56 protein-coding genes (2 of these 56 only partly in view) are annotated in these 57,143 nt (G+C 56.9%); 35 read left to right on the top strand and 21 right to left on the bottom strand.

What is annotated here, in order from left to right:
* From AC27VJ_RS08215 to AC27VJ_RS08230, 4 genes are all read right to left on the bottom strand, one after another.
* A protein-coding gene (locus AC27VJ_RS08215; protein WP_488683593.1) for a xanthine dehydrogenase family protein molybdopterin-binding subunit crosses the window boundary here: on the bottom strand, positions 1-1,182 show its 5' portion. It extends 1,119 nt beyond the left edge of the window; 1,182 of the gene's 2,301 nt are visible here — the first part of the coding sequence; its start codon is at positions 1,180-1,182; its stop codon lies beyond the left edge, outside the window.
* Complete coding sequence (locus AC27VJ_RS08220; protein WP_488683594.1) at positions 1,179-2,168, bottom strand: FAD binding domain-containing protein; 990 nt, start codon at positions 2,166-2,168, stop codon at positions 1,179-1,181. Before AC27VJ_RS08220 ends, AC27VJ_RS08215 begins: the two co-directional genes overlap by 4 nt.
* The gene (locus AC27VJ_RS08225) at positions 2,165-2,698 is read right to left on the bottom strand and encodes a 2Fe-2S iron-sulfur cluster-binding protein (RefSeq protein WP_488683595.1); all 534 of its coding nucleotides are present in this window, start codon (positions 2,696-2,698) and stop codon (positions 2,165-2,167) included. The genes AC27VJ_RS08220 and AC27VJ_RS08225 overlap by 4 nt, the downstream gene beginning before the upstream one ends.
* 143 nt (positions 2,699-2,841) lie before the next feature.
* Positions 2,842-3,849, bottom strand: a complete 1,008-nt coding sequence (locus AC27VJ_RS08230) for an XdhC family protein (protein WP_488683596.1) — start codon at positions 3,847-3,849, stop codon at positions 2,842-2,844.
* A 225-nt stretch (positions 3,850-4,074) separates the two neighbouring features.
* Between AC27VJ_RS08230 and AC27VJ_RS08235 the strand changes: the two genes are divergently transcribed.
* On the top strand, positions 4,075-4,665 hold the full coding sequence (locus AC27VJ_RS08235; protein WP_488683597.1) for a TetR/AcrR family transcriptional regulator: 591 nt from the start codon (positions 4,075-4,077) through the stop codon (positions 4,663-4,665).
* Positions 4,666-4,756: 91 nt separating this feature from the next.
* On the top strand, positions 4,757-5,845 hold the full coding sequence (gene dinB, locus AC27VJ_RS08240; RefSeq protein WP_488683598.1) for a DNA polymerase IV: 1,089 nt from the start codon (positions 4,757-4,759) through the stop codon (positions 5,843-5,845).
* 341 nt (positions 5,846-6,186) lie between these two features.
* Here the strand turns inward: dinB and AC27VJ_RS08245 are convergent, their stop codons facing one another.
* Together AC27VJ_RS08245 and AC27VJ_RS08250 are read right to left on the bottom strand one after the other, a co-directional pair.
* Positions 6,187-6,333 (bottom strand): DUF1127 domain-containing protein, encoded by a 147-nt coding sequence (locus AC27VJ_RS08245; protein WP_113086612.1) that lies wholly within the window; start codon positions 6,331-6,333, stop codon positions 6,187-6,189.
* Between the two features lie 201 nt (positions 6,334-6,534).
* Entirely contained in the window at positions 6,535-7,344 is an 810-nt protein-coding gene (locus AC27VJ_RS08250) for an SDR family oxidoreductase (RefSeq protein WP_488683599.1), read from the bottom strand.
* Positions 7,345-7,476: 132 nt separating this feature from the next.
* On the opposite strand from AC27VJ_RS08250, the gene AC27VJ_RS08255 reads away from it, so the two are divergent.
* A complete protein-coding gene (locus AC27VJ_RS08255; RefSeq protein ID WP_488683600.1) occupies positions 7,477-8,133 on the top strand; it encodes a TetR/AcrR family transcriptional regulator in 657 nt (218 codons plus the stop codon).
* Between the two features lie 13 nt (positions 8,134-8,146).
* On the opposite strand, the gene tkt is transcribed toward AC27VJ_RS08255, so the two are convergent.
* Complete coding sequence (gene tkt / locus AC27VJ_RS08260) at positions 8,147-10,192, bottom strand: transketolase (RefSeq protein ID WP_488683601.1); 2,046 nt, start codon at positions 10,190-10,192, stop codon at positions 8,147-8,149.
* Between the two features lie 394 nt (positions 10,193-10,586).
* On the opposite strand from tkt, the gene gnd reads away from it, so the two are divergent.
* The 19 genes from gnd to AC27VJ_RS08355 all read left to right on the top strand — a co-directional run bounded on the left by gnd (position 10,587) and on the right by AC27VJ_RS08355 (position 29,955).
* Positions 10,587-11,603: a phosphogluconate dehydrogenase (NAD(+)-dependent, decarboxylating) gene (gnd, locus tag AC27VJ_RS08265; protein ID WP_488683603.1), complete on the top strand. Its 1,017-nt coding sequence runs from the start codon at positions 10,587-10,589 to the stop codon at positions 11,601-11,603.
* A 20-nt stretch (positions 11,604-11,623) separates the two neighbouring features.
* Positions 11,624-12,997: a glucose-6-phosphate dehydrogenase gene (gene zwf / locus AC27VJ_RS08270; protein WP_488683604.1), complete on the top strand. Its 1,374-nt coding sequence runs from the start codon at positions 11,624-11,626 to the stop codon at positions 12,995-12,997.
* A gap of 205 nt (positions 12,998-13,202) precedes the next feature.
* Complete coding sequence (locus tag AC27VJ_RS08275; RefSeq protein ID WP_488683605.1) at positions 13,203-15,515, top strand: bifunctional salicylyl-CoA 5-hydroxylase/oxidoreductase; 2,313 nt, start codon at positions 13,203-13,205, stop codon at positions 15,513-15,515.
* Between the two features lie 7 nt (positions 15,516-15,522).
* Positions 15,523-16,302, top strand: a complete 780-nt coding sequence (locus tag AC27VJ_RS08280) for an SDR family NAD(P)-dependent oxidoreductase (protein WP_488683606.1) — start codon at positions 15,523-15,525, stop codon at positions 16,300-16,302.
* 24 nt (positions 16,303-16,326) lie between these two features.
* Positions 16,327-16,746, top strand: a complete 420-nt coding sequence (locus tag AC27VJ_RS08285; protein WP_488683607.1) for an acyl-CoA thioesterase — start codon at positions 16,327-16,329, stop codon at positions 16,744-16,746.
* On the top strand, positions 16,739-17,134 hold the full coding sequence (locus AC27VJ_RS08290) for a RidA family protein (RefSeq protein WP_488683804.1): 396 nt from the start codon (positions 16,739-16,741) through the stop codon (positions 17,132-17,134). The genes AC27VJ_RS08285 and AC27VJ_RS08290 overlap by 8 nt, the downstream gene beginning before the upstream one ends.
* Before the next feature lie 27 nt (positions 17,135-17,161).
* Positions 17,162-17,590, top strand: a complete 429-nt coding sequence (locus AC27VJ_RS08295) for a cupin domain-containing protein (RefSeq protein ID WP_353577106.1) — start codon at positions 17,162-17,164, stop codon at positions 17,588-17,590.
* Positions 17,587-18,435: a fumarylacetoacetate hydrolase family protein gene (locus AC27VJ_RS08300; RefSeq protein ID WP_488683608.1), complete on the top strand. Its 849-nt coding sequence runs from the start codon at positions 17,587-17,589 to the stop codon at positions 18,433-18,435. The genes AC27VJ_RS08295 and AC27VJ_RS08300 overlap by 4 nt, the downstream gene beginning before the upstream one ends.
* Before the next feature lie 2 nt (positions 18,436-18,437).
* Entirely contained in the window at positions 18,438-19,223 is a 786-nt protein-coding gene (locus AC27VJ_RS08305; protein WP_488683609.1) for an SDR family NAD(P)-dependent oxidoreductase, read from the top strand.
* A gap of 207 nt (positions 19,224-19,430) precedes the next feature.
* Entirely contained in the window at positions 19,431-19,937 is a 507-nt protein-coding gene (locus AC27VJ_RS08310; protein WP_353577109.1) for a MarR family winged helix-turn-helix transcriptional regulator, read from the top strand.
* A gap of 476 nt (positions 19,938-20,413) precedes the next feature.
* Positions 20,414-22,039: an AMP-binding protein gene (locus tag AC27VJ_RS08315; protein WP_488683610.1), complete on the top strand. Its 1,626-nt coding sequence runs from the start codon at positions 20,414-20,416 to the stop codon at positions 22,037-22,039.
* 123 nt (positions 22,040-22,162) lie between these two features.
* Positions 22,163-23,299, top strand: a complete 1,137-nt coding sequence (locus AC27VJ_RS08320; RefSeq protein WP_488683611.1) for an ABC transporter substrate-binding protein — start codon at positions 22,163-22,165, stop codon at positions 23,297-23,299.
* Positions 23,300-23,308: 9 nt separating this feature from the next.
* On the top strand, positions 23,309-24,232 hold the full coding sequence (locus AC27VJ_RS08325) for a branched-chain amino acid ABC transporter permease (RefSeq protein ID WP_488683612.1): 924 nt from the start codon (positions 23,309-23,311) through the stop codon (positions 24,230-24,232).
* A 6-nt stretch (positions 24,233-24,238) separates the two neighbouring features.
* Positions 24,239-25,213, top strand: a complete 975-nt coding sequence (locus tag AC27VJ_RS08330) for a branched-chain amino acid ABC transporter permease (protein ID WP_488683613.1) — start codon at positions 24,239-24,241, stop codon at positions 25,211-25,213.
* Positions 25,206-25,955 (top strand): ABC transporter ATP-binding protein, encoded by a 750-nt coding sequence (locus AC27VJ_RS08335; protein ID WP_488683614.1) that lies wholly within the window; start codon positions 25,206-25,208, stop codon positions 25,953-25,955. The genes AC27VJ_RS08330 and AC27VJ_RS08335 overlap by 8 nt, the downstream gene beginning before the upstream one ends.
* Positions 25,955-26,638 carry an ABC transporter ATP-binding protein gene (locus AC27VJ_RS08340; protein WP_488683615.1) on the top strand — a complete coding sequence of 228 codons (684 nt, stop codon included), beginning with the start codon at positions 25,955-25,957 and terminating at the stop codon, positions 26,636-26,638. The genes AC27VJ_RS08335 and AC27VJ_RS08340 overlap by 1 nt, the downstream gene beginning before the upstream one ends.
* Before the next feature lie 123 nt (positions 26,639-26,761).
* Positions 26,762-27,190, top strand: a complete 429-nt coding sequence (locus tag AC27VJ_RS08345; protein ID WP_488683616.1) for a DUF4112 domain-containing protein — start codon at positions 26,762-26,764, stop codon at positions 27,188-27,190.
* Positions 27,191-27,293: 103 nt separating this feature from the next.
* Positions 27,294-28,367: a sensor histidine kinase gene (locus tag AC27VJ_RS08350; RefSeq protein ID WP_488683617.1), complete on the top strand. Its 1,074-nt coding sequence runs from the start codon at positions 27,294-27,296 to the stop codon at positions 28,365-28,367.
* 262 nt (positions 28,368-28,629) lie between these two features.
* On the top strand, positions 28,630-29,955 hold the full coding sequence (locus tag AC27VJ_RS08355; RefSeq protein WP_488683618.1) for a putative bifunctional diguanylate cyclase/phosphodiesterase: 1,326 nt from the start codon (positions 28,630-28,632) through the stop codon (positions 29,953-29,955).
* A gap of 52 nt (positions 29,956-30,007) precedes the next feature.
* Here AC27VJ_RS08355 and AC27VJ_RS08360 read toward each other — a convergent pair whose 3' ends face one another.
* Positions 30,008-30,403 carry a RidA family protein gene (locus tag AC27VJ_RS08360; RefSeq protein ID WP_488683619.1) on the bottom strand — a complete coding sequence of 132 codons (396 nt, stop codon included), beginning with the start codon at positions 30,401-30,403 and terminating at the stop codon, positions 30,008-30,010.
* Between the two features lie 162 nt (positions 30,404-30,565).
* On the opposite strand from AC27VJ_RS08360, the gene AC27VJ_RS08365 reads away from it, so the two are divergent.
* Entirely contained in the window at positions 30,566-31,129 is a 564-nt protein-coding gene (locus AC27VJ_RS08365; protein ID WP_488683620.1) for a TetR/AcrR family transcriptional regulator, read from the top strand.
* On the opposite strand, the gene AC27VJ_RS08370 is transcribed toward AC27VJ_RS08365, so the two are convergent.
* The 4 genes from AC27VJ_RS08370 to araD form a co-directional block, all read right to left on the bottom strand.
* Positions 31,126-32,334: a low temperature requirement protein A gene (locus tag AC27VJ_RS08370; protein WP_488683621.1), complete on the bottom strand. Its 1,209-nt coding sequence runs from the start codon at positions 32,332-32,334 to the stop codon at positions 31,126-31,128. The genes AC27VJ_RS08365 and AC27VJ_RS08370 overlap by 4 nt on opposite strands.
* A gap of 48 nt (positions 32,335-32,382) precedes the next feature.
* Positions 32,383-32,673, bottom strand: a complete 291-nt coding sequence (locus tag AC27VJ_RS08375) for a hypothetical protein (protein ID WP_488683622.1) — start codon at positions 32,671-32,673, stop codon at positions 32,383-32,385.
* A gap of 127 nt (positions 32,674-32,800) precedes the next feature.
* On the bottom strand, positions 32,801-33,526 hold the full coding sequence (locus tag AC27VJ_RS08380) for a ribonuclease activity regulator RraA (protein ID WP_113086637.1): 726 nt from the start codon (positions 33,524-33,526) through the stop codon (positions 32,801-32,803).
* A gap of 13 nt (positions 33,527-33,539) precedes the next feature.
* Entirely contained in the window at positions 33,540-35,276 is a 1,737-nt protein-coding gene (gene araD / locus AC27VJ_RS08385) for an L-arabinonate dehydratase (protein ID WP_488683623.1), read from the bottom strand.
* Between the two features lie 167 nt (positions 35,277-35,443).
* Between araD and AC27VJ_RS08390 the strand changes: the two genes are divergently transcribed.
* Both AC27VJ_RS08390 and AC27VJ_RS08395 read left to right on the top strand, forming a co-directional pair.
* Positions 35,444-36,127, top strand: a complete 684-nt coding sequence (locus tag AC27VJ_RS08390) for a GntR family transcriptional regulator (RefSeq protein WP_488683624.1) — start codon at positions 35,444-35,446, stop codon at positions 36,125-36,127.
* 230 nt (positions 36,128-36,357) lie between these two features.
* Positions 36,358-37,251 carry a helix-turn-helix domain-containing protein gene (locus AC27VJ_RS08395; RefSeq protein WP_488683625.1) on the top strand — a complete coding sequence of 298 codons (894 nt, stop codon included), beginning with the start codon at positions 36,358-36,360 and terminating at the stop codon, positions 37,249-37,251.
* A gap of 38 nt (positions 37,252-37,289) precedes the next feature.
* Here AC27VJ_RS08395 and AC27VJ_RS08400 read toward each other — a convergent pair whose 3' ends face one another.
* Positions 37,290-39,446 (bottom strand): TonB-dependent siderophore receptor, encoded by a 2,157-nt coding sequence (locus AC27VJ_RS08400; protein WP_488683627.1) that lies wholly within the window; start codon positions 39,444-39,446, stop codon positions 37,290-37,292.
* A gap of 235 nt (positions 39,447-39,681) precedes the next feature.
* On the opposite strand from AC27VJ_RS08400, the gene AC27VJ_RS08405 reads away from it, so the two are divergent.
* From AC27VJ_RS08405 to queE, 8 genes are all read left to right on the top strand, one after another.
* Positions 39,682-40,686, top strand: a complete 1,005-nt coding sequence (locus tag AC27VJ_RS08405; RefSeq protein WP_488683628.1) for an iron-siderophore ABC transporter substrate-binding protein — start codon at positions 39,682-39,684, stop codon at positions 40,684-40,686.
* A complete protein-coding gene (locus AC27VJ_RS08410; RefSeq protein WP_488683629.1) occupies positions 40,686-41,729 on the top strand; it encodes a FecCD family ABC transporter permease in 1,044 nt (347 codons plus the stop codon). The genes AC27VJ_RS08405 and AC27VJ_RS08410 overlap by 1 nt, the downstream gene beginning before the upstream one ends.
* 2 nt (positions 41,730-41,731) lie before the next feature.
* Positions 41,732-42,766 (top strand): FecCD family ABC transporter permease, encoded by a 1,035-nt coding sequence (locus tag AC27VJ_RS08415; protein WP_488683805.1) that lies wholly within the window; start codon positions 41,732-41,734, stop codon positions 42,764-42,766.
* Entirely contained in the window at positions 42,763-43,587 is an 825-nt protein-coding gene (locus tag AC27VJ_RS08420) for an ABC transporter ATP-binding protein (RefSeq protein ID WP_488683630.1), read from the top strand. Before AC27VJ_RS08415 ends, AC27VJ_RS08420 begins: the two co-directional genes overlap by 4 nt.
* Before the next feature lie 142 nt (positions 43,588-43,729).
* Positions 43,730-45,709, top strand: a complete 1,980-nt coding sequence (locus AC27VJ_RS08425; protein ID WP_488683631.1) for an acid phosphatase — start codon at positions 43,730-43,732, stop codon at positions 45,707-45,709.
* Between the two features lie 131 nt (positions 45,710-45,840).
* Entirely contained in the window at positions 45,841-46,551 is a 711-nt protein-coding gene (queC, locus tag AC27VJ_RS08430) for a 7-cyano-7-deazaguanine synthase QueC (RefSeq protein WP_488683632.1), read from the top strand.
* Positions 46,551-46,919: a 6-carboxytetrahydropterin synthase QueD gene (gene queD, locus AC27VJ_RS08435; protein ID WP_488683633.1), complete on the top strand. Its 369-nt coding sequence runs from the start codon at positions 46,551-46,553 to the stop codon at positions 46,917-46,919. The genes queC and queD overlap by 1 nt, the downstream gene beginning before the upstream one ends.
* A complete protein-coding gene (queE, locus tag AC27VJ_RS08440; RefSeq protein WP_488683634.1) occupies positions 46,916-47,653 on the top strand; it encodes a 7-carboxy-7-deazaguanine synthase QueE in 738 nt (245 codons plus the stop codon). Before queD ends, queE begins: the two co-directional genes overlap by 4 nt.
* Before the next feature lie 7 nt (positions 47,654-47,660).
* Here the strand turns inward: queE and AC27VJ_RS08445 are convergent, their stop codons facing one another.
* The gene (locus AC27VJ_RS08445; RefSeq protein ID WP_113086650.1) at positions 47,661-47,894 is read right to left on the bottom strand and encodes a sulfurtransferase TusA family protein; all 234 of its coding nucleotides are present in this window, start codon (positions 47,892-47,894) and stop codon (positions 47,661-47,663) included.
* On the bottom strand, positions 47,891-49,186 hold the full coding sequence (locus tag AC27VJ_RS08450; protein ID WP_113086651.1) for a L,D-transpeptidase family protein: 1,296 nt from the start codon (positions 49,184-49,186) through the stop codon (positions 47,891-47,893). The genes AC27VJ_RS08445 and AC27VJ_RS08450 overlap by 4 nt, the downstream gene beginning before the upstream one ends.
* 240 nt (positions 49,187-49,426) lie before the next feature.
* Between AC27VJ_RS08450 and AC27VJ_RS08455 the strand changes: the two genes are divergently transcribed.
* Complete coding sequence (locus AC27VJ_RS08455) at positions 49,427-50,887, top strand: phospholipase D-like domain-containing protein (RefSeq protein ID WP_488683635.1); 1,461 nt, start codon at positions 49,427-49,429, stop codon at positions 50,885-50,887.
* Between the two features lie 97 nt (positions 50,888-50,984).
* Positions 50,985-51,794, top strand: coding sequence for an endonuclease/exonuclease/phosphatase family protein (locus AC27VJ_RS08460; RefSeq protein WP_488683806.1), 810 nt, complete (start codon positions 50,985-50,987; stop codon positions 51,792-51,794).
* A 39-nt stretch (positions 51,795-51,833) separates the two neighbouring features.
* Here AC27VJ_RS08460 and AC27VJ_RS08465 read toward each other — a convergent pair whose 3' ends face one another.
* From AC27VJ_RS08465 to AC27VJ_RS08490, 6 genes are all read right to left on the bottom strand, one after another.
* The gene (locus AC27VJ_RS08465) at positions 51,834-52,967 is read right to left on the bottom strand and encodes a Gfo/Idh/MocA family protein (RefSeq protein WP_488683636.1); all 1,134 of its coding nucleotides are present in this window, start codon (positions 52,965-52,967) and stop codon (positions 51,834-51,836) included.
* Between the two features lie 22 nt (positions 52,968-52,989).
* A complete protein-coding gene (locus tag AC27VJ_RS08470; RefSeq protein ID WP_488683637.1) occupies positions 52,990-53,751 on the bottom strand; it encodes a sugar phosphate isomerase/epimerase family protein in 762 nt (253 codons plus the stop codon).
* Positions 53,752-53,799: 48 nt separating this feature from the next.
* Positions 53,800-54,888, bottom strand: coding sequence for an ABC transporter ATP-binding protein (locus AC27VJ_RS08475; protein WP_488683638.1), 1,089 nt, complete (start codon positions 54,886-54,888; stop codon positions 53,800-53,802).
* 5 nt (positions 54,889-54,893) lie between these two features.
* Complete coding sequence (locus AC27VJ_RS08480) at positions 54,894-55,835, bottom strand: carbohydrate ABC transporter permease (protein WP_488683639.1); 942 nt, start codon at positions 55,833-55,835, stop codon at positions 54,894-54,896.
* On the bottom strand, positions 55,828-56,730 hold the full coding sequence (locus AC27VJ_RS08485; RefSeq protein ID WP_113086657.1) for a carbohydrate ABC transporter permease: 903 nt from the start codon (positions 56,728-56,730) through the stop codon (positions 55,828-55,830). The genes AC27VJ_RS08480 and AC27VJ_RS08485 overlap by 8 nt, the downstream gene beginning before the upstream one ends.
* Before the next feature lie 152 nt (positions 56,731-56,882).
* Positions 56,883-57,143: the 3' portion of an ABC transporter substrate-binding protein gene (locus AC27VJ_RS08490; protein ID WP_113086658.1), read on the bottom strand. 975 nt of this gene lie beyond the right edge of the window; the window shows 261 of its 1,236 coding nt (coding positions 976-1,236); its start codon lies beyond the right edge, outside the window; the stop codon is at positions 56,883-56,885.

Raw genomic sequence — 57,143 nt, forward strand, 5'->3', positions numbered from 1 at the left:
TAGTTCATCCAGCGCGCACTCTAAGGCGAATGTGCCGACGGATTCGCCGGGCGCACGCATGAAGGTGTTGACCAGCATATCCATGTCGGCGACATCCTGCGCTAAGCGGAATGTCCTGGCGGCGTAGAGGTGCTTTGCTGGAAAGGTGAACTGTTCCGGGCAGGAATTGTGCAGCGTCATTGCCGCCGTTCCCGTGTGGATCAGCGCATCCAGTGTGCCATCGGATTTCGCACCGAGCCCCACCCGTTGCTCGGTCACCGTGCGACCGCCAATGATACGAAACACGCCTTCGCGAGATAGCATGATCCGCACAGGTCGTCCGGCCAGCTTCGATGCAGCGCAGGCGAGGATCTGGTGGTCCCAAAGACATTTGCCGCCAAAACCGCCACCGACATAGGGCGATGTCACATGGACCTTGCCCAGATCGAGATCGAAGATATCTGCAAGCTGACCCTTGGTTAGGTCCAGCAACTGGCTGGCATCATGCACACGCAATTCGTCGTCGTTCCAGGCAACGGTTGCCGCATGCAGCTCTATGGCGTTGTGATTATGGCGCGGCGTCCGGTAGATGACATCGACCTTGACCTCGGCGTTGGCGAGCGCCGTCTCGGCATCGCCAATTTCCACGACGGGCGGTTGACCAAGAAGGTTGTCCAGTTGGCGTGGTGTTTTCTTCGCCTCATCGAATGACGTCACCGCTGGCAGCACCGCATAGTCCGCCTTGATGAGCGAAGCGGCATAGTCCGCATGTTCCTGCGTTTGCGCCAGAACCAACGCGATTGGCTGGCCGTTCCAGTGAATTTCGTCGTTCTGCATAACCGGGAGATCGTTGGAACCTGCCGCTGTGGGAGACGACATCATCAATGACGGCGCTTTCATCCGGGGGGCATTTTTGTAGGTCATCACCAGAATAACGCCGGGCGCGGCCTCTGCGGCCTTAACATCCAGATCGGTTATGCGCCCGCGCGCGATGGTGCTGAAGGCAAGTGCTGCGTAACTGATGTTGTCATAGGGAAACTCTGCAGCGAAACGCGTCTTGCCCTGAACCTTCATCGGCCCATCAATGCGGGATACGGGCTGGCCGAGCGTGCCGTGTTTGCGCAGCATCGGGTCAGCGGTAATGGCGGGCTGCCAGCGGCCCGGCTTGCCTGCTTCTAGCTTGGTTTGGGTTTCGGCGCTCATGCGTTTTCTCCCTTCAATTCTTCAAGAACGGCAACGATGGTTCGTTTCGCCAGTTCGATTTTGAATGCGTTATCACGTAGGCCAACGGCATCCGCGAGTTCCGCCTCTGCAGCAGCGCGGAAACGATCCGCATCCGCCTTTTGACCTTTCAAAGCCGCCTCGGCTTTCAAGGCGCGCCATGGTTTGTGGGCAACACCGCCAAGCGCCAGCCTGACGTCCTTCACGATACCGGCTTCGTCCACATCCAGAGCTGCGGCAACGGAAATGAGGGCAAAGGCGTAGCTCGCGCGATCCCTCACCTTTCGGTAAGCAGACTGCCGCGCAAAAGCGAGCGGCGGAATTTCGACCGCCGTGATCAGTTCATCAGACTGGAGTTCGGTCTCCAAATCGGGCCGCTCACCGGGTAGACGGTGAAGGTCACGCAGCGGCATGCTGCGAGTGCCCGCCGGTCCCTGAAGGTGAACAACGGCATCCAGTGCAACGAGCGCCACACTCATATCGGATGGATGGGTCGCTACGCAGCTTTCGGAGGCACCGAGAATCGCATGGTAGCGATTGAAACCTTCCTGCGCGTCACAGCCCGCATGCGGCTGTCGCTTGTTGCAGTGGGCGGCATTGTCGTAAAAATACCGACAGCGGGTACGCTGAAGGATATTGCCGCCAACCGTCGCCACATTGCGGATTTGCGCACTCGCCCCAGCCAGAATTGAGCGGGACAGAAGCGGAAAATGAGTCCTGATGGCATCATGGGCTGCAAGGGCCGTATTCTTCACTCCGGCACCGATCAGCAGACTGCCATCGGCGCGCTGCTCAATGGTGCTTGGCAGATGCGATATATCGACCAGCGTTTCCGGCTTTTCGACGGTCTCGCGCATGAGATCGACAAGATTGGTGCCGCCACCCAGATATTTCGCGGCAGGGCCTGCCTGTTTGAGCGCGATGGCCGAAGCGGCATCTGACGCTTGATGATAGGAAAAAATGTTCATGCCCGTGCCCTCTCTTCAGTCGGCATCACAGTCTGATGTGCCAAGGTTTCGGAAATGGCTTCGACAATGCCGTTATAGGCGCCGCATCGACAAAGATTGCCGCTCATACGCTCGCGGATTTCAATGTCGCTGAGCGCAATGCTGTCTGCTGAAAGGTCGCTGGTGACGGCGCTCGGGATGTTACGCTCGATCTCTCCTGCCATCCCGATGGCGGAACAGAGCTGCCCGGGCGTGCAATAGCCACACTGAAAGCCATCATGTTCGATGAAGGCTTTCTGCAAGGCATTAAGATTGCCATTGTCGGCAAGCCCTTCGACCGTTGTGATGCTGCGGCCCTGATATTGAACCGCAAGCGCGAGGCAGGAATTGATGCGCTCACCATCCACAAGCACGGTGCAGGCACCGCATGCGCCCTGATCGCAACCCTTTTTCGTCCCGGTAAAACCCAGAGTGTTGCGCATGAGATCGAGCAGAGACGTGCGGATGTCCGCCTCGACCTCTATCGCTTCTCCATTGATGGTAAAATGCATAGGACATCTCCCTTGGCTGAAACGTATGGATATGATGATGGTCCGCAGGACGGTGAGGTGCCCACGGGTTCAGGTCCTCAATGGAGGACTGTCTGCTTGCCATGACGCCGCACGGACATGGCCCGGCGGGATGTCTTTTGTGTTCAGTCCGCCGTCAGCGCGGTCTGCCGACTGGCGGCAATATCGGCGACAACCGACAGCGCCAGCGAATGAGCGTCACGCGCGCGCCCGAAAAGCCCGATTGGCGCCTTGATCCGGTCTATTGCCTCATCCGAATGGCCACTCTCGCGCAGCCGCTCCACGCGTTTTTCGTGGGTGCGGGAACTGCCGAGCGCGCCGATATAGAAAGGCCGAGCCTTCAATGCAGCCTCCAGCACAGGCATTTCCAGCTCAAGATCATGCTGGAGAAGTGCCACAGCGGTATTCGCATCGATTACAGACGCGTCGCCCGCAGCATGCTCGTAAAGCACGACCTCGTAACCGGCAGCCTTCGCAACCTTCGACGCCATCTCGACCTCCAGAGTGCGGCCGAACAACACGACACGGACGGCTGGGCGATAACTGGTTACAAAGATATCTCCGTCCCAACCCGTCTGAGCCGACGTGGCACCGAGTGACAAGGCTTCCCGACCGGAAGCGTAAGACAGCTGCGCCTGCTTTCGGCTTTTCATGGCCTCCAGAACGGCGGAAATCGGCTCGAGATCGCGAAGAAGGTGGATGGCAACAGTAATGCCGCCCCCGCATGGAAGCACGATATCGAAGAAGGGCGATCCCTCACCCAGCATAACGAAACGGTCATGACCGGCTTCGATCGCCTGCAATGCTTCGGCCGCAACAGCTGCTTCGGTGCAGCCGCCGGATACATAGCCGCAATAGCGCCCGTCGCTGGCGACAGCCATATGCGCGCCAAGTGGACGAGATGACCCGCCGCGAATTTCGACCAGCGTACAGAGCGCCACCTGGCAACCGCTCTTGGCCGCCTGAAGTGCGAAATCGAGGATTTCGGCAGGACTATCCGTTGAAAACGCCTTCACCGGCAGACGTATTTCCTCCGGCATGGTCTTCAAGGCCAGCGGAGAGTTGGGTCGACAGAGAGGGAACGAATGTCCGCCGGGGTCGTTATGGAGGCTGATGTCGATGGATTGGGTCATTACAGGCTCCTGCTTGCGGCGCTGGATTGAACGCCTAAACCTCAAGAATGCCGGATGGTTCCGACATTGCGATTATTCAGCCGGCCCCTTGTGTGATTTCGGCATGACATCTGCCCCCGATTTGAACTAATGATTGAACGGCGCCACGCATAACCGGAGGCGCCTCCGTTTAATCTAGTGACTTGCGATCATTCGTCAAGCCTTTTCGTGTGGAGTGAATTTAAAGTGCCGAAGGAGCGCCCGTCGCAATCGCCTGCGCCGACCCAGTTGCGTGCAGACGCGCGTCGCAATCGTGAAAAGCTGGTCGAAGTCGCAGCAATTGCTTTTGCGGAACAAGGCGCCGCCGCGTCACTCGAGGATATCGCCCGGCGCGCAGGCGTCGGCATCGGCACGCTTTACCGGCACTTTCCAACCCGCGAACATCTGGTTGAAGTCGTTTATCGCCGCGAACTCGAGCTGATCGCCACGGCAGCGACCGAGTTGATGGCAGAAAAAGCGCCAGACGCTGCGCTTGAAGAATGGATGCTGCGGTTCGTTGGCTATATGGCAGCCAAGCGCGGCATGGCCAGCAGCCTGAAATTGCTGTTCACATCCAATTCCACGCTTTTTGCCGAAGGCTCAAATCTTCTGCAGTCCGCATTTGGAAAGCTCCTCGACAACGCGGTCGAAGCCGGAGCCATCAAGGGAGACATCCAGCCCGCGGATGTTCTGAACGCGCTGTTCGGCATCTACTCGATTCCAGATGGACCCGACTGGCGCGAGCGGGCGCACAGGATCGTTCGTCTTGTCATGGATGGCTTGCGAAACACGCCGTAGTGGCGGAGCCTAAAACCGATCTTGGAAAGGTTGGACATCTTTGCGTTTGCTGATATGTTCTCTTTTTGTTTCAGCATCTCTCGATCGTCTTATGAGCGCCATTCCCACACAGCCCGTCCGCAAGATCATCCATGTCGATATGGATGCTTTTTACGCATCCGTGGAGCAGCGGGACAATCCCGACCTTCGTGGAAAACCGCTCGCTGTTGGTGGGTCGGCGGCGCGCGGCGTCGTGGCTGCTGCTAGCTATGAGGCAAGAACCTTCGGCGTGCATTCGGCCATGCCGTCAGTCACCGCTAAACGAAAATGTCCCGATCTGATTTTCGTACCGCCGCGCTTTGAGGTGTACCGACAGGTTTCGCAACAAATCAGGGAGATTTTTGCGGAATATACGCCCTTGATCGAACCGCTCTCGCTGGATGAAGCCTACCTCGACGTCACAGAAAATCTGAAAGGCATGGAGATCGCGACCGATATTGCGCTGGAAATTCGTGCAAAGATCAAGGCTGTTACCGGCCTCAATGCGTCCGCCGGTATCTCCTACAATAAATTTCTGGCGAAGATGGCAAGCGATCTGAACAAGCCGAACGGCCAGGCGGTGATCACGCCGAAAAACGGACCCGGTTTTGTCGAAGCACTTCCCGTCAAGAAATTCCATGGGGTAGGACCGGCCACGGCAGAGCGGATGAGGCGACATGGCATCGAGACCGGGCTCGATCTCAAATCCAAGCCCCTCGCCTTTCTCCAGCAGCACTTCGGCAAATCCGGCCCCTATTTTTACGGCATTGCGCGCGGGATCGACGAACGACAGGTCAAACCCAACCGCATTCGCAAATCCATTGGAGCCGAGGATACATTTGTGGAGGATGTCGATGATTTGGGCCTTGCCCAAGCGGAACTGCGACCGCTGGCGCAAAAGGTATGGCGGCACTGCGAGGCGCACGACATCACCGGGAAGACGGTGACCGTAAAAATCAAATATTCGGATTTCACGCAGGCAACGCGTAGCAAAACGGTATCACTGGGTATCTCTGATATCGAAACGATTGTTGAGATGGCCGAAACATTGCTTGCCTCCGTCTTCCCATTCAAACGACCGGTTCGGCTGCTGGGTGTCACGCTGTCATCGCTCGACACGGAAGAAAGCGTCCAAGCGCCGCAACTGGATTTGGGACTGTAGAAAAGGGTGGCTCTAAAGCAGAAAAGCCTGCCGCGGGAGGAGGTGCGGCAGGCTTTCCAAAAAGAACCGAACAGCGACTGGGAGGAGGAGTGCCGCTGTTCCGACAGGCGCCCTTGGGAGGAGGATAGGGCTACCTGAATTCGAAGCTTTGCGGGAGGAGGTGCATCGCTTCGATGAGATTAAGATAGCAATTTTCACCGCCTATTAAATAGATTTCCTTGCAGTACAGACATGCGCAAAACGCATGGCTAGAACTATCCAGAATTTCTATCGGGCTGAAACGAAAACGCCCGCTTCATCAGCGGGCGTTTTCGTCATAAAGCAAAATTCAAAGCCGAAGCTTAGCGGCCAACTGCTGCGCGGGCTACGCTGCGGATGTCGGCGTGGTTGATGCCGAGGTCCTGAAGTTCGCGCGAGCTCATGCGGCCCAGTTCGGTTACGGTCTGACGGTATTTGCGCCAGTTGTTGAAAGAGCGTGCTACGTTCATGATGATCCCCTTTCGTGAGGCCTCTTGACGTTAGCAACCAGGCTTCGGTTCCAACGTCGTTTCGATGGTTGTGATATAGGCCTTATTGAGCTGCTTGATAACAGACAAGGATTCACGACCGCCATGCATATGACGCATGGGTAATATAGATGTGATGAAAAATCATGCGGGCAAAACTGTGATCAAAGACCCGTTGCAAACCTACTTGCGGCCGCGGAAGTCATCCATCGTGTGATATATTCCGAGCCATTGCCCACCAATCCTGTCGAACCAGCGGACCGGCATAAGCCCACGCAGCAGCGGCAAAAAGTTGATGATCCGTGGCAGACGCAGAAAAATACGATTGGATTTGACCGCAGCAATGATGCGGTCTGCAACATACTCCGCGTCCAAAATAGGAATGAACGGTGAGCGGACACCGGCAAACATGCCGGTATTGATGTAGTAGGGCGTCACCGTGGTCACACCGACACCGGTTTTTTCCTGCTCCATCTCAATACGTAAGGAATCGGACCAGCCGATGATGGCCCATTTGCTGGCGCAATAGACCGACATTTTGGGATTGGAGACCATACCTCCTGCGGAGGCGATGTTGACGATGTGGCCACTGCGGCGGGCAATCATGCCGGACAGGAATTCTCTTGCCACATAAAGCGGCGCTGCTGCGTTGACATCCATCGTCAGCGCGATGTCTCTGGCGCTGTGTTCCGAAAAAGTTTTTCCGATAATGACGCCAGCATTGTTGATGACAATATCGACCTCAACGCCCGCAGCCCGCATTTCTTCTGCTGCGGCTGCGATCCGTGCTGGATCGGCCAGATCCACAGAGTAGCCAGAAACGTGGAAGCCTTGCCCCGTCAACTCAGAAACAATGTCGTGCAGAGCCTGCTGCTGCACGTCCCAGATCACCAGATGCGCTGCGCCCTGAGCCAGAAACCTGCGCCCCAGCAACAGGCCGATACCCGATACCCCGCCTGTGATGAGGACCGTTTTACCGCGCAGTATCTTCATGGGAGACCTGCCAGTGAAAGTTGCTATGAAATAAGGAGAGTAATTACTCTCTTTTTATTCATAATAGGGACTGCCGTCAAGCGCAGAGATTTGATATGCGCGTAAAGTCTGATTTTCAGGAAAACCGCGCTGATGCCTTCTAGACCAACCATTGATGATGCCGACCTGCCCTCGTCTGTGCCACGGCGCGCGCCGGTTCAGGAACGTGGCCGCCGCCGCGTGCAGCAATTGCTGGATGCAGCGGTTGAGGTTTTCGTCGAGGTTGGCGTCGATAACGCGACCACCAATGCCATCGCCGCACGCGCAAAGACATCAGTAGGCCTGCTCTACAAGTTCTTCCCCAACAAGCAGGCGCTGGTGGAAGCGATGGCAGAGAAATATGTCGCCGAAATCGAAGGTTTGATAGGCCTGCAGGAGCAGGAAGGCATTGCCGAGTGGCCCCTTCGCGATGCCATCGACTGGATCGTGCGCGCGACATTGATGTTTCATGAGGCCAATCCGGCCTTTCATCATGTCCTGCGAGCCGTTCGTAGCAACAACACCGATAAAAGCACGGCTTTGCTCGATCATACGAAATATTTGATTTCGCACTTACTTGAACTGCGCGTGCCCACGCTTCGCAATGCCCGGGATCTTCACGCGTCAGTGGGTGTGGAAGCTGCTCAGGCTTTGATTGTCTATGCTTGCAGGCTGCCAGAAGAGGAGCGCGCAGCGGTGACCGAAGAAACGGTCAAGATGCTGACCCGTTACCTCGAGCCGGAGTATCTACCCACGGCTCGAGACGGGTAAACGCCTATTTAGCTTACTGCCCCAACTGTTTGATCACGTCCCGTGCAGCGGTGACGACAGCCTCGGTTGTGATGTCGAACTTCTTGTAGACATCCTCGATCTTTCCGGACGCGCCGAAGCGGTGCATGCCAACAAACTTGCCATCGAGCCCGATATAGCGATCCCAGGAATCCTGAACTGCGGCTTCAATCGCGACACGGGCTCTGGTTTCACCAACCACGAACCGCTGATAGGCCGCGTCCTGCTTTTCGAACAACAGCCTGCAAGGCATGGAAACGACAGCCGTCGGCACCCCTTCGCTCTGGAGAACATCGCGTGCCTCGACCGCAAGCTGCAACTCGGAACCCGAGGCAAAGATCGTCAGCTTCCGCTCGCCGCCTTCCGCATCCAGCAGCACATATCCACCTTTTGCGGACAGATTAGCATTGCCCGGCTCGCGCCTCAGCAATGGCATGGGCTGGCGAGAAAGAGCGATGAGGGCTGCCTGCCGCGGTTCGTCCAGAATGGATTCCCAGCACTCCGCAGTTTCGATGGCGTCGCCGGGACGATAGACTGCCAGTTGAGGAATAGCCCGCAGCGCGCTGAGATGCTCTATCGGCTGGTGTGTCGGCCCATCTTCGCCAAGACCGATGGAATCATGGGTCATCACGAAAATCGATCGAATTTCCATCATGGCCGCAAGGCGAATGGACGGGCGGCAATAATCCGAGAAGGTCAGAAACGTACCGCCATAAGGGATGAGACCGCCATGAAGAGCGATGCCATTCATGATCGCCGCCATGCCGTGTTCGCGCACGCCGTAATGGATATAGGACCCAGAAAACGCACCGGGCTCGATATCGGTCTGGTTCTTAGCTTTGGTATTGTTGGACGGCGTCAAATCGGCAGAGCCGCCCAGCATTTCAGGGATAGCATCAAACAAATGATTGAGGACGATGCCGCTGGATTGACGCGTCGCCAAATCCTTCTCGCTTTTCAGCAATTCCGTCTTCGCACCCGAGATCGCTTCGCGCCATCCATCGGGTAGCTCGCCGTCCATCCGGCGTTTGAAATCCGCTCCCAGTTCTCCCTTGGCTTGCTGTACCCGGTCCAGCCACTCCTGTCGCTTCGCACGGCCTTTGGCACCGATCTTGCGCCAGTCATCCAGCAAATTCTGCGGAATTTCAAAAGGCGGTGACGACCAGTCGAGTAGTTTGCGGGCTCCAGCGATTTCTTCTTCTCCGGGTGCATCACTATGCGCTTTCTGGGTGCCCGCCTTGGTTGGAAAACCAAAGCCGATGATCGTGCGGCAGGAGATGAGCGTTGGTTTATCGGTCACATTCCTGGCTTCGATAATGGCGTTACGAATGGCATCCGTGTCGTGGCCATCGATTTCCACCACATGCCAATTGGACGCACGGAAACGCGCAACCTGATCGTCGGACTCAGCGAGCCTGGTCGCTCCATCGATGGAAATCGAATTATTGTCGAAGAACGCGATCAAACGCCCCAGCTTCCTATGGCCGGCAAAGGATATCGCTTCCTGGCTTATACCTTCCATCAGGCATCCATCGCCCAGAAAGACGTAGGTGAAATGGTCGACCAGATCATCGCCAAAGGAGGCGTTCATGATTCTCTCAGCGAATGAGAAACCAACGGAATTCGCCAGCCCCTGACCAAGCGGGCCGGTCGTGGTCTCGATACCTGTTGCGTGGTGATATTCGGGGTGGCCTACCGTGCGACTGTCGATCTGGCGGAAACGTTTGATCTCCTCCAGCGTCATGTCTTCATAACCGGTGAGATACAGCAAGCTGTAGAGCAGCATGGAACCGTGACCGTTGGAAATGATGAACCGATCACGGTCAAACCAATGTGGGTCTTTCGGATCGAAGGTCATGAACTCGGAAAACAAGACGGTTGCGATATCCGCCATGCCCATCGGCATTCCGGGGTGACCGCTCTTGGCCTGCTGAACGGCGTCCATGGACAAAAACCGGATACAATTGGCAAGCTCCCGCAAATGCGGGTCGCGTGGCGGCGGCACAGATTTCTGTGGTGAAATGGTGGATTGGTCCTGCATGGGGGAACTCCTCGACATGTTCGCGGTTGCGACGTCATTGTGGAAAAGCCCGCTCCACCGTCAAATGTTCCAATGACCAAATGTTTTCACCCCTTTTTGAGGGCGGAAAAATTCGTCAACTCTCTCCGTTGTCACCTCTGTCAATCACAACATCGATATGTCGTAATCACTGGTGAAGTTTGGTGATACTGTTGCCCAGAAACCGGGAGAGCGGGATGGCAGATGACAGCCTGAGCATACAGTTCCAGCGACTGCGCTTCGAACATTCCAATCCGCCGGAACCTCCCTGAGCCATATGGTGTTTATCCTCACCCACGGTGTGCTCACGACATTCTCACCTCCCCACTGATCCGCACGCCGCGAAACACATCCGGAATTTCACAAGGAAAATCACATGCAGATCGGAATGATGGGACTGGGCAGAATGGGCGCAAACATGGTCCGGCGCCTGCTGAAAGGCGGCCACGAGTGCGTCGTCTACGATATCAACCCGGCAAGCGTTGCTGCTCTTGTTTCCGAGGGCGCGGTCGGCGCGACCTCCATGGAAGACTTCGTTTCCAAACTTCAGAAACCCGCATGCGCATGGCTGATGCTCCCCGCAGCCATCACCGGCGCGAATGTCGATAAGGTTGCGGCTTTGATGTCCGCTGGTGACATCATCATCGACGGTGGAAACTCCTATTACCATGACGATGTGGACAAGGCGGAGCAACTGCACGCCAAGGGCATCGACTATATCGATGTCGGCACCAGTGGTGGCGTTTGGGGCGTGGAGCGTGGGTATTGCCTGATGATCGGCGGACCGGACGAGGCTGTGCGTCACCTCGACCCCATCTTCGCAACACTGGCTCCCGGTGACACGCCAGACACAAAGGCGGCGAGTGAGGGCTTGCGCACCGCCCATCTGGGCTATCTGCATTGCGGCCCAACGGGTGCCGGCCATTTCGTGAAAATGGTGCATAATGGCATCGAATACGGCATGATGGCCGCTTATGCCGAGGGGATGAACATTCTAAAGGCCGCCAATGCCGGAAAAAAGACCCGAGATGTCGACGCGGAAACAAGCCCGCTGCCAACGCCGCAATATTATCAGTTCGATATCGATATGGCTGCGGTCTCGGAAGTGTGGCGGCACGGCAGTGTCATCAGCTCTTGGCTTCTCGATCTCACAGCGGACGCTTTGAAGCAGGATCCCGAGTTGGCGGCCTATGGCGGTCGGGTCTCGGATTCCGGTGAAGGTCGCTGGACGCTCAAGGCCGCCATCGATACCGGCGTCCCCGCTCCGGTCCTCTCCTCCGCTCTGTTCCAGCGGTTCAACTCGCAAGGCGAGTCGCTTTACGCTGACAAGCTTCTTTCGGCCATGCGGTTTGCCTTTGGCGGCCACCATGAAAAGCCGAAATCTGGCGCCTGAGCACAATCGAGGACATGACCATGACCGAGACACGATCCGACACGCTGGTGCTGTTCGGAGCAACCGGCGACCTTGCCTACAAGAAGATATTTCCAGCGCTTTACGCCCTTGTGGCGCGGGGCATGCTGAACGAGCCGATCATCGGTATCGCTTTTGAAGATTGGGATGTCGGGCAACTTCAGGCCCGCGCCCGCGAGGGCATAACCAAAGCCGTCGGCACCATCGATGAAGGTGTCTTCACGAAATTTGCCTCCTTGCTGCGCTATGTCAGCGGCGATTACCGCAATCAATCGACATTCGACAAGCTGAAGGACGCAATCGGCCCCGGCCGGCATCCGCTCTATTACCTGGCCGTACCACCCAGCATGTTCGAACCCGTTGTGCAGGGGCTGGAACAATCCGGCGGAGCCACGGGCGCGCGGCTGATGGTGGAGAAACCCTTCGGGCGCGACCTGCAATCGGCGCGATGGCTCAACCGTGTTCTGCATATCGTTTTCGAAGAAAAATCGATTTATCGGATCGATCATTATCTCGGCAAGGAAGCGATCCAGAACCTGCTCTATTTCCGTTTTGCCAACTCATTTCTTGAGCCAATATGGAACCGCGACCATATCGAAAGCATCCAGATCACCATGGCGGAAGACTTTGGGGTGCAGGGGCGCGGGCGGTTCTATGATGAAGTCGGCTGCATCCGGGATGTCATCCAGAATCACCTTCTTAACATTCTGCTGCTGCTTGCGATGGAGCCGCCATCCGGACGCTCGGCTGACGACCTAATCGATGAAAAAGTACAGGTTCTGAAGGCAATCCGCACATTGACGAAGGATGATGTCGTGCGCGGCCAGTTCGAAGGCTATCTCTCCGAGCCCGGCGTTCAGCCCGCCTCAAGCGTGGAAACCTTCGCCGCGGTACGTTTCTTCGTCGACACCTGGCGCTGGAAGGATGTGCCCTTCTTCATCCGCGCTGGCAAAAACCTGCCTGTCCACGCAACGGAAGTCGTTGTCCGCTTGAAGCCACCACCGCTCAATGTCTTCGATGACATCAAGCCTGCGGACGCCAACTACATCCGCTTTCGAATTGCCCCGGAAGTCTCCGTCGCCATCGGAGCTCGGCGCAAGGCGGCAGGCGATGCCATGCAGGGGGAGAAGATCGAGCTCTATGCCGTTGATGACGATCAGGGCGACATGGAGCCCTATGAGCGCCTCATCAGTGACGCGATGAACGGCAACGGCCAGCTTTTCACACGGCAGGATGCCAGTGAAATCGCCTGGCGCATCGTTGAGCCCGTGCTGGATGATAAGTCCACCCCGGAAACCTATGAGCCAGGAACCTGGGGGCCAAAAGACGCCATGGCCAGCTTCGGCCCTTCGAACGGCTGGAGCGACCCAGCTTAGAATGCCGCTATATGGACAAGATCACCAAGGCCCGGCAGCGTGCCTTGGTGATCCCCTGTCGGATAACGCAGCCTCATATTTCAAGCATAAAATATTTTCGCCCCAGCCGTTCGCTTTTGATTGACAAGCGCAAAATCCAAATTTACTTTAACCTTCAAATAAATTGCTTCCTCGACATTCAAAGTCGAAAACCGCGGAGGGTTACATGCGTATCGTCTGTATCGGCGGAGGTCCTGCGGGGCTGTATTTTGCACTGTTGATGAAGAAGCTGCACCCCGAACATCAGGTGACTGTTGTCGAGCGCAACCGTCCCTATGACACCTTCGGCTGGGGCGTCGTGTTTTCCGACCAGACGATGGCCTCCATGCAGGTGTGGGACAAGGACAGTGCCGACGAAATCCAGCAGGCCTTCAATCACTGGGACGATATTGAAGTTTTGTTCAAGGGCACGCGCCAGCGGACCACCGGCCATGGCTTTGTCGGGATTGGGCGCAAGAAGCTGCTCAATATCCTGCAGGCGCGCTGCGAAGCGCTGGGTGTGGAGCTGGTGTTCGAGACAGAGGTCGAGAGCGATTTGCAATATCCGGACGCCGATCTTCTGATCATTTCGGATGGTCTGAACTCCAAAATCCGCAACAAATATCAGGAGATTTTCGAGCCTGATCTGGTGGTGCGGCCCAACCGCTATATCTGGCTTGGCACAAACAAGCTGTTCGATGCCTTCACCTTCGACTTCCGCAAGACCGACCACGGCTGGTTCCAGGCGCATATCTACAAGTTCGACGAGAACACCTCGACCTTCATCATCGAGACGACGGAAGAGGCCTATCAGGCGCATGGGCTGGGACAGATGGACCAGCAGCAATCGATCGACTTCTGCCAGGACCTGTTTGCCGAGACGCTCGAGGGTTCAGAGTTGATGACCAATGCGCGCCACATGCGGGGCAGCGCCTGGCTCAACTTCACCCGGCTGATCTGCGGCAAGTGGAGCCATTTTAACGGCAATTCGCATGTCGTGCTGATGGGCGATGCCGCCCATACTGCGCACTTCGCTATTGGCTCCGGCACCAAGCTTGCGATTGACGACGCCATTGAACTGGCCAATCAGTTCAACAAGGCAGGGCACGGCAAGGACAGCATTCCAGACGTTCTCAAAACCTATGAGGATATCCGCCGCGTCGATGTCGCCCGCATCCAGAATGCGGCGCGCAATGCCATGGAGTGGTTCGAAGTGGTAGGGCAGCGCTATGCCGATACGCTGCCGCCCGAACAGTTCATGTATTCGATGCTGACCCGCTCGCAGCGCATCAGCCACGAAAACCTGCGCTTGCGCGACAAGGACTGGCTGGAGGGCTACGAGCACTGGTTTGCGCAGCAATCCGGCCTGCAGGTCAAGGACAATGAGCGTTGCCTGCCGCCGATGTTTACGCCCTACACGCTGCGCGGCACGACGCTTGCCAATCGCATCGTCGTGTCGCCGATGGCGATGTATTCGGCGACCGATGGTTTGCTTGATGATTTCCACATGGTGCATCTGGGCGCGCGCGCCATGGGTGGCGCAGGTCTGGTCTTTGCCGAGATGACCTGCGTATCGCCGGATGCCCGCATCACCCCCGGCTGCCTTGGTCTGTGGAATGACGAGCAGATTGCCGGCTGGAAACGGTTCGTGGACTTTGCCCATGCCAACAGTGCCGCCAAGGTCGGCATTCAGCTGGGCCATGCCGGGCGCAAGGGCGCGACGAAACTGGCCTGGGAGGGCATCGATCAGCCCTTGGAGACCGGCGCGTGGCCGCTATTCTCGGCCTCAGCGCTCCCTTACCTGAAGCACAGCGTCGTGCCCAAAGCGATGGACCGGGCCGATATGGACCGCGTCAAAGCCGACTTCGTTGCAGCCACCAAGCGTGCCGCCGAAACCGGGGCCGACTGGCTGGAACTGCACTGCGCTCATGGCTATCTGCTGTCGAGCTTCCTGTCGCCACTGACCAATCGTCGTGACGACGAATATGGTGGCAGCCATGAGAACATGGCGCGCTATCCGCTGGAGGTCTTTGCCTCGGTGCGTGCCGCATGGCCGCAAGATAAGCCGATCTCGGTTCGCCTGTCCTGCCATGACTGGGCAGAGGGCGGCAACACGCCGGAGGATGCAGCGATCTATGCGCAGATGTTCAAGGATGCGGGCGCCGATCTGATCGACTGCTCCTCGGGTCAGGTATTGAAGGAAGAAAAGCCTGTTTATGGCCGCCTGTTCCAGACGCCATTCTCTGACAAGATCCGCAACGAAATCGGCATTCCGACCATAGCCGTCGGCGCGATCTCGGAGGCCGATCATGCCAATTCGATCATCTCGGCCGGTCGTGCGGATCTGTGCGCAGTTGCCCGTCCGCATCTGGCCGATCCGTCCTGGGCTCTGCATGAAGCCGCCAAGATCGGCCTGAAATCCGTGGCATGGCCCAAGCAATATATGTCGGCGAAAGGCCAGTACGAAGCCAATCTCGACCGCGCCGCGGCGGCAAAGTGAGGCTGGTATGGAAACCCTAGAAGGCCACCATGCGCTGGTGACCGGAGCCGGAAGCGGTATCGGTGCGGCCATCGCCATGACGCTGGCGAAAGCCGGGGCGAAGGTGACGCTCGCCGGGCGCCGCCGCCAGCCGCTGGAGGATGTGGCCGCTGCCATCGGCAGCAACTGCCTCGTGCTCGAAGGTTTCGATGTCACCCAACCCGACGCCATTGCGAGTGGTCTGGAGCGCGCGCGAAAAACGTTCGGGGCCATCTCCATTCTGGTCAACAATGCCGGGGAGGCACCGAGTGCCTCCTTCGAGAAGACCACGCTCGATATGTGGAGCCATGTGCTGTCGGTCGATCTGACCGGTGTCTTCAACGTGACGCAGGCAGCACTTCCCGACCTCAAAGCTCATGGCGCCGGTGCGCGCATCATCAACATAGCGTCTACTGCGGGTTTGACGGGCTACGCCTATGTCTCCGCCTATTGCGCCGCCAAGCATGGCGTCATCGGCATGACGCGGGCCTTGGCGCTGGAGCTGGCCAAGAAGGGTGTCACGGTCAATGCCGTTTGCCCGGGCTTTACCGATACGCCGATTATCCAGCGTGCGCTGGAGACAATCATCGAAAAGACAGGGCGCAGCCGCGAGGAAGCCTTGGCCGAGTTCACGAAATCCAACCCTCAAAGCCGCCTGATCCAGCCGCAGGAGGTGGCCGATACCGTGTTGTGGCTAGCATCACCGGGCGCAGGCTCGATTACGGGCCAAGCCATTGCCATTGCCGGTGGCGAAATCATGGTTGGTTGAGCGAGTTAAAAAGCGAGAAGACACATGCCCTATACCCATTCCAAGCCGATGCGTTTTGGCGATTGCGACCTGACCGGGATCGCCTACCATCCGGCCTATCTGTCGATGCTGGTCGACGTGAACGAGGCGATGTTTGCCTCCTTTGGCGTCACCTGGAAAGAGATCATGTTCGAGCGCAAGCTGGGCTTGCCGACCGTGACCATGAACCTTGAGTTCAAGAAGCCAGCCGTCTACGGCGATGTTCTAGATTTTGCCGTGCATGTGCGCGCCATCGGTCGCGCCTCTCTCGATCTGGAAACCATCGTGACCGTCAACGGCGACATCATCTGGACGGTGCGCCAGCGCATCGTGATGACGTCGCTGACCGACCATAAATCCCATCCCTGGCCCGACGATATCCGCGCAGGCCTGACACGTTATCTGGAGCCAAGACATGATGCATGAAATCATCCAGCCGGACGGATGGGCAAAGCCCATCGGCTATTCCAACGGTATCAGCGCCCGCGGGCGCATCGTTCAGGTCGGCGGCCAGATCGGCTGGGATGAACATTGCCAGTTCCATTCCGACGATTTTGTCGATCAGGTGCGCCAGACGCTTCTGAACATCGTCAGCGTGCTGGAAGCCGCCAATGCCAAACCGGAACATCTCGTCCAGATGACATGGTATTTTACCGACCGCGAGGCCTACAAATCGCGCATGCGGGAAATCGGGGCTATCTACCGCGAGATCATCGGTCGCCACTTCCCGCCCATGGCCGCCGTGCAGGTCGTGGCGCTGATGGAAGACCGCGCCAAGATCGAGATCCAGTCGCTGGCCGTCGTACCAGACTGATCACCATTCAAAGAGGAGGAGAATTCGATGACCAGCAACGTCAGGCCCGTGATTACCCGCAAGGGCGAGGAAGATACCGGAACCGGCCAGTCCGGCGGCTGCGTGCGCATCTCCGGCGTCAGCCCGCAGCACACGCCCGCCACCAAGATCTGGTTCGGCAAGGTCTCCAACGACCCCGGCTACCGCTCCTATCCGCACCACCATGGTGAGGCGGAGACCGGCGGTTATGTGCTGAAGGGCAAGGCGCGCATCTATTTTGGCGAGAACTGGCAGGAGTTCCTCGACATGGAAGAGGGCGACTTCATCTTCGTGCCACCGAACTGGCCGCATATCGAAGTAAACATGTCCACGACGGAAGAACTGGTCTGGCTAACGACCCGCACGCCGGACAATATCGTCGTCAATCTGCCTGACGTTGACGACAGCGTTCTCACCGGCTTCAGGAGAGCAGAATGAAACTGTTGAGACTTGGAGCGCTTGGCGCTGAAAAGCCCGCACTTCTGGCAGACGATGGCACATTGCGCGATCTCTCCGGCATTGTGCCGGATATTGCAGGCGAAACGCTGGGTGATGAGGCTCTCTCCCGCATCCGCGCCATCGATCCGGCAAGCCTGCCGGTTGTTTCCGATGACCGCGTCGGGGCCTGCGTCGGCCATGTCGGCAAGTTCATATGCGTTGGCCTGAACTATGCCGACCATGCCAAGGAGACCGGCAAGGAACCGCCGCCCGAGCCGATCCTGTTCATGAAGGCGACGACCGCCGTCGTCGGCCCCAAAGACGATGTCGAGATACCCCGCCTGTCTGCCAAGACCGACTGGGAGGTCGAGCTTGGCGTGGTCATCGGCAAGCGCGCCAAATATGTCAGCGAAGCCGATGCGTTGTCACATGTCGCGGGTTATTGCGTCGTCAATGACGTGTCCGAACGTGCCTTCCAGTCGGAACGCGGCGGGCAATGGACCAAGGGCAAGAGTCACGACACCTTCGGCCCCATCGGCCCATGGCTGGTGACGCGTGACGAGGTGGCCGATCCGCAGAACCTGGCGCTGTGGCTCGATGTCGACGGCCAGCGCCGCCAGACCGGCAACACCGCCACCATGATCTTCGGCGTCGCCCATCTCGTCCACTATATCAGCCAGTTCATGACGCTGATGCCGGGTGATGTGATCGCCACCGGCACACCGCCGGGCGTGGGCATGGGCATAAAGCCAACACCGGTCTTCCTTCAGCCGGGTCAGGTCATGACGCTCGGCATCGAAGGTCTTGGCGAACAGCGCCAGACCACCATCGCAGCGAGGGCATGATCATGAGCGATCTCAAGGGCCGTCTGGCCATCGTTACCGGCGGCGCACGTGGACAGGGCGAAGCCGAGGCGCGGCTGTTCGCTTCAAAGGGTGCCGCCGTCCTCATTGCGGATGTTCTGGCCGACGAGGGCCGCGCCTTGGCGCAGGCCTTGCAAGATGACGGGTTCGAAGCCCGCTTCGTCCATCTCGACGTAACCGACCCAGCCAGCTGGGAAGGCGTCGTCACCCTTGCGACCGAGTGGAAGGGCCGCATCGACATTCTCGTCAACAATGCCGGCATCATCAACCGCTCGACGGTTGCCTCGACAGGTCTGGAAGCCTGGGAACGTGTCCTCAAGGTCAATTTGACCGGCGCCTTCCTCGGCATTCAGGCGGTCACCGAGCGCATGGCGCAAAGCGGCGGTGGCTCCATCATCAACATCTCCTCCAATAGCGGCTTTTCCGGCCACTATGACCCGGCCTATACCGCCAGCAAATGGGGACTGCGCGGCCTCACCCGCAGTGCGGCCATGGAGCTTGTTGCCAAAAACATCCGAGTCAACGCCGTCTGCCCCGGCCTGGTCGTCACCGGCCTCAATGCCAGCAGCCCGCATTTGAAGCCGATGATCGAGATGACGCCGATGAAGCGCAGCGGAAAACCGGAGGAAATCGCCGAACTCGTGTTGTTTCTTGCGTCTGACGCATCCAGCTTCATCACAGGCGAAGACTTTGTCATTGATGGCGGGTTTACCGCAGGCGCCGCCTATCGCCGCGTAGCAACGCAGACGAATATTTTCCCCGATAGTTGAGGGCCGATGCCTCTTCAATTATTCGGACGCAGGAATCGCTCTGCGTCCGAATAAAAATATAAATTCTGCAGGGAATGAAGTTTGCTTCACCCGCTGTTCTGGCTAGCAAAGATTGCGATGCGCTGATATGCCAGATGTTCCTTGAATGTTCAAGCATGTTGACGTAAGTCGGTATTTGCCATTCAACGGCGTGCAAGGGGCGGGACTATGTCGGCGGTCGATCTCGAAATCATTATCAGCGATACGCAAGAGGGCAAGAAGCAGGAGCTTCGTCTCTGGCTGCGCCTGCTGTCCACCACCAAGCTGATCTCGCAAGAAATACGCCGCCGCCTGCGCCGCGAATTCGGAGCCACGCTGCCGCAATTCGATCTGCTCTCCCAACTGTACCGGGAGCCGGAAGGCCTGCGTCTTGGCGAATTGTCGAAACGCACCATGGTCACCAATGGCAACATCACCGGCCTCGTGGAACGGCTGGAATTGGACGGGCTTGTGCTGCGCGAACGGCCAGCCGATGACCGCCGCGTCATCGTCGCATGTCTGACAGACAAGGGCCGGACGATATTCGAGGCCATGGCCGAAGCGCATGGCGGTTGGCTGGAAGACATGATGGCGGATGTGGACCCGATCGTGGTCTCGGGCCTTCTGACCCATGTTGGACAGGTCAAACGCTCGGCGCACAACCATCTTTCTGCCGATGAAGGCGATGACCTTTGAAGGCAGTATCCCCGGCTTGATTGCCTGACATGCGTCAATCCTTAGCGCAGTTATGGCCCGCCTCCACGATCGTGTAGAAAACACAGAGCCTTGGTCAAATCTCGATATTCTTATCTGACGCTCTGCCACCACCATTAAAATCAAAAGAACGTGCTCTTCAGCGCCGACGCATGTTTGCCTCGGTGGGATGCAGAATGCCTGACTAGCCTTTGGCAACAAAGCACGCAAGGCCAACTCGCCCCAAAATATCCTTTAAAAACAACGCAGTTCCGGCGCATATCAAAATTCTCATTGCTCAGTAAAACGGCGTATAGGCAATCAAATTTGCATATATTTTAAACGCCAAAATCCCAATTTAAGACTTCAGAAAAAAATATTACAAACTTAAACTTTCTCTCTTGCCAGAGCTAAGTTCCGGTGCAATTCTGGACAAAAGGCAAAAAGCCACATCGATAAGAATAACTGGGAACATAATTATGCTGGGACCGTCAGGCCATCAGGATACCTTTGCCCGCGACAATCTTCCGCCCTTCGAAGAATGGCCGGAAATCAAGCTCGATGGGTTCGATTACCCCGAATGGATGAATACCGGCGTCGAGCTGACCGACCGAATGGTCGAGCGCGGTTTCGGCGATCACACCGCCCTCATCGGCAATGGCCGCCGTCGGACCTACAAAGAGCTTGCCGACTGGACGAACCGCATCGCCCGGGCGCTGACAGAGGATTATGGCGTCAAGCCGGGCAACCGCATTCTGATCCGCTCCGCCAATAACCCCGCCATGGTCGCCTGTTGGCTGGCCGCAATGAAGGCAGGTGCTGTGGTCGTCAACACCATGCCCATGCTGCGCGCTGGTGAGATGACGAAAATCATCGACAAGGCCGAGATCACCATCGCGCTCTGCGACACCCGCCTAATGGATGAGCTGGTGATGGCGGCAAAGGAAAGCGACTACCTCACCCAGGTCATCGGTTTCGATGGCACCGCCAATCATGATGCCGAACTGGACCGGGCAGCGCTCAACAAACCGGTTCGGTTCGAAGCGGTCAAAACCGGTCGCGACGACGTCGCTTTGCTCGGCTTCACGTCGGGTTCGACCGGCGTCCCCAAAGCGACGATGCACTTCCATCGCGACATTCTCATTATTGCCGATGCCTACGCAAAGGAAGTGCTGAATGTTCAGCCGGAGGATATCTTCGTCGGCTCGCCGCCCCTAGCATTTACCTTCGGCCTCGGCGGTCTCGCGGTTTTCCCTCTGCGTTTTGGCGCAAGTGCGGCCCTTCTGGAAACGGCCACGCCGCCCAAGATGATCGAGATCATCGAAACCTATAAAGCAACCATCTGCTTTACCGCCCCCACCGCATATCGCGCAATGATGGCCGCGATGGATGCAGGCGCCGATCTCTCCTCGCTCAGAATCGCGGTTTCCGCCGGAGAAACGCTGCCCGCACCTGTCTTCGACGAATGGGTGAAAAAGACCGGCAAGCCGATCCTTGATGGCATCGGCGGCACGGAGATGCTGCATATCTTCATTTCCAACCGTCAGGACGATTTCAAACCGGGATGCACCGGCAAGCCGCTGACCGGCTATGAAGCGATGGTGGTGGATGCCGACATGAACGAGGTGCCGCGCGGTACGCCCGGGCATCTGGCGGTCAAAGGCCCCATCGGTTGCCGTTACCTTGCCGACGACCGTCAGCGGAAGTTCGTTCGCAACGGATGGAACCTGCCGGGCGATACGTTCGTGCAGGATGAGGACGGCTATTTCCATTTCGCCGCCCGCTCCGACGACATGATCGTTTCCGCCGGTTACAATATTGCCGGTCCGGAAGTGGAGGCGGCGCTTCTCAAACATGCCGCCGTTTCGGAATGTGCGGTTATCGGCGCTGCCGACGACGCACGCGGCATGATTGTTGAGGCCCATATCGTGCTTGGGCCGGGCTATGAGGCCAGCGATGCGATGGCGAAAGAACTGCAGGAGCATGTGAAGGCCGTCATCGCGCCATATAAATATCCGCGCTCGGTCGCCTTTACAGATGCCTTGCCAAAAACCGAATCCGGCAAAATTCAGCGCTTCAGACTAAAGCCAGCTCAGACGATGTAATCGGCTTATATCCAACTTTCGTCATGTTGTGACATTGCAAGTCTTTCCGTGTTTGTGGAAGGTAACGGTTCCACCCGGCAGAGAGCCGGGCAGAGCACAAAAACCAAAAAGGGGAATATCTCAATGAGGAAAATGCTTGTCACCGCCACGATGGCGCTCAGCCTTGGTGTATCCAGCCTCGCCGTGGCCGAACCGCTGAAAATCGGCATGATTACAACGCTTTCGGGCGGCGGTGCGGGCCTTGGCGTCGATACACGTGACGGCTTCATGCTGGCCATCAAGCAGTCTGGCAACAAGGACGTCACCGTTGTGACGGAAGACGACGCGCAGAAGCCGGAACTCGCGGTTCAGATTGCCGACAAGATGATCCAGAGCGACAATGTCGACGTACTGACCGGTATCGTCTGGTCGAACCTGTTGATGGCTGTCGTGCCGGGCGCGGTCGCCCAGGGCAAGTTCTATGTCTCGACCAATGCCGCACCGGCAGCACTAGCCGGCAAGGGCTGCAACAAGCTTTACTTCAACGCCGCATATCAGAACGACAATCTTCACGAAGCCATGGGCCAATATGCCAATAAGGACTTCAAGAAGATGTTCATCCTCGCGCCGAACTACCCGGCTGGCAAGGATTCGCTGGCTGGCTTCAAGCGCTATTACAAGGGTGAGGTCGTCTCCGAAGTCTATACCAAGGTTGGCCAGACGGATTATGCAGCTGAAATTGCACAGATGCGCGCATCCGGTGCCGATGGCATCTTCACATTCCTCCCCGGCGGCATGGGCATTGCCTTCATGAAGCAGTTTGCACAGTCGGGCGTCAAAATCCCCGTCATGGGTCCCGGCTTCTCCTTCAGCCAGGATGTTCTGCCTGCTATCGGTGATGCGGCCATTGGCGCCAAGGCTTCCGGTCAGTGGGTGCCGGATTTCGATACCGAGGTCAGCAAGAAATTCGTTGCCGATTTCCAGAAGGAATATAACCGCCTGCCGTCCATCTATGCCCTTCAGGCTTACGATGCGGCACAGTTGATCCTGTCCGCTGCTGCCAAGGCCAGCGTCAAGGATACAGACGCTTTCCGCGCCGAACTTTTGAAGGCCGATATCAAGTCTCCGCGCGGCAGCTTCAAGTTCAACACCAACCAGCATCCGATCCAGGATCTCTACATCACAGAAGTGGTGAAGAAGGATGGCGTACTGACCAACAAGACGGTCGAGAAAATCTTCTCCGACCACGGTGACGCCTACGCCCAAGATTGCAAGATCTAAGGCCATAGCGTGACCATTGCACTTGCTATCGAACAGTTGCTGAACGGCATCCAGCTCGGCGTCATGTTGTTTCTCATGGCTGCCGGGTTGACGCTGATCTTCGGCGTCATGGGGCTGATCAACCTCGCTCATGGCTCACTTTACATGGTTGGCGCATTTGCTTGCGCCACCGTCGCCGCCTGGACCGGCTCATTCTGGCTTGGCCTCGTCGCAAGCCTCATCTGTGCGGCAGCGGCTGGCGCGATTGTCGAACTCGCCGTCATCCGGCGGCTCTACGACCGGGACCATCTGGATCAGGTTCTGGCCACCTTTGCACTCATCCTGATCTTTTCGGAAGGCACCCGTTGGATGTTCGGATCCTTCCCGCTCTACCTCGATATCCCGCCGCTTCTGCAAGGCGCGGTGACGCTGCCGGGCGATGCGAGCTATCCGGTCTATCGTCTGGCTATCGTTGCCGTCGGCGCACTCGTCGCGCTCGGTCTTTACCTCCTCATCGGCAAGACGCGACTCGGCATGCGCATTCGCGCCGGCGAAAGCGACCGCGAGATGATCGGGGCACTCGGCGTCGATATCCGCACGCTCTATACACTGGTCTTTGCGCTCGGCTCAGCCCTTGCAGGGCTTGCGGGTGCGCTTGTCGGTGCGCTGCAATCGGTGCAGGTCGGTATGGGCGAACCGGTACTGATCCTCGCCTTCGTCGTGATCGTTATCGGCGGCATCGGCTCTATCAAGGGCGCGCTCTACGGCGCGCTTCTGGTCGGCATCACCGATACGCTCGGACGCCTTCTGCTGCCGCAACTGCTGAGCCTCCTTGTCGATCCGTCTCAAGCAGGTATGATCGGCGGCGCTGCGGCATCCATGCTGATCTATGTCGTCATGGCCATCATTCTGGCTGTCAAACCGCGCGGGCTCTTTCCGCCAGCCCATGCGTGAGGCCCCATGCTGACCCGTGAAAATACCGTCAATCTGCTGCTTGCTGCCCTGCTGCTGGCCGCTCCGCTGGCCGCAAACGCTCTCGGCCAACCCTTTTACGTCACACTTGCCACGCGCATCGCCATCCTTGCGCTGGCAGCGCTGGGCCTCAACCTGGCGCTGGGCCTTGGAGGCCTCGTGTCCTTCGGCCATGCCGCCTTTTTCGGCATCGGTGGATATGCCGCTGGCATTCTCGCAAGCCACGGCTTTTCCGGCGAACCGATGATCTTCGGCCTGCCCGGCACGGTGCAGATGCCGGTGATCTGGATCGTTGCGGCATGCGCATCCGGTCTGGTTGCATTTTTGATCGGTCTCATCAGCCTTCGCACGACCGGTGTCTACTTCATCATGATCACCCTCGCCTTTGCGCAGATGGTCTATTATTTCGCGATTTCCTGGCCTGCCTATGGCGGTGAGGATGGCCTGTCTATTCTGGTGCGCAACCAGTTTCCGGGCATCAACACCATGAAGCCGCTCAGCTTCTTCCTCGTCAGTTACGTGGTGCTAATCGCGGCCATAGGCCTCTTCGCGCTGATCCGCGCGTCCCGCTTCGGGGCAGCCTTGCAGGCGGCGCGACAGAATGAAACCCGCGTTGCGACGGTCGGCATTCATCCCTACCGCATCCGCCTCGTCGGCTTCGTCATCTCGGCGATGATCGCCGCTTTGGCCGGCGCGCTTTATGCCGACCTCAACCGCTTCGTCAGCCCATCCATGCTGTCATGGCATATGTCGGGCGAACTGATCGTCCTCATCATTCTCGGCGGAACGGGAAGGTTGTTTGGCCCGCTTGCCGGGGCCGCCCTCTTCGTCGCCTTCGAATTCGCCTTGGGCGGGCTGACAGAACGCTGGCAGTTCTTCCTTGGGCTCATTCTTCTCGGTGTCGTGCTGTTTGCCCGGGGTGGCTTGCTCGGCCTTTTGGCTGGAAAGGCAAAACATGGCTGACGCTGTTCTTCAAATAGACAATCTCGTCAAGAATTTCGGAGCCCTGCGCGCAACGGATGGCGTGACGCTTGATCTTCGTCCCGGCGAAATTCACGCGCTGATCGGCCCCAATGGTGCTGGAAAATCCACGCTCATTCACCAGATTTGCGGCACGCTGAGACAGGATTCCGGCACGATCCGTTTTGCTGGTGAAGATATCGGTACGCTCAACACTGCCGAGCGCGCACAACGCGGTCTGGGGCGAACGTTTCAGGTCTCGTCGCTCGCACCGGAATTTTCTGCACTGCGCAATGTCATGTTGGCGGTGCAGGCCAAGCAGGGAACGAGCTTTCGTTTCTTCAAACCGGTCATGCAGGACAAATCTCTGGTCGATCCATCTATGGCTATCCTTGAAAGGGTTGGACTGGCGGACCGCGCTCGCCTTCCGACCGCCGAACTCTCCCACGGCGAACGGCGACAGCTGGAAATCGCCATGGCGCTGGCGCTTCAGTCGAAGGCCTTCCTGCTCGATGAGCCGATGGCAGGCATGGGCCCGGAGGGGTCGAGAAAACTGACTGCCTTCCTGGATACGCTGCGTCACGAGGCCCCGATCCTGCTGGTGGAACACGACATGGACGCGGTCTTTGCGCTTGCGGACAGGATTTCCGTTCTCGTTTACGGCAAGGTCATCGCAACCGGTACGGTGGATGAAGTCCGCAACAACCCGACCGTCCGCACCGCCTATCTTGGAGATCACGCCTGATGCTGTTAAATGTTCAGGACATCACCACCTATTACGGTGCCAGCCAGGCGCTTTTCGGTGTCGATTTCAGCGTGGCCGAAGGCGAAGTCGTGGCGCTGATGGGCCGCAACGGCATGGGCAAATCCACGACGATCAAATCGATCTGCAACCTCATGCCGCCCAAGACCGGTCGCATCTCCTTCAGCGGCAAAGGAACAGACCGCCTCGCACCCTACAAGGTCGCGCGTCTGGGCGTTGGCCTTGTGCCGGAAGGACGGCGTTGCTTCCCCAACCTGTCCGTCCATGAAAATCTGGTCGCGGCAGCCAGAGCCGGCCCTTGGACATTGGAAAAGGTCAACGCGCTTTTCCCACGCCTACAGGAACGCCATGCCCAGATGGCCAAATCGCTCTCCGGCGGCGAACAGCAGATGCTGGCCATCGGTCGCGCCTTGATGACCAATCCACTGCTTCTCATCTTGGATGAAGCAACGGAGGGGCTGGCACCCGTCATCCGACAGGATATCTGGCGGGCGATACGCCAGCTCAAAGCTGAGGGCCTGTCCATTCTGGTGGTGGACAAAACGCTGACCGAACTTCTCCCCGTCGCCGACCGCTGCGTCATTCTTGAAAACGGACGAAGCGTCTGGCAGGGAACGAGCGGCGATCTGGCCGCCGATGTTCAGGATCGCTATCTGGGCGTCTGACGACGAGCCTTTGTTTTGTTGAACCGACAAAGCTATTCGTGCCCCCACTCTTGAATGAGGCCCTCCCCCACCCCATTCATCTATAGCGGACATGGATTTCTGTTTTCCGTGTAGGAGTGTCAAATGGCAACGAGAACATGGAATGCGAGCCGGGCAGCTGAGGGTGCCTCCGACGAATTCATCGATAGCGCACAGCGACTTCGCCGCTTGAAGCGCCTATCCGGTATTGCCCGTCTTATGGATACGGCAATCGGCATCCCCGGCACCCGCATCCGCTTCGGTGCAGATTCCATCATGGGTCTGGTGCCTCTCATCGGAGATGGCGCCGGTGCGCTGGTCGGCCTCTACATCGTCAATGAAGCCCGTCGGCTTGGCGTGCCGCGCGAAAAACTCATCCGGATGGTCGGCAATGTCGCTGTGGATTCCGTGATCGGCAGTTTCCCGCTCGTCGGCGACGTGTTCGATGTCTATTTCAAGTCGCACCGCCGAAACGTCCACATGATCCTGGATCATTTCGGCATCGACCGTGATGAGTTGAAAAGAAAGCGATAGCCGCCTTTTCATCGGAAATGGGCTCACACGGACGCTCGTAAAAACCAGTGTGAGGAGCGTAGACGCCGTGATATGGGTTGGCGTTCACCGAAAGCATTTCCTTATGAATGAAACAGACAACCTGCCGCCGACACCCGCCAACATCGCCGATTTACCGCATCTTGCCGAAGCGCTGGATGATGATCGGTTCCGGCAGTTTCTCGACCACGTTCCATTCGCAGTGGCGGTTGCGGAGTTTGGCAAGGAAGAGCTTATCGTTTACGGCAACATCGAATTCGAGCGCCTGACGGATTTGACCGCCGAAACCATTCAAGGCAAACCTTGGTCGATCCTTCCTTCAAGCGCACCACTGGTTGACGGGCCTGAGCTTTCCGATGCCCTGCTGGAAAACGAAGAATATCTGGGGGCCTTCACCATAAAGACGGAAGAGACGACTCGTGTCGTCGATGTCTGGTCGAACACGATTGTCGATGACTCCGAAAAGCCGCTGTTCCGGTTGCTGGCCATGTCGGCACGCGACAGGGCCGACGTCACCGCTGTCTTAAGCGAGACAGTCGCCGAAAAGGACGTGTTGCTGAAGGAACTGCAACACCGCGTAAAGAACAATCTCCAGATGATCACCGCGCTGATCCGTATGGAAGCCCGCAATGTTCAAAGCGAGGAAGAAAGCGCACAGTTTGGCAGATTGGCAGGCCGCATCGACGCACTTTCGATCCTGTATAAATCCCTATATGGCGGCAAAGAAACCGAGACCGTCGATCTGGGCATCTATGTCAGCCAGATCGCGTCTTCGGTCATGGCCGCTCACGCCGTCGAGGGAATTCGGCTGGAACTGAAGATCGATACATGGCCGGTGTCGGTTAACGTGGCCATGCCAGTCGGCCTCGTCATCAACGAGCTTATGACCAATGCGCTGAAACACGCATTCGTTGGTCGCGATGGCGGCCTGATCGGCGTCCGTTGTACTGTGGATGACGAGGGCTGCAAGATCATCGTCACGGATGACGGTGTAGGACTTTCTGACGCAGCGGACTGGCCTAAGCGCGGTAAACTCAGCGCCATGATTGTTGAATCCGTGCGGCGCAACGCCAAAGCAGAAATTGATGTGGAATCCGAGCTCGGTCACGGCATGAAGGTGACGATTGCGTTCAAGCGCATTAATGCAGTAGAAGCTTGAATTGCAGTGAAACTAGCCTTTAAATTTTGCCTTATGAGGCGCAATTCGGGAAAACCAGAGCATTGTTGAAATATCCACCATATGCACTTTGCGGACGATACTTTGATTTTTCCTATGCCTTTCGATGCAAACACTTAAAATCTTAGTAAATCCGTCAATAAAAATAAAATAATTTATCGGATGCAAAATAATTTTCTGAGTTCAGTCGATTTCATGCGTTATTCCTGATAAGCTCATCACAATCAGCATGTGGCGAGTTCCATTGTTTAAATCACCCAGCACCAACCATTACCTGACGCAAAAACAGCATTTTCAGCACCTTCAATTTGTCTGTCGTATAGCTCTTCCCGTTGGCGTCGCGGTGAGTGGAGCGTGGTTGGTGGTTTTTGTGCTGATGCAGCACTGGGCACTGGTAATGATCGAAGGATTGTTGTGTGCCATCATATTCGCGGGATGGGTCGCAGCAAAGCGGGGACACATATCCTCCGGCATGCTGGTCTCTCAAGTCGCATGCGTTTTATTCATCGTCTGCTTTTCATTGCTCTTTGATGTGCCTGATGATTCCGTCCCTAGAGTTTCGCATATTTACCTTTTGATCATCGCCTTGGCGGGCTTCGCGAATCTTCAACTGGACCCAACGCGCCTTCAGCTTGGAATAATCATTACATCCATTCTGGGCTTCATTTTATTTTCAGCAAGCCCGATGCGATTTAGCTTCGCAACACCATTGCCGGATGAAATTCGAACGATAACGGCCTGGGCCCACGCGGCGATTGCGAGTGCCGTGTTGTGTGGCGGCATCCTGCTTCTGCAGCGAAAGCTCGGTCCCGATAGCAGGCTTGTCCGCGAGTTGCGCACAGCAGTCGCCAAGGAGCAGCTCGAACTGTTCTTTCAGCCACAAGTCGATCGTTCCGGTCGTCTGATTGGCGCGGAAGCGCTGCTGAGATGGAAGCATCCGCGCCTTGGCTATGTCGCGCCGGATAATTTTATTCCATTGGCGGAACGCGCCGGTCTCATGCCCGAGGTGGGTGGCTGGGTTCTGAGCAAGGGGATCGAAACCCTGTCCAAGTGGGGCACGAAGGATGAGACAAAAGACATTGTTCTGGCGATCAATGTCAGCCCGGATCAGTTCTTCCAGGAAAATTTTGTAGCGAATGTCATGTCGGCGCTCGAAGCATCCGCGGTTGCACCAAGGTCGCTGAAACTGGAACTGACCGAGACGATGTTCGTGTCCGAGGTCAACGAACTCATAGACAAGATCAAGGCTCTGAAAGACAATGGCATCTGCATTGCACTCGATGATTTCGGTACGGGTTACTCGTCCTTGAGCTATTTGCGCCAGCTTCCCCTTCAGCAGTTGAAAATCGATCGCAGCTTCGTGCGTGCGACAACGACCGAACGGGGGGCATTGATGGCGCGGAACATATGCCAGATGGGTCACGATCTGGGCCTGGAAATCCTCGCCGAAGGCATCGAAACCGAAGAGCAATTGCGCTTCATGACCGAATGCGGCTGCAGCGCTTTTCAAGGCTACTATTTCGGGCGACCAATTGCTTTGGAAGCGTTTGAAACTCGTTTCCTCGCTTGAGCGAAAAACGTGCCGCGCCAGCAGCAATCATCTGCTGGCGCAGCGATATTGATTAGGCACCTGGGATACGTGCGATCACCTTGATCTCGAAATCGAAACCGGCGAGCCATGTTACTCCGACAGCGGTCCAGTTCGGATAAGGCGGCTCCCCGATGAAGGTTTTGCGCACGTCCATTACCGTTTCGAGCTGCGCCTCGGGATCGGTGTGGAACGTCGTAACATCCACGATATCATCAAGCGTGCAGCCGGCAGCGGCCAGAACGGCCTTCAAATTGGTGAAGGCCTGCTCCACCTGCTTGCGGAAGTCTTTTTCCGCAGAACCATCGTCAAGACTTCCGACCTGACCGGATACGAAGAGCAGATCGCCGGAGCGGATGGCGGCGGAATATCCATGCTTTTCATAAAGTGCGTGGCGGTTCTCGGGAAAAATAGCCTGTTTATCTGTCATCATTTTCTCCTTGATATCGGTTTCGCTTTCAGGCGAGGTCGAGCTTTGATATACGTCACGTATGTCAAATAATAACATACGCTGCGTATGTCAACTTACATACGCCATGTATGCCTTTTATTGGAATTGAGAATGGCCGGAAAAACGCGTTCAGAAATGATAATGGAAACGAGGCGCAAGCTCATTTCAGCAGCGCGTAAGACCTTTGCGGAAAAAGGATTTGCAGGCGCCTCCATGGACGATCTGACGGCATCCGTCGGCCTGACACGCGGAGCGCTCTATCATCACTTCGGAGACAAGACCGGATTGCTCCAGGCTGTTGTCGATGAAATTGACGGAGAATTGGCAGCGAGGGCGCAGGCCCAAGGAATGCGTGAGAAAAATGACTGGGACGCTCTAATCGCGGAAGGCATCGCCTATATCGAGATGGCGCTTGAAGACGAGGTCCAGCGCATTGTGCTTCTGGATGGACCAGCGGTTCTCGGTGACCCCTCCAAATGGCCAAGCCAGAATAGCTGTCTGAAAGCGACGATGGAGAAGGTCGAGACCTTGATTGCCGATGGAACCGTGAAGTCGGTGGACCCGGAAGCTGCCTCGCGCTTGCTGAATGGTGCCGCCCTTAACGCGGCCCTGTGGGTTGCCGCCAGCGACGAGCCGCAGACCGTGCTGCCCAAAGCGCTCGATGCATTCCGAGCCTTGGCAAGCGGAATGCTTACGCAGCCTTAAGCCGCGCTCGGCGCACTCTTTTTCAAGGCGAGATACTCCCAGACTGCGACCAGCAGCAGCACGCTTACGGCGGAGATTTGCAGAGCGTAAAGTGGCATGCCTTGCAAAAGCAGCAACACGGCAAGCACAGCGATACCGACGAAATGCGATACCGGGCGAATGTGGGAAGACGCGATCTTCACCCCGATATTTCCTGCCAGAAAAAGGATCGGCCCTCCAACAATGGCCAGTGCTTCACGCAGTGTGGAATGTTCATGGCTATGCGACAGGCTGAAATCTTCACCCACAGCTGTGAGAATGATGCCGGCAACGATTGGCAAGTGACCGTAGTTGAAGAGGTTTTGGGCGATCTTTTCCGGCTCTGCGGTTTCCTCAGCCTTTTCAGACACCTTTTCCTGCCCGTGATGGAAATAAATCCACCACATCAAAACCGTGCTGGCAAAGGCCGAGCAAAACACGACAAAGGTCAGACTGGAATTCATATAATCTGTTGCGGTGCGACCGGTGGTGAGGATCGTTTCGCCCAGGCAGATGATGACGAACAGTGCGCAACGTTCCGCCAGATGCTCTCCCGAAAGATGCAGCCTTTCATCCTTGCCGGTCTTCAGACCCGGGAAATAATACTTCGTCACTGGCCCTAGATACTCGATGCCGATGGCGACGGCCCAAAATCCGATTTGCCAGATAAGAGTGCCCGACAGACCGCCTGCGATCCAGAAGATGCTGGAGATACCAAGCCACAAGGCCATTCGCGCAAAGGTCAGCGAGTTTTCGTGATCCACGCCTTTGAAAACATAAAGCGCGAAGAGCGAACGCATGATCTGCATGCCGCTATAAATCACCGCAAAGATAAGGCTCTGTTCCTGAAACGCTTTCGGCAAGGCTATGGCAAGCAGAACCCCTGCAAACATCATTGAAAACAGGAAAAGCCGGACAAGCCCGGCCTCGGTATTCAGGAGGTTTGTGAGCCAGGTGATTTGAATCCAGAGCCACCAGAGCGCGAGAATAAGAAGGGCGGCTTCCAGAAGGGCCGTCGAACCGAAATCCTTGGCCAAGGTGTGGGACAACTGAATGAGCGCAAATACAAAAACGAGATCAAAAAACAATTCAGGAAATGTCGGCTTTCCCGCTTCGGCATCGTCCTGCCGGATGAGGCGCCATTTCGGATCGGTTTTCGTGCCCTGATCCGCAGGAGAATTCTTCATACTGGCATTGCCCTCAGCACTGGACGCTAAATATTTCGGGTAAGTTTTTTATCGAGCCGCGATTTCAGACCTAGCTTCTTCCCGCAGGAGAGCTTGCGCACGACCGAGGAGTTCAACTTCATTGGAATTATCAGCAAAGAACCGAGGTCCCACAAGGCGAACCTGTTTTCCGATGACATCAACGATGTAGCGAGGATCCTTGGCAACGGGCTGCGTGTTCTCGTGCTTCATGCTTGTCTGCTTGAGATCAAGGCTGCTGACTTCAATATCATGAGCAACAGCGGCGGTAACAAAACACAGAGCAACGCCCACGGCGGCACCAACGGCAACCCGTCTCATCAATAATCTCCTGAATGTATTGAGCTTTGTGCCTCAACAACATCGAAGATCGCCTTTTGGTTCCATGTGGATTTATGGGACGACAAACCACGCGAAAAATCGTGTGGTTGTCGGCTATCCACTTGATTCAACGACCCTTGGCTTTACGCCATTCCGCAAACTCCTGACGCGGCGCGTCGCTGGTGGCGGGATAGAGGCCAATGATGGTGGCTCCACCCAAAACCTTTTCGGTGACGAAGTCTTCATAGGCCGTCATTTCAACGGTTTCATCGGCAATTTCATCGGCAATTGCAGCTGGAATAACAATGACGCCCTCGTCATCACCAACAATGACATCACCCGGCCACACGGCGACATCGCCGCAGCCAATCGGCACGTTGATGTCGATGGCCTGATTGAGCGTCAGATTAGTGGGGGCAGACGGCCTGTTGTGATAGGCGCGGATGTCGAGATCGGCAATTTCGGGGCTATCCCGGAAGCCGCCATCCGTCACAACGCCCACAGCGCCGCGAACCATCAGACGCGAAACCAGAATGGACCCGGCGGATGCCGCCCGCGCGTCCTTGCGGCTATCCATGACCAGCACCTGTCCAGCCGGGCAGGCTTCGACAGCTGCGCGCTGCGGGTGTTCCGGGTTTTGAAAGACGCTCAGCGGGTTCAAATCTTCCCGGGCCGGAATATAGCGCAGCGTAAACGCCTGTCCGACCATGTTTCTCTTTTTCGCCGAAAGCGGTCGCACATCCTGAATGAACTGGTTGCGCAGTCCACGCTTGAAAAGCGCCGTGGCAATGGTCGGTGTCGCCACGCCCATCAGCTTCTGGCGGGTGGCATCGCTCAAAACGTAATCTGTCATCGATCTATCCCTATCAATAAATATCGGGTTCGGCAGCGGTGTTGCCAAAGCCCGTTTCCAGAAAATCGAAATCCGCGCCCGTATCGGCCTGCGCAACATGGCGCGCGAACATCCAGCCATAACCACGGCCAATCTTGTCGGCTGGCTGCACCCAGTCGGCACGACGGCGGGCAAGCTCCTCTTCGTCTACCAGCATGTCGATGGTGCGCGCCTCAAGATCAAGCTTGACGATATCGCCATTGCGCAACAGCGCCAGAGGTCCGCCGACATGGGACTCCGGCGAGACGTGCAGAATGCAGGCGCCGTAACTGGTGCCGCTCATGCGCGCATCGGACAGGCGCAGCATATCGCGATGACCCTGTTTCAACAGCGCTTTTGGAATGGGCAGCATGCCCCATTCCGGCATGCCCGGCCCACCCTGCGGGCCCGCACCTCTCAAAACCATGACATGATCCGGCGTGATATCGAGATTTTCATCATCAACCGCAGCCTTCATCTCAGGATATGTATCGAAGACGAGCGCCGGGCCCTGGTGCTTGTGAAATCTGGGATCGCAGGCGGCCGGTTTGATGACGGCGCCATTCGGCGCGAGATTGCCCTTCAGAACGGCCAGAGACCCTTCGTGATAAACGGGATTATCCAGCGAGCGAATGACATCATCATTGAAGCATTCCGCTCCCTTCAGCGTCTCACCCAGCGACAGTCCGGAAACGGTCAGCGCCGTCTGATCGAGCCTATCGCCCAGCTTGGCCATGAGGGCGCGCAGACCGCCCGCATAATAGAAATCCTCCATCAGATAGGTTTTGCCGGTGGGCCGGATATTGGCGAGCACGGGCGTAGTCCGTCCGGCGCGATCCAGATCCTCCAGCGTCAGCTTAATGCCTGCACGGCGCGCCATCGCCAGTAGGTGCACCACGGCATTGGTGGAACAGCCCGTGGCCATGGCAACGGCAACGGCATTGTTCACGGCGGCTTGCGTGAGTATCTGGTTTGGCGTCAGGTCTTCCCACACCATCTCCACGATGCGCCTGCCGCAGGCTGACGACATGCGAATGTGGTTGGCATCAGCCGCAGGGATGGAGCTTGCACCCGGCAGCGTCAGCCCCAGCGCCTCGGCAATCGCCGTCATGGTGCTGGCGGTACCCATGGTCATACAGTGGCCGTAGGAGCGGGCGATGCCAGCCTCTACCTCGACCCATTCATTTTCTGTGAGATTTCCAGCCCGGCGCTCATCCCAATATTTCCATGCGTCAGAGCCGGAACCGAGGGGTTTCCCCTGATAATTCCCGCGCAACATCGGCCCAGCCGGAAGATAAATCATGGGCAGGCCCATGCTGATCGCCCCCATCACAAGACCCGGCGTGGTCTTGTCGCAGCCACCCATCAGCACCGCGCCATCGACAGGGTGGGAACGCAGAAGCTCCTCCGCCTCCATCGCCAACATATTGCGATATAGCATGGTGGTCGGTTTCACGTAGCTTTCCGAAAGCGACAGGGCTGGCAGTTCCAAGGGAAAGCCGCCCGCCTGCAAAATGCCGCGCTTCACATCTTCCACGCGATGTTTGAAATGCGCATGGCAGGGATTTGCATCCGACCAGGTGTTGAGAATGGCGATGATGGGTTTGCCCATCCATTCTTCAAGCGCGTAACCCATCTGCATGGTGCGAGACCTGTGACCGGAACTTCTCAAATCATCCGGCGCGAACCACCGTGCGCTGCGCAGCATGTCTGCTGTTTTTTTCTTTTCCATGATGCCTGCTCTGTAACTCCTCATAGGAACAGCTGGTCTTAGCCAGCGAAGTCCCCCTGCCCTCCTCAAGACGTAAATGCATTGAAGCACTAAAACATCAGTGCATCAATGGTGAAATTGTGATTTAATGGTTCTACGGTGAAGCCTTGGAAGAGGTCGAAGGACTCATGATCAGAGACACGATGCTGGATCGCTCACGACAGGTGGCGCTACAGATTTACGAGATATTGCACAGGCGCATTCTGACTGTGGAGCTTGTTCCAGGAACCGTGCTGTCGCGCGCTTCCTTGCAGCTGGAATTCGGGGTGAGCCAGACACCGGTGCGCGATGCATTGATGCGCTTACAGGAAGACGGCGTGGTGGATGTCTATCCGCAATATGCGACTGTCGTTTCCAAGATCGATATTCGCCACGCTCAGCAGGCGCAGTTTCTTCGGCTTTCACTGGAGCTGGAGGCAGTCACGCGTTTGACGAAAGACAGCCCTGCCGCCACCGCGGCCGAACTCACCGATATTCTCGAAAAACAGAAAACTTTCGCATCACCGGAAACCTATGACAGTTTCGACGCCGCCGACCGGGAGTTTCATAGAAAACTCTATGAGCGGGCGGATATTCTCGACCTCTGGACCAATGTGCGCAGGCAAAGCGTGCATCTGGACCGCCTGCGGCGGCTGAACCTGCCCATGCCCGGAAAAATGCAGACTGTACTGAGAGATCATCAGTCAATCATCGATGGTATCCGGTCGGAAAACCCGGCAGAAGCAGCGGCAGCCTTGCGCAAACATCTCTCCGGTACTCTTTCGATTACCGGTTTGATCAGCGAGAAATTTCCAGAATATGTGCGGCAATAACCACCATTTTTCACGCTTTAGGTTCCCGTGCGTGAATGATGATCAGCTTATTATGACCTGCGTAACTTGCTATAAGCTATAAACATGATAATTCTTATCATAATATGGCATCCTTTCTCGCGAGTTTCCCCACTGTCGTTGCTGTTTGAAAGCTGACGGTGCGGCATCTGAACTGCAATGAATTCGCGTAAAATGCCAGTCTTGAAAACCGATGAGACAGGTTTGCGACTGTGACATACCTCCACTCGATGACATGCTTCACCGATGGCATCCGCGCTATTGGACCCGCCAAATGGCGCGGGCTGGATGGGCTGATCAGCGTATTCTGGGACGCGGAAGGACACGCGGGCGCCACGGGCTACTACCTTTCTCCTGACCCTCGCATCGTCATCTTCTTCAACGACGTCTCATCCCACATTCGCATGACGAACCGCGACAGCAGCGTTGCCGAACACTACCGCCCAATGAAGCGAGCGATTTATGTTCCCGCAGGCGTTCCACTGTGGACAAGTTTTACGTCGTTCCATCGCTTCTCGCATCTCGATATCCATCTGCACAAAGACCGGATGCTGAAATATCTATCCCCCTCGGTCGGGACATCGGTCGCGCTTACGGCGTTGCGGCGACCCGTGGAGATACAGGACGCAGGTGCCATCGAGGCCTTGGCCGGCCTGCTGGTGGATGAAGTATCTACGCCGTCGAAACATGCCATTTATGCTGAAAGCCTTGTCGGCAGCATCGTCACCGGTCTGCTCGACATCGGCGGAGAGCCCATCGAGCAGACGAATGCGAGACTGACGCAAGCACAAATGAACAAGCTCATTGCCGTGGTCAATGCACGCGCCGATTACCGCATGACGGTGGGCGAGATGGCGGAAACGGTCGGGCTTTCTGAAAGCTGGTTTGCCAATGTCTTCAAGCAAACGACAGGCAAAACACCATTGCAATGGCAACTCGGCAAACGCATCAGCCTCGCCCAGAGCATGCTAACCGAAAGCGACCTCAGCGTCGCCGCCATCGCAGCCCAACTCGGCTTTTCAGATCAGGCACATCTGACGAAAACGTTCCGACAGGTCGCGGGTGAAACACCTGCCGCATGGCGGCGTATGCGGCAGGTCGAGTAAAAGGTCCACCCGCATTTAGGCGGATGGACCTTCGTGCGTTACCAGGTCTGACGCAATGTCGCGTAGATCGCACGGCCAGGGTTGTAATAGTAGGCACCCCCGTCATCATTAGCGATATGCTTCTCATCAAAGAGGTTGCTGGCGTTCAACTGGAACGTCGTGTTCTCTTGGATTTTGTAGGTAAAGGCCGCATCGAAGACTACGGCCCCGTCAGACTTACGGGTGTTCGCATTATCGAAATAATACGGCCCGATATAACGTGCGCCTAGACCGAAGGTCATGTCGCCACGTGCGCCTTCGCCTTCCCAGGTATAGGTACCCCAAAGAGATGCCATATGTTCCGGAACCTGTGCAAATTTCTTGCCGTCGTAACCGTTAGCGTTGGTGGGTTCTACGATCTTGGAATCGATGTAGGCATAGGCGGCAATCAGATTGATATTATTCGTCATTTCTACCTTGGCCTCAAGATCGAGGCCACGATGACGAACTTTTTCGACCGTCGCTTCCAAATAGCTCGGCGCTTCTCGCGTCGTAATATTTTCTAGGGTCAGATCATAGACAGATGCAGTAAACAACGCGGGCAGTGCATCGGGCTGATATTTTACACCGGCCTCATATTGCTTTCCGGTCGTCGGCTCGATGCCCGTCGTTGGAGGCGCTACAGATTCAGCGTAACTCGTATAGACGGCGAGTTCATCTGTCAGTTTGTAACTCAGGCCCAAGCGTTTGCTGAATTCGCTATAATCTCCCGACTTTGTCGAAGCTGTAACTCGATTTGTCTCATCAAGATTGAGCCAATCGTTACGAAGCCCAACGCTTGCGGTGATCTTGTCAAAGAAAACGAGATCTTGCTGAAGGTAAATGGCATGTGTTGTCTGATCGTTTTGCTTGCTCTCTGTAACAGGTATATTGCTGGGCAAACCTGAATAGACGGGGTTTTGCCAGTCTATGCCGGTCGCCGTCCCACCCCAACTGGGTCGATACAAACCGTAGCTAATGGACTCAGAATCAACTTTTTTATAGTCGGATCCCAAAAGTGTGCGGCTTTCTATTTGGTCAAAATTTGTCTCGTAGAGCAGATGCGCATCAATGACGAATTGTTCGTCCGAGCTGTCTCCTCCGAAGAAGTTGCGGTCCACAACTGTGTCCGACGGGTCGCTGGCACCTAATTCATCATAAAGGTACGCATATCCGAACTTGTTCTTTGACTTGCTATAGCGTGCGTTCGAATTGAATGTCAGGCCGCTTCCGAAATCGTGATCGAACATTACACTGTAAGTGTTTCTGTTCGTCTCATCGAAGTTGTAATCAGGTTCACCAAAAAATTTATCCCGATCAAAATCAGTAAATCTAGGATGTCCACCGCCGCTCGGTGTTCCATCTTTATCCAGATGATCAAAAACGAATGAAAGGCTCGTCATATCTGTGGGACGCCACGTTACACCGCCCATGATGAAGTTTTCGTCGTTCTGCGAATAATCATATTCAGCGTTTGATCGCTGGAATTTGCCGGTGAGACGATAAGACAAGGTGTCGTCTTCGGTGATGTTGTCACCAAAATCGAATCCTGCTTCTTTATGAGCAAATGATCCGCCCGTACCATAGATTTCACCGAAACGTTCTGTCTTGGGCCTCTTCGTCACGTAGTTCACCGCACCGCCAGGATCGGAAACTCCAAAGCCGGTAGAATTGGCGCCCTTCAGTACCTCGACGCGCTCATAACCATAGGGTTCTTCCAGAATGCCGCCCCAGCTTCTGCCAATCGCTAACCCGTCGCGATAGGTGTATGGGCTGAAGCCGCGAATTTTGAAGTAATCATATCGGTCATCCGAACCATAATAATCCGTGACCACTCCCGCAGTATATTGCACGACCTGTTCAATGTTGCTGGCACCGCGTTCTTCGATTTCCTTGGACGTAATGACGGAAACAGACGCTGGCGCCGTCAGAATATCGGTCGGCATCTTTCCGACTGCGGTCGTTTTCTTGGCAACGATCGACTTCGAGTCGTCATCCCCACCCGTGCCCTGAACCGTAATCGTCTCCAGCACCGTGCTGCCACCCTGCCCGGCAGCATCTTGAGCCATCACGCGAACAGGCGCAAAGGCGACAAGCGCTGTGCAGCCGAGCAAGAGGGCGCTGCGATATCGGCGTTGCGACTGTGTTCGGTCTGCGCTTGTGGTTTCAATGGTCATGATCAAATTCCAGAACTCATGTTGCTGTGTCTGGCAAGCTGGGTGAAAATCCAGTTGCCCCCCTTGATGGGCTGATAACTTGAGGGCGTTAGTCTGGTATTGTACAATTCCACGGTTTTGTAAAAAACCATGGAAACTTCGCCGCTCTTGGCGACGCTTCTCCCACATGGGTCTTGACCTTGCAGAGTGAAGCTGAGACTTGAAGTCAACTTTTAACGTCGAGAGAGTGTCGCCAATGCTGCGCTTCGTTCGCGCTTTTGCGCCCGTGATTGTAACGTTTCTATCGCTTGTGATGGGCAATGCCGCCTTGGCCGGGGAGAACACTTCCTACCCCATCGTCATCAAACATGCCTTTGGCACGACCACGATTCCCAAGAAGCCCGAGCGCGTGGCGACTGTTGCATGGGCAAATCACGAGGTGCCGCTGGCGCTGGGCATCGTCCCGGTCGGCTTTGCCTCGGCCAATTTCGGCGATGATGACGGTGACGGCATCCTTCCCTGGGTGGCGGAGAAGCTTAAGGCACTTGGTGCAGAAAAGCCCGTTCTCTTCGATGAAGGCGATGGCATTGATTTCGAAGCCGTCGCTGCGACGAAGCCGGATGTCATCCTGGCTGCCTATTCCGGCCTGAGCCAAGCCGACTATGACACTTTGAGCCAGATTGCCCCTGTCGTCGCCTATCTAGAATCGCCATGGGCAACCGATTGGCGGGACATGATCCGCTTCAACAGCGCTGGTCTCGGCATGGCCGAGGAAGGCGAGGCACTGATCAAACGCACGGAAGCCGAAATTGCCGAAGTCGTTGCCGGGGTTCCCCAACTCAAAGGCAAATCGGCCATGTTCGTCACCCATCTGGACACGACCAATCTCAGCACGGTCAATTTCTATACCGCCAATGATACCCGCGTGAAATTCTTCGCCGATCTCGGTTTGTCATCCCCCAAAAGTGTCAGGGAAGCAACGACGCCCGGCCAGTTTGCCTCGAGCGTCAGCGCGGAGCGCGTGGATGCGTTTGACGACGTGGATATCGTCGTCACCTATGGCGGCCAGCCGTTGCTGGACGCAGTGAAGGCCGATCCGCTTCTGTCCAGAATGCCCGCGGTCGAGCATGATTCCATCGTCATGCTGGGTCGAAATCCGCTGGGCACGGCAGCCAATCCGACACCGCTTTCGATTTCGTGGATTTTGAAAGACTACGTCGGCATGCTTGCCAAGGCCGTGGAGAAGGCTGGAAAACAATAATGACGTTTCGATACGTCAGGCAGAAAGCGCCGGGTGTGGTTCTCAAACGCTCGAACAGCGTCAGATCACTCTGGCTTCTGGCGCTGATGACAGCTCTTTTTCTGTTGTGCATGCTATCCGTTGCTATCGGTACGCGTGACGTCGCCTGGGGCGACATTTTCTCGGCACTTAGCGGACAAATGGAAAATATCGGTCAGGCGGCGGTTGCGGTTCGCATTCCACGCACCGTGCTTGCCATGTTTGCTGGCGGGGCGCTGGGACTTTCCGGCGCGATCATGCAAGGCGTCACGCGCAATCCGCTGGCTGATCCGGGCATTTTAGGCGTGAATATGGGCGCTTCGCTGGCCGTCGTTATCGGTGTTGCCTGGTTTAATATCGCCTCAGCCAATGCCTTCATCTGGACGGCGATCATTGGCGCTGGCTGTTCGGCGGTTTTCGTTTACACGATTGGCTCGCTGGGTCGCGGAGGTGCCACACCTCTCAAGCTGGCACTTGCTGGCGCGGCGACTTCCGTCGCATTTTCATCGCTGGTCATCGCGGTCGTGCTGCCGCGAAACGACATCGCTGGCGGCATTCGGTCCTGGCAGATCGGCGGCGTCGGCGGCGCGACATTCGACCGTATTTCGCACATATTGCCCTTTCTGGCCGTCGGCTTCCTCATCAGCATCCTCTCGGCCAGAAAACTGAACTCTCTCGCCTTGGGTGATGAACTTGCCGCTGGGCTGGGTGAACGTGTGGCCATCGCCCGCGCTTTTTCGGCCCTTGGCGCAATCACCCTCTGCGGGGCAACGACCGCGGTCTGCGGGCCAATCGGCTTTCTGGGGCTTATCGTGCCGCATCTCTGCCGCCTGCTTGTCGGCGTCGATCACCGTTGGCTTTTGCCGTTTTCGGCGCTGGGCGGCGCATGCCTGCTGCTTGCGGCCGATATTGTCGGGCGCATCGTTTCCCGCCCGGCGGAGCTTGATGTCGGCATCGTAACAGCGCTGATCGGTGCACCGTTTTTCATCTGGGTCGTCAGACGTCAGCGGGTGCGCGACCTATGACGATGCTGTCTCCTATCATCGATTCCATCGTGGAACAGCGCAACGGACATGCACGCCGACGCATGACGGTGATTGCGGTTCTTGTCACGCTGCTGCTTGCCGTATTTTCGCTTACCCTTGTTCTCGGTCAGTCCTTGACCCCACCGGCGGACGTGCTGCGCGTTCTGCTGGGTGAAGATGTGGCGGGGGCAAGCTTTACCGTTGGTCAGTTGCGGCTGCCGCGAGCGCTGCTTTCCGTTCTCGCAGGCCTGAGCTTCGGCCTTGGCGGCGTTGCCTTTCAGATCATGCTGCGCAATCCGCTCGCAAGCCCCGACATCATTGGCATTAGTTCCGGTGCCAGCGCGGCAGCGGTGTTTGCCATCGTTGTACTGTCGCTGAAAGGGCCAATTGTATCCGTCTTTGCGGTGGTTGCCGGTCTTGGAGTCGCTTTGTCGGTCTATGCGCTGTCCTCCCGCAACGGGGTTGCCGGAACACGGCTTATCCTCGTCGGCATCGGTGTTTCCGCAATGCTGGAAAGCGTCATCGCCTATATTCTGTCCACCGCCCCCGCATGGAACCTGCAAGAGGCGATGCGCTGGCTGACGGGCAGCGTCAATGGCGCGCAGCTTTCGCAAGTCCTGCCGCTTCTCCTGGGGCTTGCCATCTTCGGCGGTCTGCTGCTGAGTCGCCAGCGTGATCTGGAAGCGTTGCGGCTGGGCGATGACACGGCTGCGGCACTTGGCGTGCGGGTCGGCGTCACCCGCATCGTGGTCATCGTGGCCGCTGTGGGCATGATTGCCTTTGCCACAGCTGTTACAGGACCAATCGCTTTTGTCGCCTTTCTCGCAGGGCCGATTGCCGCCCGGGTCGTCGGACCCAACGGCTCATTGCTCCTCCCTGCAGCCCTGATCGGAGCGCTGCTTGTCTTGGCCGGGGATTATGCCGGGCAATTCCTGCTGCCAAGCCGCTATCCCGTCGGTGTCGTCACCGGGGCTCTCGGCGCACCCTATCTGATTTTCCTAATCATTCGCGTCAACCGGACCGGAGGCTCGCTTTGACCGCCCATTCCCTTACCGCCAGCCAACTTTCAGCCGGTTATGGTGACAACGTCATTCTGGAGGGGCTCGATCTTGCCGTTCCTCCGGGTCGGATCACGGTGATTGTCGGGGCCAATGCGTGCGGCAAATCCACACTTTTGCGCACCATGTCACGGCTTATTTCGCCGCGCCGGGGGCATGTCTTGCTGGACGGGAAATCCATTCACAGCACGGCCCCTCGCAAGCTTGCGCAGACGCTGGGCCTGCTTCCGCAATCGCCAATCGCGCCGGAAGGCATAACCGTTGCCGACCTCGTCAGCAGAGGACGCCACCCGCATCAGGGACTGTTGTCCCGCTGGACCACAAAGGATGATGAAGCAGTCGCAGCCGCACTCGAGGCGACGAAGACCTTTGAACTGGCGGAACGGCCCGTCGATGAGCTCTCCGGCGGCCAGCGGCAGCGTGTGTGGATTGCCATGGCGCTGGCCCAGCAGACCGAAATCCTGTTGCTGGACGAGCCGACCACCTTTCTCGACATCAGCCATCAGGTCGAGGTTCTGGACCTGCTGACGGACCTCAACCACACGCGCGGAACGACCATCGTCATGGTGCTGCATGATCTCAATCTCGCCGCACGTTATGCGGACCATCTGGTGGCCATGGCAGCCGGACGTCTGCATGTCATCGGCACGCCGGAGCAGGTCTTGACCGAACAGAATGTGCGCGAGGTCTTTGGGCTGGAAAGCCGCATCATCACCGACCCCACATCGGGCAGGCCAATCATGCTTCCCATCGGCCGCCACCGGATGAGTTCCGCGCCGGACGACGCGGGCGTCGTCTGAGATGCAGCCGCATTCATCTCATTCGTCAATCGCTGTAAACAAATTGTCATGATCGCTGGGCATTTTGCCCAGCATCGACTCACGTCTGGCTATGACGTGTCTCGCAAAGGCATATTGCAATAAATGAATTGAGGAGGCTGTCATGGCCAAGCTACGCGCATATTTCCCACTTTTCCGCTCAACCCTGCTTGCATCCGTCGCTGCGTTCGGCATCGCATCACATGCGCAAGCGTTTGACGCTGCCGAGCCTTCCGGCGCCGGCTACAGCATTTCCGTTCCTGCACCCTCGGTCGAATATCCGCTGCCTGTCGCGGAAAACTATCACAACCAGACGGGCAAGAACGCCAAGGGCGAAAGCGTCAACGCCTATGATGACAAGGATAATCCCGTCATCAAAATCCTGTCCGGCTTCAACCGCATCTGGACGCTGGGTGATGAGAACTGGGCCAATGGCGGCGCGAATGGCGATGGCCCGAAAGACTATAGCAAGGTCACAGTCCTGAACCCCGACGTCTGGACGGAGAACATGCGTTACGTGCTTTCCGTCACCGGAAAGAACCGCACGGGCGCTGCCGCTCTGGACGCCTATCTCAACGACCGTCGCTCGCAAGGTTACAGCGTCATCGAAGGCCTGGGACCACTGGCAGATTGGTATCGGGAGGGCGCCGGTGCGACCACCACCATCAACCATACGCTGAGCGACTTCAACGTCAATGAAGTCATTACCAAACGGGAAGACGACAAGGGAACGGAAGCAGGTTCGCCGGATTCGGAGCTGAAGAATTTCGGCGCCTTCATGGCGCTGATGCGCGGCCCCGAGGGGACGACCTCGCCCTCCAAATACTTCTACTCCACTCCCCGTCCATGGCGCATGAATGCCAAGGGCGAGGTGATCGAGACCGGCACCGAAACCATCGGCGACAAGACATTCGAGCGCTACGAGTCCGAGCCTGACGTCACTGTACCCGCCTTGCGCTATGCGCGCGAAAACCGGGGTCGCGCAAAGGATGGTGGATTTCCAAGCGGCCACACCAATGCGGCCTATCTGGCGGCAATCGTCTATGCCTATGCAGTACCGGAGCGTTTTTCCGAACTGCTGACAAAAGCGTCGCAGCTTGGCGAAACCCGCATCGTGGCAGGCATGCACTCGCCGCTCGATGTCATCGGCGGGCGCATCACCGCCACCGCCATTGCTGCTGCCGTTCTGCAAGACCCGAAAGTGGCCGATGTGAAAAAGGCCGCGCATGATGAGGTGCAGGCCTATCTCACCAAGCGCCTGCCGCAGGGCCAGACACTTGAAGCCTTTGCGCATAGTGCAGATATCGACGCAGACCGCTTCGCGAATGAGAGCACCAATAAGGCTGATTATCGCAAGCGGATGACCTATTCGTTCAAGCGTGATCTGTCCGCTCCGAACTTGGCCATGGTCGTGCCGCAGGGTGCCGAAGTCCTGTTGGAAACGCGCCTCCCCTATCTTGACGCAGGCCAACGCCGTGCGGTTCTCTTTTCCACCGGCATCGAGTCCGGCTATCCTTTGCTGGATGACAGCAATGGCTGGGGCCGCATCAATCTCGTCGCAGCTGCTTCCGGCTATGGATCGTTCGACGGCGATGTGAATGTGGCGATGGACGCAGCCGCTGGCGGTTTCAACGCCCAAGATAGCTGGACGAATGATATTGCAGGCACAGGTCGTCTGGTAAAATCCGGCACTGGCGAACTGGAACTCGCTGGCACCAACAACTATTCCGGCGGCACCGTTCTCAAAGACGGGACGTTGACGGCAGCGTCCAAAACCGCACTGGGAACCGGCAGCGTGCTGGTGTCTGGCGGAACGCTGAAACTCGCGGCGTCCGATGCGGTCGGCATCAACGGCAACTACAGCCAAACAGGTGGTACTCTCTCTCTTGATGCAAAGAAAACCGCGCTGCACATCAAGGGCAAGGCCGACATAGAAAATGCCACGCTTGAGCTGACATTCGACGGCGATGCGCCAGCGGCGGGAACGCGATTTGACGTGCTGTCGGCTGATGGCCTGACTAGCTCTTTCGCCTCCATAAATGCCAATGGCGTCAAGGTCCGCCCGGTTTACACCGGCACTACCTTGACCGTCATCGTCGAATAGTCGCGAAACAACTTTAAAGGAGGTGCGGGCCCGATCGTGTCTGCGCCCCTTCACAACGGTCCCGACATGGGTTAGAAGCCGCTCCGTTATCCGGTCGCAGCCCACCCGGTCAAAACAAGGGATCCTGAATTATGAAGACTATCGTCATCTGCTCCGGCGGATTGGACTCCGTTTCGCTCGCGCATAGAATTGCTGCGGAACATCAACTTTTAGTCCTCGTCTCCTTTGATTATGGCCAGCGCCATAAGAAAGAACTGGACTTTGCGGCGCTCTGCGCAAACCGCCTCGGCGTTCCGCACCACATCATCGACATCAGAACCATCGGCGCACATCTGACGGGTTCCGCATTGACGGATGATGTCGAGGTTCCCGACGGCCATTATGCTGAAGAAACGATGCGCTCCACCGTCGTTCCCAACCGCAACGCCATCATGCTGACCATCGCCTTTGGTCTGGCAGCAGCCCAGCAGGCGGATGCCGTGGCCATCGCGGTCCATGGCGGCGACCATTTCATCTATCCGGACTGTCGTCCCGGTTTTATCGACAATTTCAACGACATGCAGCGCCGCGCTTTGGAAGGCTATGCCAGCGTCAAGCTTTTCGCGCCGTATGTTACGGTCTCCAAGGCCGACATCGTGACCGATGGCGCAAAGCACAACACCCCCTTTGCCGACACATGGTCCTGCTACAAGGGCGGGCAGCGCCACTGCGGGCGCTGCGGTACTTGCGTGGAGCGGCGCGAAGCGTTTCATCTTGCTGGCGTCGATGATCCAACGGATTATGAAGACCCGGATTTCTGGAAGGCCGCCACCAGCGCCTATGCTGCGCAAGAGGTGCGGTAATGTTTCGCATCACCAAGGAATTCCATTTTTCCGCGTCGCATCAGCTGAAAGGTCTGCCCGCAGATCATCAATGCGCGCGGCTCCACGGCCATAATTACATCGTCGAGGTAGAGCTTTCCGGTGAAGAGCTGAACGAGCATGGCTTTGTTCGCGATTATCAGGAACTTACCCCGCTCAAACATTACATCGATGACCACTTCGACCACCGGCACCTGAACGACGTTCTCGGTCATGACATGGTGACTGCGGAGCGTCTCGCCCAGCATTTCTACGACTGGTGCAAAGAACGGCTGCCAGAAACCAGCGCCGTCCGGGTCAGCGAGACCGCAAAGACCTGGGCGGAATATCGGCCCCGGCGCCAGCCATGAGCGACCGCAAAGACGCCCCGATCCGCATCAGCGAAATCTTCGGCCCCACCATTCAGGGCGAGGGTTTGCTGATTGGCGTTCCCACCGTCTTCGTGCGTACCGGTGGCTGCGATTATCGCTGCTCGTGGTGTGACACGCTGCATGCGGTCGATAGCGAATATCGGGATGACTGGAAACCCATGGCTGTCGATGCCATCTGGCAGGAGGTGACGCGGCTATCCGGCGGCAAACCGCTAACCATTTCCCTTTCCGGCGGCAACCCGGCCATTCAGCCACTTGGGGCCTTGATCAAGAAAGGGCACGGCGAAGGCTACCGTTTCGCGCTGGAAACGCAGGGCAGCATTACGAAAGACTGGTTTGCCGATCTGGACTATCTGGTTCTCAGCCCCAAACCGCCATCCAGCGGCATGCAGACGGACTGGGCGGCTTTCGAAGCCTGTCTTGATTCAGCCGGGCAAACACCGCAGACCGCTTTGAAATTCGTGATCTTCGATGATGTCGATTACGCCTACGCCAAGGCTGCGTCGGCACGCTATCCCCATCTTCCGGTCTACCTCCAACCCGGAAACCACACGCCACCCCCGCCGGATGACGACGACGCGGTGGTCGATATCGATGGTGTGATGGACCGGATGTTGTGGCTGGTGGACAAGGTCAGCGCCGACCGCTGGTTCGATGTTCGCGTGCTGCCGCAACTGCATGTTTTACTGTGGGGCAACAAACGCGGCGTCTGAAGCAGGCTTATGTCTTGCGGATATGAAACCTGTGTCCACCGTCCGTCGCGACGGTTTCCAGCAGTTCATGCCCGTCTTCGCGGCACATATGCGGAATGTCGATGACGGCCAGCGGATCGCTGGTTTCCACCCAAAGCTCTTCGCCCGCGCTCATAGTGGACAGTTTCTTGCGGCTTTTCAAAACAGGAAGGGGGCATTTCAGCCCCCTTAAATCGTAGATATCCTGAACGGACGCCGTCATTCCTTGGCCCAGAACTTCCAGAATGGTTTCTTCTGGGCATCTTCAGCCGATGGCTGTGCCGTGAAGGCCAGTGGATTGACGGCCGGAACCGGAATGCTTTGCGCTGCTGCGACCTGCGGGCCCGAAGGCGCCGGGGCTGCGGAAGCCACCATAGTTGGGGCTGCCGGACGGGCCGTTGCTGGCTGCTGCGTCGTAGCAGTCGGAGCGACCGTCGCGCGCGGATTGGCAGAGGATGCGATGGCGGTTGCGGCTGGAGCGGTCAGACCCTTTGCGGCCTTCTTCTCCATCAGCGCAGCAAACTCTGTTTCTTTCATCAGCTTGCCAGCCTTAAGGGCGGAGCCGGTCGGCGCATAGGCAGGTTCGCGGCCCTTGCGCTTTTCGGCAACCAGCGCCTTGCGCTCGGCTTCGCTCGGATCATACCAGACCATGCCATCGAGTTTCTTTGCTGCCTTATCATAGGCAACATCATAGGTCTTCTCGTAGCTTGAAAGCGCGCTCGCCAAAGCTGGCGGCGTGCTCATCTGCGGGCAGGCCGCAGAGGCGTTGAACTGGCCGCCTGCCGTCTGCTGGTTGAAGACGTATTTCTTTTCGCAGACATTGACCTCGGGCGGGCGCTTGGTGACTTCGAAATTGTCGTAGCCGACCTTGAGCATTTTCCAAAATTCGAAATGCTCGCTGTTGCGGTGCCGCGCCATGTTTTCCGCTGTCATGCGGAAGGGCAGAGCCTGAAGCTGCACGGTCTTCTGGCCGCCCTTGAAGGCGTCACGCGCAAAGCCGTAGATTTCCAGCACCTGCGCATCGGTCATGGAATAGCAGCCAGACGACGAACAGGCGCCGTGGATCATCAGGTTCGTGCCGTTGCGGCCATTGGCCTGATCGTAACGGTTCGGGAAACCCGTGTTGATGGCAAGATAATAGTTGGAGTTGGGGTTCAGGTGCCCCGGTGTCAGGTTATAATAACCTTCAGGCGCCTGACGGTCGCCTTCTTTCACCTTGGGTCCAAGCTTACCCGACCATGCGCAAATGTCGTATGACGCGATCATATCGAAACGATTGTCGCGCTTGGCTTTCCAGATTTCGAGCTTACCCTCTTCCTTGAAGATACGGATCATGATCGGCGCATTGCGATCCATATTCTTCTTGTCCATCTCAGCCAAGATGGACGGAGACAGCGGGTACTCGACTTTGTTTTTGACATGGGAAACGTCCCGCTCGACGGTTTCGAGCGTTTCGTTACAGCCTGCCAGCATGAGAGCGGTACAGGCAAGCAGCGCAATATGTCTCAAACGCATGGCGTTTCACCGGTTTGCAGGATGTGACACGGTGGTAAAATAATTCCGATTTGATTACAAGTCTGTCGACTTGCGATCGGCAGCCAATTTCCGGAAAATGTGTCCTGATTGACGGTCATGAGGTCATCGGTTTCGTTGAAATTCTGGCAATGATTATAGCTGACAAAGCCTTAACACATCGCTACCCGGCCTGCGAACCGTTCGACTTGCAGCAAAGTCGAACTCCATTATATTCCCTATATGATTGATCTGTTTACGACTTATTGGCCCCACATATTGGCAACCCTGTCTATTATCATGGGTGCCAGTGCCGCCATTCATGCGACGATGACGAAGCAGGAAGTGCGCACGGCGCTGGGCTGGGTCGGCGTGATCCTGCTTTCACCCGTCGTGGGGGCCGTGATTTACGGCATTGCCGGCATCAATCGCATCCGCCGCAGTACATTGGGCCAGCAGCGCTCGCTGATGCATGGCACGATCATGGATCGCGTCGCCCGTTTCGATGCCGATCATGATCTGGTGGTGGAGCGTTTCGGCCGCCGTTTCGTCGCCATGAAAAACGTAGGCGACCGCGTTACCCGTAACGCGCTGACGACGGGCAATGAGATCGAACCGCTCATCTCCGGCGACATCGCCTATGCCGCCATGCTGGAAGCCATCAGCAACGCAAAACGATCAATCATTCTGGAAACCTACATCTTCGATCAAGATCGGATCGGTCTTCGTTTTGTGGAGTCCCTGGCGCAGGCGCGGGACCGCGGCGTTGAGGTGCGGGTGCTGGTGGATGCGGTTGGCGCGCGCTATTCCGTTCCCAGCATCATGCCAGGCCTCAAGAAAGCGGATATCCGTGCCGCCGTTTTCAACGGCAACGTCATTATGGGATTGCGCCTGCCCTATGCCAATCTGAGAACGCACCGCAAGATTCTGGTGGTCGACGGGCGGATAGCCTTTACCGGCGGCATGAACATTCGCGAAGTCTTTACCGCCGAATTTTCCGGCGACCGCCAGTCGCGTGACACCCATTTCAAGGTGAAAGGTCCGCTTGTCGCCGATCTGTTTACAGTTGCCGCCGAGGACTGGCGGTTTACCACCCGTGAATTGCTTGATGGTCCGGTCTGGGATGTCACCCTTCCCGAGGGCAAGCCCGGCTCAGCGGTGTTTGGCCGCGTGGTGCCATCGGGGCCGGATAACAGCATCGAGACCAGCCACAAGATGCTGATGGGCGCATTTTCGGTCGCACGCTCGTCCATCCGCATCATGTCACCCTATTTCCTGCCGGACAGGGAGCTGATTTCGGCGCTGACGACCGCCGCACGGCGCGGAGTTCAGGTCGATATCATCGTTCCCGCAAACAACAATCTGACGCTCGTCGACCATGCAATGACCGCGCAGTTCGATCAGATACTGAGAAACCAATGCCGCATCTGGCGCGCCACGGGCGCATTCAATCACTCCAAACTCCTCGTCATCGACGACCGCTGGTCCTATGTCGGATCATCGAATCTCGATCCACGGTCGTTGCGATTGAACTTTGAGGTGGACATAGAAGTTATCGATGACAGGTTTGCCCATGCGGTTTCCGAAAGAATGACGGAAGCCATGGAACAGGCGACGCCGGTGAAGCTGGAAGAACTGCGGGCAAGGCCATTTGTCCTTCGCCTGTTCGAACGGGTTTTATGGCTGGCATCGCCCTATCTCTAGAGAGCCCGGCAAGACCGTCGCATATTCGCTTTATAGCTTTGCGAAATCGGCTGAAGTGATTGAGGAATGAGGATTTTTGATGCGAGACAAGAAAATGATGCGCACGAAACCTGAAAGCCTTTCCTCGGTTCTCATCACATCCTTTCGCAATCGCAAGAAACGTCAGAGTGAAAGCGACACATGCAGCGAAGAGGGCTTTCCCGTTATTGCATCCTACAATGTCCATAAATGTGTCGGGCGGGATCGCAAATTCGATCCGGATCGTATCTGCCACGTCATTCAGGAAATCGGTGCCGACATCATAGCCTTACAGGAAGCCGACAGCCGTTTCGGCGAACGTACTGGCCTGCTCGATCTTATCAGACTGGAGCGGGATTGCGGACTTGTTCCGGTTCCCATTGCGGCTGGCACGAAGGCGCATGGCTGGCACGGCAATGTCGTTCTGTTTAAGGAAGGTGCCGTTCGCGACGTGCACCGCCTCAAGCTTCCCGGTCTGGAACCTCGCGGGGCGCTGGTGGCAGAACTGGAACTGAAGCTGGGCGGAACGCTGCGCATCATCGCTGCACATTTTGGTCTGCTTCGCCACTCGCGCGCGCAACAGGCAAAAGCGTTGGTGGAACTGCTAAACACGAGAGACGAGCAGCCGACCATCCTGCTGGGCGATCTCAACGAGTGGCGATTGGGGAATGGCTCTTCCCTCAATACATTCCGCGAAGCTTTTGGCACGCTACCGCCCGCCGTTCCAAGCTTTCCATCCGGCATGCCGGTCTTGGCACTGGACAGGATCATTTCCAACCGCGTTGGCCTGATCGGTAATGTGACAGCGCATGATAGCGCGCTGTCACGCATCGCATCCGACCATCTGCCGCTGAAAGCCGCTATCCGGACCGATATTCTTACCGCCTGAAAAGGCGGGGCAGCCAACTGCGCCCGCCTTTTTTAGCCATTAGCGAAGCAGCGATTTTGCTTCTTCGATGCCCAATGCCGCCGGCTGGGTGCAGGTGGTGGTCAACTCGATGAATCGACCCTCTTCACCCGATTTCAGGATCGATGTCATCACATCGATACCGTGCAGCGAACGATCCAGCGAGCACCGTGCATCGCGTCCCTCGGTCAATGCAATGGCCATGTCTGCAAGGCCTGCCGTGCGATAGTTTGCGCGCGCGCCCTGCGGGCTTTCCTGATTGGCTATGCCGAAGGGATGATCCCAGTTTTCGAGCGGCTTGATGTCCTTATCGCGACCACTGGCCTCGACAACACCGCCGAAGAAGTTGGGGTCCGGCACATAAATCGAACCTTCAGTGCCATAGAGCTCCATATTGGCGTGGCGATGAGACCAGACATCCCAGCTGGCTGACAGCGTGATCGTCGCGCCATTTACGAATTCCAGAAGTGCGTGGATATTGGTCGGCGTTTCGACTGGAATGATCTGCCCGTTCAGCGGCTGGCTGGTGACGGTACGGGTTGGATTCGCCATGGAGGTCAAAGCACCAACGCGTTTGACCGGGCCGATCAAATTGATGAGATTGGCGACGTAATAGGGACCAAGATCGAGGATCGGGCCGCCACCGGCGAGAAAGAAGAAGCCGGGATTGGGGTGCCACATTTCCATGCCGGGGCTCATGACATGGCATGTGCCGGACGTGATGCGCCCAACCTTGCCTTCATCGATATATTTCCGCGCAAGCTGATGCGCGCCACCGAGGAACGTATCCGGTGCGCAACCGACGGCGAGCTTCTTTTCCGTCGCGATACGCCGCAGTTCTTCGCCTTCTTCCAGCGTAAGCACAAGCGGCTTTTCCGAGTAGACATGTTTGCCCGCTTCGAGAATGGCCTTGGAGACCGCGAAGTGGGCGGATGGAATGGTGAGGTTCACCACCACATCGATTTCGTCGTTCTGAAGCAGTTCCTCGATGGATTGCGCTTTGACACCGTATTCTTCGGCTCTCAGCTCTGCCGCACTGCGGTTAAGGTCTGCACAGGCCAGAACTTTCAGACCCCTGAAGAGCGGGGAGAGCGAAAAATAGGTCGTTGAGATATTGCCGCATCCAATGATGCCGACGCCAAGTTCCTTGGCCATGAATGTCACTCCGGATTTTGGATTAGTAGCTGTTGAAGGATGCGATCGATCGGGTGATCAAACGGTCGACATCCTTCGGATTGTCATGTTCGACGACATAATATTTGACGGCGGTTTTCTTCAGCACATCGACAAGACCTTTCCAGTCCACCGTGCCGTGGCCAACATCCGCCCAGCCGTCTTCATCCGTATTTTCACCGGCTAGTGCGATGTCCTTCACATGCACAGCCGTGATGCGGCTGGCGTAACGCTCAATCCATTCAAGGGGATCGGCTTTGCCGCGAATGATCCAGGCAATGTCCGCTTCCCACTCCAGCTCAGGGCCGCCTGCAAAGATTTGCTCCTGTGGTGTGGAGCCGTCTTCCAGCTTCACGAATTCGAAGTCATGATTGTGCCAGCCAAATGCCAAACCTGCGTCGCGGTAGGGCTTGGCAACTTCCTGAAGACGCTTGCCGAAAGCCAGCCAGCCAGCAGCGTCGGTGGGGCGCTGATCCGGCATGAGGTGCGGGCAATAGATCGTTTCCACGCCGAGGATTTTCGCGATGTTCAGCGCTTTCTGGGGTTCTTTCTCCAGCATGTCCAAACCGAAATGACCGGTCGGCATGGTCAGATTGTTGGCATCGAGATCGCTGCGCAGAGCTTTCAGGGCCGCATCGTCCATCGTGCCGTAAATGCCGCCGAAGCCTTCGACATGGGCGTAGCCTGCCGCTGAGAGCTTCTTGAGAATATCCGAAAGCGGCGGGAAGTTGCGCGCGCTGTAAAGTTGAAAGCCAAGTTTCGTCATCTGTCTCTCCTGACATTGGGACGGTGTCTGGTGGAATGAAGGGTTGTCTTAGATGCGCTCTTCCGTCGTCGCATCGAACAGTGAGGCCATGGACATATCGAAGGCGAGCTTGACCTTCGTTCCGGGCGAGAAGCGCCGGTGCCCGCCAACGCGAACCGAAAGCGTGTGACCCGCAAGCTTGAGCCAGATAAGGTTATCCGCACCCATCGGCTCTTCGATGTCGACCACGGCGTCATGAATATCGCCGCCGGTGATGTCGTTATCGACCCGCACATGCTCCGGACGCACGCCAAGAACGGCAGGGGTTCCTGCGGTGAGTGGCGTGGAGGCATCATAGCCATCGAGGGTGAAGCTGACGCCATTGGCCACGAATTCGACCTTGCCGTTTTTCTCAGCCAGTTCGCCGCGCAGGAAGTTCATGGACGGGGAGCCGATGAAGCCGGCAACGAACAGGTTCCTTGGCCTGTTGTAGATGGAAATTGGATCATCCAGCTGCTGGATGACGCCACTTTTCATGATGGCGATGCGGTCTGCCAGCGTCAGCGCTTCGATTTGATCATGCGTGACGTAGATCATTGTGTTTTTCAGCGACTGGTGGAGCCGTTTGATTTCCACGCGCAGTTCCGAGCGCAGTTTTGCATCGAGGTTGGACAGTGGCTCATCGAACAGAAACACATCGACGTCGCGCACCAATGCGCGGCCGATGGCGACACGCTGACGCTGCCCGCCCGAAAGCTCGGCGGGCTTTCTTTTCAGCAGCGGCTCGATCTGGAGAATGCCCGCCGCGCGCTTCACGCGCCGGTCGATCTCATCCTTCGGTACTTTGGCCACCTGCAGGCCGAAGGACAGGTTCTTTTCCACCGTCATCTGCGGGTAGAGCGCGTAAGACTGGAACACCATACCGATGCCGCGATCTTTCGGCTCTTCCCATGTGACGTTGCGATCCTTGATGAATATCTGCCCTTCCGTCGGCTCCAGAAGTCCGGCGATGCAATTGAGCAATGTGGATTTTCCGCAACCGGAAGAGCCGAGAAGAACGAGAAACTCACCTTCGTAAATATCGAGATTGAGATCGGTCAGCACGTTGACCGCACCGAATGACAAAGACAGGTCGCGAATGGAGACGCTTTTATTCATGAAGCTTAACCCTTGACTGCGCCTGCGGCGATGCCGCGGACAAAAAGTCTGCCTGAAACGAAATAGACGAACAGCGGAACGGCACCGGTGAGAAGGGTTGCCGCCATGTTGACGTTGTATTCCTTCACGCCTTGAACCGAGTTGACGATATTGTTGAGCTGAACCGTCATCGGGTAATATTCTGGTCTGGTGAAGACGACGCCGAACAGGAAGTCGTTCCAGATGCCGGTAACCTGCAAGATCATGGCCACCACGAAAATCGGCAGCGACATGGGCGCCATGATACGGAAATAGATTTGCCAGAAATTCGCACCGTCGATACGCGCCGCCTTGAACAACTCCTCCGGCAGACCGGCAAAGTAGTTGCGGAACAGCAGCGTGAGAATCGGCATGCCGAAAATCGTATGAACGATGACAAGTCCCGTAAGCGTGCCGTAGATACCCAGTTCGCGCAGAACGATCACGATGGGATAAATCATAACCTGATAGGGAATAAACGCACCGATGATGAGAATGGAGAAGAAGAGCTCCGAACCTTTGAACTTCCAGTTCGCCAGTGCATAACCGCTGACCGAGGCAATCACGATCGATACGATGGTGGACGGGATCATGATCCGCACGGAGTTCCAGAAACCGCGCGACAAGCCATCGCAGTTCAAGCCCGTGCAGGCATTGGCCCAGGCCTTGACCCAAGGTTCGAAGGTGATTTCCAGCGGTGGGGCGAAGATATTGCCCATGCGGATTTCCGGCATGCCCTTCAGCGATGTAACGACCATCACGTAAAGCGGCAGCAGATAATAGAGAGCAGCAACGGTCAGCGTGCCGTAGAGTATGATATTGCGTCGGGACAGGCGCTTGCGCGGTTTGCGTCCGCGCGGACCGCTGACGTCGTTCGAAACGGCATCCACGCCTGCAGCAACGGTGTTGAGCGTCGAGATATTAGCCACGCTTGCGCCCTCCAAATTCGAGGTAAGCCCATGGAACGATAATGATGGCGACGGTGAGCAGCATCATGGTGGAAGCGGCAAAGCCCTGCCCCAAATTCTGCGCCTGGAACATGTAGTCATAGACATATTTCGCAGGCACTTCCGATGCGATGCCGGGACCGCCGCTGGTTTGCGCGACAACCAGATCGTAGACCTTGACGATGCCGCTGGCGATGATGACCAGCGTGGTGATGAAGACGGGGCGCATCATGGGAATAACGATGAGAATATAGGTCTTCCACATGGGAATGCCGTCCACTCGCGACGCCTTCCAGATGTCCTCATCGATGCCGCGTAGACCCGCCAGCATAAGGCACATCACAAGACCCGTTCCCTGCCACAGCGCAGCAATCAGAATACCGTAGATAACGAGTTGAGAATTATAGAGCGGGTCAAATGTGAAGCTTTCCCAGCCCATAGACCGCACCACGGACTGGATGCCGAACTCCGGGTTCAACAGCCATTGCCAGACGAGACCGGTGACGATGAAGGACAAGGCAAAGGGGTAAAGGAAGATCGTTCGAAACGTATTTTCAAACCGGATTTTCTGGTCCATCAGCGCTGCCAGCACGAAGCCAATGACGAGGCTGAAGATCAACGAAAGAATACCGTAAATGGCCAGGTTCTGGATGGAAATGATCCAGCGCGGTGCGGCCCACAAACGCTCATATTGCTCGAAGCCGATAAAGTTCGCACGCGGCAACAGCTTGGAATTGGTAAAGGAATAAACGACTGTCCAGATCGTTCCGCCCAGGAAGATGACCATCGCGGTCAGGATCATGGGTATCGATGCAATCTTAGAATTCAGATTGCGGAACAGCTGGTTTGGACGACCAGAATGGCTTTTGACTGCCATGACCACTCCCTATCAATCATAATGGTTGATTGTGCAGCGGGTAGCTTGCAGCCATTCCGCGGCACATTTCCAGACACGCCACAACAGCGTTTTAAGGTCTGGCAAGGAGGCGTCTGAACCGTGAGGCGAACCGCTCGGTTCAGACAGTACAATCAATCTGCAGAAGAGATGATGTCAGCGAAACGCTTCTGGGCCGCTTCAGCCGTCAGAGATGCGTTGGCGAAAAACTCCGCCATCAAATCTTCCTTCTGCTTTTGCGTGTCGGCGGAAATCAGCTGATCGGTGCTGGGAAGAACACTTCCCTTCGCCAGAATGGCCAAGCCCTTCTTCATGCAGTCATTGGCCGCACCAAGGTCAACATCGCCTCTGATCGGCAAGGAACCCTTCTTCAGGTTGAACGCAACCTGCGTCTT

The organism is Agrobacterium sp. 20P9.1.2, assembly GCF_057799395.1.

What these genes read in the sequence shown, in the direction of transcription:
- AC27VJ_RS08340 (WP_488683615.1), top strand. Translation starts at nt 25,955, where the DNA reads ATGCTGTTAAATGTTCAGGACATCACCACCTATTACGGTGCCAGCCAG.
- AC27VJ_RS08255 (WP_488683600.1), top strand. Translation starts at nt 7,477, where the DNA reads ATGCCTTCTAGACCAACCATTGATGATGCCGACCTGCCCTCGTCTGTG.
- AC27VJ_RS08460 (WP_488683806.1), top strand. Translation starts at nt 50,985, where the DNA reads ATGCGCACGAAACCTGAAAGCCTTTCCTCGGTTCTCATCACATCCTTT.
- AC27VJ_RS08345 (WP_488683616.1), top strand. Translation starts at nt 26,762, where the DNA reads ATGGCAACGAGAACATGGAATGCGAGCCGGGCAGCTGAGGGTGCCTCC.
- AC27VJ_RS08290 (WP_488683804.1), top strand. Translation starts at nt 16,739, where the DNA reads ATGCATGAAATCATCCAGCCGGACGGATGGGCAAAGCCCATCGGCTAT.
- tkt (WP_488683601.1), bottom strand. Translation starts at nt 10,192, where the DNA reads ATGCAGGACCAATCCACCATTTCACCACAGAAATCTGTGCCGCCGCCA.
- AC27VJ_RS08415 (WP_488683805.1), top strand. Translation starts at nt 41,732, where the DNA reads ATGCTGTCTCCTATCATCGATTCCATCGTGGAACAGCGCAACGGACAT.
- zwf (WP_488683604.1), top strand. Translation starts at nt 11,624, where the DNA reads ATGACCGAGACACGATCCGACACGCTGGTGCTGTTCGGAGCAACCGGC.
- AC27VJ_RS08330 (WP_488683613.1), top strand. Translation starts at nt 24,239, where the DNA reads ATGCTGACCCGTGAAAATACCGTCAATCTGCTGCTTGCTGCCCTGCTG.
- AC27VJ_RS08380 (WP_113086637.1), bottom strand. Translation starts at nt 33,526, where the DNA reads ATGACAGATTACGTTTTGAGCGATGCCACCCGCCAGAAGCTGATGGGC.
- AC27VJ_RS08320 (WP_488683611.1), top strand. Translation starts at nt 22,163, where the DNA reads ATGAGGAAAATGCTTGTCACCGCCACGATGGCGCTCAGCCTTGGTGTA.
- AC27VJ_RS08425 (WP_488683631.1), top strand. Translation starts at nt 43,730, where the DNA reads ATGGCCAAGCTACGCGCATATTTCCCACTTTTCCGCTCAACCCTGCTT.
- AC27VJ_RS08225 (WP_488683595.1), bottom strand. Translation starts at nt 2,698, where the DNA reads ATGCATTTTACCATCAATGGAGAAGCGATAGAGGTCGAGGCGGACATC.
- AC27VJ_RS08315 (WP_488683610.1), top strand. Translation starts at nt 20,414, where the DNA reads ATGCTGGGACCGTCAGGCCATCAGGATACCTTTGCCCGCGACAATCTT.
- araD (WP_488683623.1), bottom strand. Translation starts at nt 35,276, where the DNA reads ATGGAAAAGAAAAAAACAGCAGACATGCTGCGCAGCGCACGGTGGTTC.
- AC27VJ_RS08360 (WP_488683619.1), bottom strand. Translation starts at nt 30,403, where the DNA reads ATGACAGATAAACAGGCTATTTTTCCCGAGAACCGCCACGCACTTTAT.
- AC27VJ_RS08295 (WP_353577106.1), top strand. Translation starts at nt 17,162, where the DNA reads ATGACCAGCAACGTCAGGCCCGTGATTACCCGCAAGGGCGAGGAAGAT.
- AC27VJ_RS08370 (WP_488683621.1), bottom strand. Translation starts at nt 32,334, where the DNA reads ATGAAGAATTCTCCTGCGGATCAGGGCACGAAAACCGATCCGAAATGG.
- AC27VJ_RS08445 (WP_113086650.1), bottom strand. Translation starts at nt 47,894, where the DNA reads ATGACGGCGTCCGTTCAGGATATCTACGATTTAAGGGGGCTGAAATGC.
- AC27VJ_RS08470 (WP_488683637.1), bottom strand. Translation starts at nt 53,751, where the DNA reads ATGACGAAACTTGGCTTTCAACTTTACAGCGCGCGCAACTTCCCGCCG.
- dinB (WP_488683598.1), top strand. Translation starts at nt 4,757, where the DNA reads ATGAGCGCCATTCCCACACAGCCCGTCCGCAAGATCATCCATGTCGAT.
- AC27VJ_RS08280 (WP_488683606.1), top strand. Translation starts at nt 15,523, where the DNA reads ATGGAAACCCTAGAAGGCCACCATGCGCTGGTGACCGGAGCCGGAAGC.
- AC27VJ_RS08305 (WP_488683609.1), top strand. Translation starts at nt 18,438, where the DNA reads ATGAGCGATCTCAAGGGCCGTCTGGCCATCGTTACCGGCGGCGCACGT.
- queE (WP_488683634.1), top strand. Translation starts at nt 46,916, where the DNA reads ATGAGCGACCGCAAAGACGCCCCGATCCGCATCAGCGAAATCTTCGGC.
- AC27VJ_RS08450 (WP_113086651.1), bottom strand. Translation starts at nt 49,186, where the DNA reads ATGCGTTTGAGACATATTGCGCTGCTTGCCTGTACCGCTCTCATGCTG.
- AC27VJ_RS08485 (WP_113086657.1), bottom strand. Translation starts at nt 56,730, where the DNA reads ATGGCAGTCAAAAGCCATTCTGGTCGTCCAAACCAGCTGTTCCGCAAT.
- AC27VJ_RS08465 (WP_488683636.1), bottom strand. Translation starts at nt 52,967, where the DNA reads ATGGCCAAGGAACTTGGCGTCGGCATCATTGGATGCGGCAATATCTCA.
- AC27VJ_RS08245 (WP_113086612.1), bottom strand. Translation starts at nt 6,333, where the DNA reads ATGAACGTAGCACGCTCTTTCAACAACTGGCGCAAATACCGTCAGACC.
- AC27VJ_RS08350 (WP_488683617.1), top strand. Translation starts at nt 27,294, where the DNA reads ATGAATGAAACAGACAACCTGCCGCCGACACCCGCCAACATCGCCGAT.
- AC27VJ_RS08275 (WP_488683605.1), top strand. Translation starts at nt 13,203, where the DNA reads ATGCGTATCGTCTGTATCGGCGGAGGTCCTGCGGGGCTGTATTTTGCA.
- gnd (WP_488683603.1), top strand. Translation starts at nt 10,587, where the DNA reads ATGCAGATCGGAATGATGGGACTGGGCAGAATGGGCGCAAACATGGTC.
- AC27VJ_RS08390 (WP_488683624.1), top strand. Translation starts at nt 35,444, where the DNA reads ATGATCAGAGACACGATGCTGGATCGCTCACGACAGGTGGCGCTACAG.
- AC27VJ_RS08285 (WP_488683607.1), top strand. Translation starts at nt 16,327, where the DNA reads ATGCCCTATACCCATTCCAAGCCGATGCGTTTTGGCGATTGCGACCTG.
- AC27VJ_RS08365 (WP_488683620.1), top strand. Translation starts at nt 30,566, where the DNA reads ATGGAAACGAGGCGCAAGCTCATTTCAGCAGCGCGTAAGACCTTTGCG.
- AC27VJ_RS08335 (WP_488683614.1), top strand. Translation starts at nt 25,206, where the DNA reads ATGGCTGACGCTGTTCTTCAAATAGACAATCTCGTCAAGAATTTCGGA.
- AC27VJ_RS08405 (WP_488683628.1), top strand. Translation starts at nt 39,682, where the DNA reads ATGCTGCGCTTCGTTCGCGCTTTTGCGCCCGTGATTGTAACGTTTCTA.
- AC27VJ_RS08455 (WP_488683635.1), top strand. Translation starts at nt 49,427, where the DNA reads ATGATTGATCTGTTTACGACTTATTGGCCCCACATATTGGCAACCCTG.
- AC27VJ_RS08400 (WP_488683627.1), bottom strand. Translation starts at nt 39,446, where the DNA reads ATGACCATTGAAACCACAAGCGCAGACCGAACACAGTCGCAACGCCGA.
- AC27VJ_RS08475 (WP_488683638.1), bottom strand. Translation starts at nt 54,888, where the DNA reads ATGAATAAAAGCGTCTCCATTCGCGACCTGTCTTTGTCATTCGGTGCG.
- AC27VJ_RS08250 (WP_488683599.1), bottom strand. Translation starts at nt 7,344, where the DNA reads ATGAAGATACTGCGCGGTAAAACGGTCCTCATCACAGGCGGGGTATCG.
- AC27VJ_RS08310 (WP_353577109.1), top strand. Translation starts at nt 19,431, where the DNA reads ATGTCGGCGGTCGATCTCGAAATCATTATCAGCGATACGCAAGAGGGC.
- queC (WP_488683632.1), top strand. Translation starts at nt 45,841, where the DNA reads ATGAAGACTATCGTCATCTGCTCCGGCGGATTGGACTCCGTTTCGCTC.
- AC27VJ_RS08410 (WP_488683629.1), top strand. Translation starts at nt 40,686, where the DNA reads ATGACGTTTCGATACGTCAGGCAGAAAGCGCCGGGTGTGGTTCTCAAA.
- AC27VJ_RS08375 (WP_488683622.1), bottom strand. Translation starts at nt 32,673, where the DNA reads ATGAGACGGGTTGCCGTTGGTGCCGCCGTGGGCGTTGCTCTGTGTTTT.
- AC27VJ_RS08220 (WP_488683594.1), bottom strand. Translation starts at nt 2,168, where the DNA reads ATGAACATTTTTTCCTATCATCAAGCGTCAGATGCCGCTTCGGCCATC.
- AC27VJ_RS08300 (WP_488683608.1), top strand. Translation starts at nt 17,587, where the DNA reads ATGAAACTGTTGAGACTTGGAGCGCTTGGCGCTGAAAAGCCCGCACTT.
- AC27VJ_RS08230 (WP_488683596.1), bottom strand. Translation starts at nt 3,849, where the DNA reads ATGACCCAATCCATCGACATCAGCCTCCATAACGACCCCGGCGGACAT.
- queD (WP_488683633.1), top strand. Translation starts at nt 46,551, where the DNA reads ATGTTTCGCATCACCAAGGAATTCCATTTTTCCGCGTCGCATCAGCTG.